Source organism: Halosimplex amylolyticum, assembly GCF_051414035.1.
GTDB classification, from domain to species: domain Archaea; phylum Halobacteriota; class Halobacteria; order Halobacteriales; family Haloarculaceae; genus Halosimplex; species Halosimplex amylolyticum.
In genome coordinates this window covers 108,239-163,810 of sequence record NZ_JBLKNW010000006.1, presented here as the reverse complement: position 1 = coordinate 163,810, position 55,572 = coordinate 108,239, and the positions used below count along the sequence as shown (strand labels likewise).

The following is a 55,572-nucleotide window of genomic DNA, read 5'->3' as shown; positions in this document are numbered from 1 at the left end:
GAGACGGACGACCGCTGGGTCGTGCAGTACCACGACGCGAGCGACGCGATCGAGGGACTGGTCGCCATGGGCGGACTGACGGTGTTGACCATCGCCTTCGCCGCCCTGTTCACCGGCGAGTACTTCACGCTCGCGCGGACGCAGTACTTCGGCCTCTACGCGTTCGGCATGTTCATGTCCCTGACCGGGCTGACCGTCTCCTACTACGCCTGGTTCATGCCACACGTCGAAGTCGCCGAACGGAGGGACCACTGATGACCGACACCACTGACGAGGAGCGACCCAACCTGGACGAGGTGGATCTCACGCGTAGCTACCCGATGGCGGACACGGGCCACGGTGCGGCGACCGACGAGTGTCACTCCTGCGACGGGACGGCCACCGAGCCGAGCATCTACCAGGAGTTCTGGGGCGACGCCCGTGCGCAGATGGAGCGCCGCGACTACGCCAAGGCGCTCGCGACGGTCGGCGGGCTGACGGCGCTGGGCAGCCTCGCCGCGCCGCTGGCGAGCCTCACCCGCGTCTTCGAACGAGGGTACTCCGGGCCTGTCTACTCCGACGGCGTGCCGCTGGTCGACGAGTTCGGCGAGCGCATCGAGGAGGGTCGCCTGAGCGAAGGCGAACAGCTAACCGTCTTTCCGGAGCCGCGTCCGGGGATCGACCGGGCGCCGACGCTGCTCGTGCGCTTCGCCGAGGACGCCTACGGCGGGGAGACCCGGATGGAGTCGACCGTGGGCGGCTACGCCGCCTACTCGAAGGTCTGCACGCACGCGGGGTGTATGGTCGCAAACAGGGAGGGACAGACGCTGATCTGCCCGTGTCACTCGGGACGGTTCGACCCGCTGTCTGGCGCGACGGTCACCGGCGGACCGCCGGGCCGGGCGCTCCCCCAGTTGCCGATCACGCTGTCGAGCGAGGGGTATCTGGTCGCGACCGGCGACTTCGAGGGACCAGTCGGTCCCGGAGGTGAGTGATGAGCCGCCTCGACCCCCTCTACCGCGCCTACGGCTGGGCGGACGCCCGCCTCGACCTGGACGGGGAGCGGTCGATCCTGGGGAAGGCCTTCCCCGCCGAGGACTCGTTCCTGCTCGGTGAGGTCGCGCTGTTTTGCTTCCTGATGCTCGTGCTGACCGGCGTGTTCCTCGGGTTCTTCTTCGAACCCTCGACCTCCGAGGTCGAGTACGAGGGCAGCGTCGCCGAGTACCAGGGCGAGGAGCTCCCGGGGGCGTTCGCGAGCGTCCTCAACATCACCTACGACGTGCCGTTCGGCATGCTGATCCGCCGGATGCACCACTGGGCGGCCCACCTGTTCGTCGCCTCGATGGCGTTGCACATGTTGCGGGTGTTCTTCACCGGCGCCTATCGCAACCCGCGCGAACCCAACTGGCTCGTCGGCACCGCGCTCGCGGGCACGTCGATGTTCGCCGCGTACACGGGCTACGCGCTCCCGTTCGACGAGTTCGCCAGCACCGCCGTCGGCATCGGCTACAACGTCGCGCTGTCGATCCCGCTGGTCGGCGATCTGGTCGGCAGGCTCGTCTTCGGCGGCGAGTTCCCCTCCAGCGCGACGATCCCGCGCTTTTACTTCCTCCACGTGTTCGTGATACCGGTGGTCATCGCGGGGCTGATCGCCGTCCACATGGCGATCCTCGTCAGGCAGAAACACACGGAAGACGGCCGCGACGAGGACGTCCACGCCGCCGGTGGCGGCGGTCGCGAGACGGTCGACCGCGAGGACGACAGCGTCGTCGTCGGGCTGCCCGCCTTCCCGAACCAGGCGGCGGTCAGCGCCGTCGTCTTCTTCCTGACGCTGGCGGCCCTGTCGCTTCTGGCCGGGTTCCTGCCGGTTCACAACATCGCCGAGTACGGCCCGAACGACCCGGCGTCGACGCCGGCGCTCATCATGCCGGACTGGTTCCTGATGTGGGGCTACGGGTTCCTGAAGCTCGTCCCCTCGTGGATGAGCTTCGACCTGCTGGGCGTCCACGTCAGCTCCGAGTTCGTCGGCGGACTCGCCCTGCCGGGACTGGTGTTCGCGGCCGTCGCGATCTGGCCCTTCGTCGATTACCACGACGAACCGGTCCACTTCACGGCCGACCCGATCAGGCGACCCTGGCAGACGGCGGTCGGCGTCGCCGGCGTCACGTTCGTGATGGTCGCGTCCATCGCGGGCATGGACGTCATCGTCGCGGACGTGCTCGGCACCTCGACGGACGCGATCAAGCCGCTCCTGATCGGCGCGCTGGTCGGCGTCCCGATCGGCTCCGGACTACTCACGTACGCGACGCTGGGCGGCTTCGGCGACGAGCCGTCCGGCGGCGGCGGGACCGCCGACGCCGAGATGGCGAACGGCGGTATCGCGAGTGGCGAGGGACGCAGTCCCTCGAACCGTTCGAGCGGGCGAAGCCCGCGAGAAGACACAGCGAGCGATGCCTCGTCGGAACAGGCCGACAGGAGTGGCGGCGAATCGGCTGACGACACGCCGGAGGAGGGCGACCGATGAGCGACGAGGTGCGACACGCCGTCACGATGTCCGCGCGCCGCTACCGCTGGCTGGACAGACTCACGAAACTCGCCGGCGTCGCGCTGATAGCCGGGGGGCTGGCGGTCGGTGGCGACACGCTCCCCGGCGTCGTGCTCGCGGCGCTCGGCGTCGCACTCGGACTCGCGACCGTGCTGATCTCGAAGCAATGACCGACGATTCCCACATGACCGACCACGACACGACCGAGGGCGAGACGACTGGTATCGACAGCGAAGCGACCGACCGTGCCGAGACTGACGGCGGCGCGGACGTCGACGTCTCCCGCCGCGACTTCCTGAAGGGCGTCGGCGCGGCCGGCGTCGCCGGCGCGGGGGCCTCCCAGACCGGGCTCGCGCAGGACTTCCTGCAGATGACGCGCCTGCAGGTCGTCAACGACCCCATCGGCGACTACCCGTATCGCGAGTGGGAAGACCTGTACCGCGACGAGTGGGACTGGGACTCGAAACACCGCTCGACGCACTCGGTCAACTGCACGGGCTCGTGTTCGTGGAACGTCTACGTCAAGAACGGCCAGGTCTGGCGCGAGGAGCAGGCCGGCGACTACCCGAACTTCGACGAGTCGCTGCCGGATCCCAACCCCCGCGGGTGTCAGAAGGGCGCCTGCTACACCGACTACGTCAACGCCGACCAGCGCATCAAGTACCCGATGCGTCGCACCGGCGAGCGCGGCGAAGGCAAGTGGCAGCGCATCTCCTGGGACGAAGCCCTGACGGAGATCGCCGAGCACGTCGTCGACGAGGTCGAAGCAGGCCGCTACGACGCCATCTCGGGGTTCACCCCGATCCCGGCGATGAGTCCGGTCTCGTTCGCCTCGGGGTCGCGGCTGGTCAACCTGCTCGGCGGCGTCAGTCACAGCTTCTACGACTGGTACTCGGACCTGCCGCCGGGCCAGCCGATCACGTGGGGGACCCAGACGGACAACGCCGAGAGCGCCGACTGGTACAACGCAGACTACATCATCGCGTGGGGGTCGAACATCAACGTCACGCGCATCCCCGACGCGAAGTTCTTCCTCGACGCCGGCTACAACGGGACCAAGCGCGTCGGCGTGTTCACCGACTACTCACAGACGGCGATCCACACCGACGAGTGGATCTCCCCGGACGGCGGCACCGACACCGCGCTCGCCCTGGGGATGGCACAGACCATCGTCGACGAGGAACTGTACGACGAGGCCCACCTCAAAGAGCAGACCGACATGCCGCTGCTCGTCCGCGAGGACACCGGCAAGTTCCTGCGCGCGAGCGAGGTCCCGGGCCTCGGCGACGGCGTCGACCGCCCCGAGAAGGCGTTCGTCATGGTCGACGGCGACGGGAACCTGCGGCTGGCTCCGGGGTCGCTGGGCGACCGCGACGGCCAGCACGACTCCGAGGCGAGCATCGAACTCGACTTCGACCCGCGACTGGCCGTCGAGCGCTCGGTCGACCTGTCTGAGGACGCGGACGGGGACAGCGTCGACGTCCGGTCGGTCTGGGAGAACCTCCGGGACGAACTGGCCCAGTACACGCCGGAGTTCGTCCACGAGGAGACGAACGTCGGCGAGGAGACCTACCAGCGGATCGCCCGCGAGTTCGCCGAGGCGGACAAGGCGAAGATCATCCACGGCAAGGGCGTCAACGACTGGTACCACAACGACCTGGGCAACCGTGCGATCCAGTTGCTCGTCACGCTGACCGGGAACCTCGGCGAGCAGGGGACCGGCCTCGACCACTACGTCGGCCAGGAGAAGATCTGGACGTTCCACGGCTGGAAGACCCTATCCTTCCCCACGGGGAGCGTGCGCGGCGTCCCGACGACGCTGTGGACGTATTTCCACGCGGGCATCCTCGACAACACCGACGAGGACACCGCCGACAAGATCCGGGAGTCCATCGACAAGGGGTGGATGCCGGTCTACCCCGAGGAGCGCGACGACGGCTCCCGCCCTGACCCGTCCACGATGTTCGTCTGGCGCGGTAACTACTTCAACCAGGCGAAGGGCAACGTCGCCGTCGAGGAGAACCTGTGGCCCAAACTCGACCTCGTCGTGGACATCAACTTCCGGATGGACTCGACGGCGCTGTACTCGGACATCGTGCTCCCCGCGGCGAGCCACTACGAGAAGTACGACCTCTCGATGACGGACATGCACACGTACGTGCATCCGTTCACGCCCGCGGTCGAACCGCTGGGCGAGGCCAGGACCGACTGGCAGATCTTCCGCGACCTCGCCGAGAAGATCCAGGAGGTCGCCACCGAGCGCGGCGTCGAACCGATCGACGACCGCAAGTTCGACCGCCAGATCGACCTCCAGTCCATCTACGACGACTACGTGCGCGACTGGGAGACCGGCGAGGACGGGGCGCTCGCGGAGGATCGCGCGGCCTGCGAGTACATCCTCGAACACTCCGAGGAGACCAATCCCGAAGGGAGCGACGAGCAGATCACCTTCGAGGACACCGACGAGCAGCCACAGCGGTTCCTCGCTGCCGGCGACCACTGGACCTCGGACATCGAGGACGGCGAGGCGTACGCGCCGTGGAAGCAGTACGTCCAGGACAAGGAACCGTGGCCGACCTTCACGGGCCGCCAGCAGTACTACGTCGACCACGACTGGTTCCTCGAACTCGGCGAGCAACTGCCGACCCACAAGGAGGGACCCACCAACACCGGCGGGAGCTACCCGCTCTCGTACAACACGCCCCACAGCCGCTGGGCGATCCACTCGACCTGGCGGGACAACGAGACGATGCTCCGCCTCCAGCGGGGCGAACCGACGGTCTTCCTCAACCCCGAGGACGCCGCCGAACGGGGCATCGAGGACGGCGACACCGTCGAGGTGTTCAACGACCTCGGCAGCGTCCAGGTGGAGGCGAAGATCTACCCGTCGAGCGAACCCGGCACGGTCAGGCACTTCTTCTCCTGGGAGAAGTTCCAGTACCCCAGCCGGGACAACTTCAACACGCTCGTCCCGATGTACATGAAACCGACGCAGCTGGTCCAGTACCCCGCGGACACGGGCGAACACCTGTACTTCTTCCCCAACTACTGGGGGCCGACCGGCGTCAACTCCGACGTGCGCGTCGACGTGCGGCCGGTCGACCAGGGCGACGCCGAGGCCAGCGTCCGACTGGCCGGCGGAGAACCCGTCGCGGACGGAGGAGGTGACAGCTCGTGAGCACTGACGACGCCCAGGACGCGGACACGAACATCGACATCGCGGACGGCGTCGACCACCAGGTCGCGATGGTGATGGACCTCAACAAGTGCATCGGTTGCCAGACCTGCACGGTCGCGTGCAAGACCCTCTGGACGGAGGGTGGCGGCCGGGAGTACATGTACTGGAACAACGTCGAGACCAAACCCGGCGAGGGCTACCCGAAGGGGTGGGAGGAGTCGGGCGGTGGCTGGAAGTCCGACGACCACAGTGAACGCGACCCCGGCGAGATCCCGGGCGAGGAGCGCTACGGCGGCGACTGGGAGTTCAACCACTCCGAGATCTTCTACGACGGGAGCGACGAGCCGCTGCGGCCCCAGAGCGACCCCGAGTGGGGCCCGAACTGGGACGAGGACCAGGGCGCCGGCGAGTACCCCAACAGCTACTACTTCTACCTGCCGCGGATCTGCAACCACTGCACGCATCCCTCCTGTGTGGAGGCGTGTCCCCGCAAGGCGCTGTACAAGCGCGAGGAGGACGGCATCGTCCTCGTCGACCAGGAGCGCTGTCGGGGGTATCGCTACTGCGTCGAGGGCTGTCCGTACAAGAAGGTGTACTACAACGCCGTCTCGAAGAAGTCGGAGAAGTGCATCTTCTGCTTCCCGCGCATCGAGGGCGAAGGACCCGACGACACGGTCCACGCGACCGCCTGCGCGGAGGAGTGCCCGCCCCAGCTCCGACTGGTCGGCTACCTCGACGACGAGGACGGCCCAATCTACAAGCTCGTCGAGGAGTACGAGGTGGCGCTGCCGCTGCACCCGGAGTTCGAGACGGTGCCGAACGTGTTCTACATCCCGCCGTACGCGCCGCCCCAGCACTCCGAGGACGGCGAGACCGTCCAGACGGTGGACCGCATCCCCAACGACTACCTCGAAGAGCTGTTCGGCGACCGCGTCAACGAGGCGCTCGACACCATCGAGCGCCACCGCGACCGGGTCCGCCGCGGCGAGGACAGCGAACTCATGGAGCTACTCCAGGACAAGAACCCGGCCCAGCAGTACAGACTGGAGGTGTTCGACGATGCGTGAGCGACGCGAGTCGCCGGGCGAGTCGGAGCGGCGACCCGACCCACCCCGCGAGCGGCGCGGAGCGGACCGCTCCTGGCTGACGGTCGCCGCGGTCGTCGTCCTCGCCGTGACCGCCGCGGCGGTCCTCCCGTCGCTGACGAGCGCGCGGCCGGCCAACGAGGTTCCGATGGGCGAGGTCGGCGCGAACGCCACGCACCCGACGGCGGACGCCTGGACGACCGTCCCGAGCGTCGAACTCGCGCTGTCGAGCGCCCCGAGCGGGCTCCCGGGGGCGAGCAACGTCTCGGTCAGCGAGGCGCAGGTCCGCGCGGCGACGAACGGCTCGCACGTCTTCGTCCGCGTCTCGTGGCCGGACGCGACCGCCGACCGGAACGCGTCGGCGCCGCGGGAGTTCGCCGACGCCGTCGCCGTGCAGGTGCCCGAGAACGCGAGCGCCAGGCCCCCCATCGCGATGGGCGGGGCCGACAACCGCGTCAACGTCTGGTACTGGACCGGCGACGGCAGGACCGAGGAACTGCTGGCCGGTGGCGCGGGGACGACGACGGACTTCGAGTCGACGAGCGTCTCCACCGACGCCGTCCACGAGGACGGCGAGTGGCACGTCGCGTTCACCCGCGATGCCGCCGCGGAGGGCAACCGGACGGACCTCTCCGGCGAACAGGACGTCGACCTGTCGGTGGCGGTCTGGAACGGCTCCTACGACGAGCGGGCCGGACGGAAGGCCGTCAGCGAGTGGCACTACCTCGCGATGGGGCCCGGGCCGCAGGGACCGCCCTACGAGACGATCCTCTGGGCGGTCGCCGGCCTCGCGATCCTGTTCGTCACCGTCGTGACGATCGAGGGCGTGCGCCGGACCCGAGGTGACCCGGCGTGAGCGACGCACCGAGCGACGCGCCGGCCCCGACCGCGGCGGACCCGGCCGATCCGCCGACCGACGCCGACCGCGACGCCGCCGCCCGCGGCGCGCTCTACGCGCTCGTCGCCCGCGCGATGACCGAGCCAGACGAGGAACTGTACGGGGCGCTCGAATCGGGCGCGCTCGACCGGGAGTGCCGACGGTTGCTCGACCGGACGGCGCTCGACGTGGCCCCGCCGGACCTGACCGTCGACGACGACCGCGAGACGGTCTGCGCGCGGTTCAACGACCTGTTCGTCGTCGGCCACACCACCGTCGAGGACCGGACCGACGGCACGGTCGACGCCGAGGGGCCGACGGTGTCGCTGTACGAGTCGGCCTACCGCCCGGAGGCGTCGTGGAACGACGTGAACCTCGACCTCGCCCGGGCCTACGACTACTTCGGCGTCGAAGTGGACACCGGCCGCCGGGAGAACCACGACCACCTCCGGCTGGAACTGGAGTTCGCGGGCTACCTCTGCCGGCGCGAGGCGGCCGTCGACGCCGACGCGGCCCGCGCCCGCCTCGACTTCCTCGACCGCCACCTGGCGGTCCTCTCCGAGGGGGTCGCCGGCGCGCTCGACGGCGAACCGGGCACGGGCTACTTCGGCGAACTCGGCGGCTTCTGCCGGCGGCTCGTCGCCGCGGACACCGCCGAACTGGCCGAGCGACTGGAGGGGTCGCGGTGAGCCAGCCGACCGCCGACGGAACAGGCCTGGCGGACGACGAGCGGGGCTACCGCGCCGCGGCCCTCCCGGTCTCGCTCGCGACCCTCCTGGGCGCCGTCGCGCTGGTCCCGACCGCCGGCGTGCTGGGGCTGCGCCTGCTGCGAAACGCGCCGACGACGCTCCCGCCGGTCGCGCGGACGGCGACGCCGGCGGCGACGGCGGCCGCCGGCGTCGTCCCCGCACTGGCGATGCTCGGGCTGGCCATCGCGACGGACCGCCGGGGCGAGCGAATCGCGCTCGCGGCCGTCGGCGTCTTCGCGGTGCTCGGGGCCGTCGACCCCGCCGCGTGGCTCCCGGCCGCTGCCGCCGTCCTGGTCGGAACGACGGTGGCGCTCCCGCTCGAACTTGGTCGGCTGGTCGACCCGTTGCGGGCGGACACCGACCTCCGCGACGCACTCGGCCCGGCGCTCGGGCCGGCAGCGCTGGCCGCGCTGGGCGTCCTCGCGCTCACGTGGTCGCTCGTCGCCTCGGCGGGCATCGAGACGACGACGTTCCGCCCAGCGGGCGCGGCGCTGGCGTTCGCGACGCTGGCCGCGCTCCCGCTCGTCCGCGTCCTCGACGGCGCGGTCGAGCTGGGGCTGTGGGCGCTCGCCGCGTTCGCCGTCGCCGTCGCGGCGGCGAGCGCGCCGTTCGTCGCGGGCGCGGTCGTGCTCGTGGCGTTCGGCGCCGGGTCGGTCCCGTTCGTCCTGCTGGCGCTCGGTATCGGCGGCGCGGTCGCGACCGCGGTCGCCGACGCCCGCCGCGGCGCACTCGGCCCGGCCGTCGGCGCCGCGCTCCTGCTGGCAGCGGGGGTCCCGGCGACGCTCCCCCGGGCGGTCGCGTTCGCGCTCGGCCTCGTCGTGCTCGTCCGCGAGTGGGGCCCGATTGCGGCCGGCGTCGCGCCCGACGGGACCGCTCCGTCCCCGCGGGGTGTCGCCGATGCGTGACCCCGAGGAGGCGACCGACGGGCCGACCGACCCGCGGGTCCACCCCGAACAGAGTCCCGGGTTCGGCGCCGACCACGCCGGCCTCGACGACATCGAGGTGAGCCGCGAGGACGTGACGATCGGCGAGGCGACGCCGCGCGAGCTTGCCGCGACGGACGTCTCGCTAATCGCGAGCGACTCGGCCGAAGAGAAGCTCGAACGTCTGGCGGCGGGCGACGCCGTCGAGCGCCAGCGGGCCGCGCTCGCGCTCGCTGAAGAGGACCACGATCCGGCCATCGTCGAGGCGCTCGTCACCGCGGGCCTGCGGGACGACGAGTCGGACGTGCGCCAGTTCGCCGTCGAGGCGCTCGCGAAACTCGGCGGGGAGCACGCCGAGCGCGCGGCGCTGGAGATCACCGAGGACGAGGACCCCTGGGTTCGCGCGGAAGCGGTCGTCGCGCTCGACCGGCTCGACCGCGAGCGGTACGCCGACCGGATCGAGGCGGCGTTCGACGACGAGCACCACGCCGTCCGCCGGAACGCGCTCGTCTCCGCGTTCAAGCGCCGCGGCGAGGGGGCGCTCGAACCCCTGCTCGACGCGGTCGACGACGAGAGCGAACGGGTTCGCGAGTGGGCGGTCCACCTCCTCGCGGGGGTCGACGACGACCGCGCCCGCGAGGCGCTCCGCGAGAAAGCGAGCGACGAGTCCGAACCCAGGATCGTCCGCGGGACCGCCGCGCGAGCGCTGGAGGCCGATCCCGGCCGCTTCCGCCGGCAGTTCACCGGCGCGCTCGACCGCGGCGACACCACCCTGCCGGGCGAGGACCACCTGAATCGCCAGCCCGACCTCTGAACGCCCTCCGATCCGCGCTATCCGCTGTCCACCCCACAATGTCTGAACACACCGACTCCGACGTGACTCCCGACGATCGAGACCGCATCGACGAACAGCCACCCGACGACGCCGGACTGACCGAAGCGGTCGAAGCCGCGCTCCGGCAGGTCCGCGACCCCGAGGTCGGAAAGGACGTCTTCGAGGCCGGACTCGTGTCGGACGTGGCCGTCTCCGAGGGGGCCGTCACGGTCGTCGCGGACCTGGCCGATTTCGACCCCGAGGGTGGCGAACAGGTCACGAACGCGATGCTCCGCGCCGTGTCGGACGTGCCCGGCGTCGAACACGCCCACGTCGAGCAGGCGACGCCAAGCGTCGACGGTGACCGGACGCCCGGTCTCGCGGACGTGGACCGCGTCGTCGCGGTCGCCAGCGCGAAGGGCGGCGTCGGCAAGACCACCGTCGCGACGCACCTCGCCTGCGCGATGGCCGGCGCGGGACTGGACGTCGGCCTGTTCGACGCCGACATCCACGGACCGAACGTCCCCGACGTGCTGGAGGTCGACGGGCCGGTCTACTCCGACGACGACGGCAACCCACTCCCCGTCGAGGCGGGCGACCTCGACGTGATGAGCGTCGGGCTGATGGCCGAGGGCGCCCCGCTGGCCTGGAGGGGCGCGATGGCCCACGACGCGCTCTCGGAACTGTTCCAGGACACCGCCTGGGGCGACCTGGACGCGCTCGTCGTCGACCTCCCGCCGGGGACCGGCGACGTCGTGCTGACGACGCTCCAGGAGGTCCACCTCGACGGCGTCGTCTTCGTGACCACCCCGTTCCACGCCGCCGTCACCGACACCGCGCGCTCGCTCGACCTCTTCCGCGACAACGACGTGCCGGTGGTGGGCGTCACCGTCAACATGGCCGGGTTCACCTGCCCCAGCTGCGGCGACGAGCACGACCTCTTCGCGCACGGCGACCCGTTCGACGGGCTGGACGCGCCGGTCCTCGCGGAACTGGACTTCGACCCGAGCGTACAGCAGACGCCCCGTCCCGGGGAGGTGCCCGAACAGATGCAGGAACTGGGCGAGGACGCTCACGAACGCGTCGAAGACATCTGGGCGGTCGACGTCCCGGACGACGCGCTGGATCTCCGCGGCGTCGCTGCCGACGAACGCCACGACCGCGTCCGCGCGACCTTCGACGCGACCGAGCGCGGCGAGGCGTTCGTCCTCGTCAGCGACCGCGACCCGACGCCGGTGCGGTCGTTCCTCGCCACCCTGTCGGCGCACGTCGACGACCCCGCGGACGTGTCGCCCTTCGACGTCGAGCGAGCGAACCCCGAGACGTGGGTGCTCCGGACCGTCCGTCCGTAGGTCCGGGGTCGGTTTCCCCGGCCTACGTACCGCTATACAGAAGTCATAGCAGCCGTCATAGGCCGGCCTCCCGACGCTCCACCTGACCACCACGATGTCCCGACGTACCCGGACGGACGACGACCCGTTCCCCGAGAGCCCGACCCCTCCCGCCGGCCCGGACGGACCGCGCCGTCCCGACGCGCCGCGGCTCGAACTCGCGCTCGTCACGTACGCGGACCGGCCGGACCGGTGTACGGTCTACCCGTCTGGTGCGACCGGCGTCGAGCGCATGTCGACGTGGGTCTCCGTCGACCGGAGCCTCCTCGTCGGTCGTGAGTCGATGCAGTGAGCGGCCGTGCGGTCGGGACGACGGGAGCGCTTCCACGGCGTTTTTGCCCGTCGCCGGCGAACGATCCGTAATGGGACACGAGGGCTTCGCGGAGGTGACGCGTCTCGCGGCCGCGCGAGAGGAACTGCTGTCGGCCGTCGACCCGCCGGAGACGGCCGAATCGATCGCCGTCGCGGACGCGGAGGGGGCCACCCTGGCGGACCCGGTCGACGCCGAACGGGACGTGCCCGGCTTCGACCGCGCGGCGATGGACGGCTACGCCGTCCGCGCGACCGACACGCACGACGCGAGCGGCCGCTCCCCTGTCGTCCTCGACGCCGTCGGACCGAATCCGACGGGCGATCAGAACTCCTGGAGTTCTGATGACGCCGTCGACGGCGCGGTCGGCGACGGACAGGCCCGCTACGTCCACACCGGGAGTCCGCTGCCCGACGGCGCGGACGCTGTGGTGAAGGTGGAGGAGACCGACGCGCGCGGCGACCGGATCGAAGTCGCCGTCGCGGTCCCGCCCGGCGAGAACGTCGCGCCCGCCGGCGAGGACGTGCAGTCGGGCGCCCGGATCTTCGACGCCGGCAGACGCCTGCGTCCCTCGGACCTGGGGCTGCTGAAAGCCGGCGGGCACCGTTCTGTGGCCGTCAGACCGCGTCCGCGGGTCAGCGTCGTACCCACGGGCGAGGAACTGGTCGACTTCGACCCCGGCTACGGCGAGACGACGGAGACGAACGGGCTGACCGTCTCCCGGCTCGTCGAACGCTGGGGCGGCGACGCGACCTATCGGGACATCGTCGGTGACGACGAGGCGGTGCTGCGCGAGGCGGTCTCCCGCGACACCGACCACGACGTCGTCGTGACGACCGGCGGCTCCTCCGTGGGCGAGCGCGACCTGATCGCCGACGTAGTCGCGGACCTCGGCGACGTGCTGGGCCACGGCGTCGCGCTCAAACCCGGCCACCCGGTCGGCTACGGCGTCGTCGACGGGACGCCCGTGCTGACGCTCCCCGGCTACCCCGTCTCCTGCCTCGTGACCGCCGTCCAGCTGTTGCGCCCCGTCGTCGCCCGCGCCGGCGGCTTCGAACCGGAGCCGTTCCCCGAGTTCGAGGCGACCCTCGACCGGAAGATCGCCAGCGAAGTCGGCGTCCGGTCGTTCGTCAGGGTCCGGAAGACGGGCGAGGGGGCCGTCGAACCGGTTCGCGGCGGCGCCGGCGTCCTCTCCTCGGTCGCCGCTGCCGACGGCTGGGTCGTCGTCCCCGAGAGCCTGGAAGGCGTCGCCGCCGGCGAACCGGTGGCCGTCCAGCGCTGGGAATCGTTCTGCTGACTCGACGGCGCGTTCCCGCCAACCGTCCCGTGTGCCGTTCGCCTGTCAGCGCCGGCCTGCGAGCGCGTGCCGAGCGCTGACGATGATATCGCCCGAACACGGACACATGGTGACCCTCACCGAGGACGACGTCGGAAAGACGGTGGTCAACCCGGTCGGCGACGAGATCGGGATCGTCGAGGACTTCGAGAACGGGACGGCCTACGTCGACACTCACCCCAGCTGGACCGACCGGATCGAGGCCAGGCTCGGCTGGGACGACGACCCGGACATCCGCGAGGCGCCCCTCCGGGACGAGTACGTCGAGGAAGTCACCGACGACGAGATACTCCTGCGCCAGGACCTCCAGATCGACCGGTGAACGCCCGTTCCCCATCCCCTTCGTCCCGTCGGAACTAACCTGTAACGAACGCTCGTCCGGCGACGAGCCGTCGTCCGGTGGCGGTCGACGCGGGCCGGGGCAGTCGTCGTTCGGTGGCGGTCGACGCGGGCCGGGGCAGTCGTCGTGGACCGGCATCGGTTCACCACGTCACCAGTCGCGTGAGCACGAACACGAGCAGGGCGGCGAGGAGCGCACCGAGGAGCGACTCGACGCCGGCCACCAGCCGGGCGGCCGCGCCGACGGGCTGGATGTCTCCGTACCCGAGCGTCGTGAACGTGATCACGCTGAAGTAGAGACTCTTGAAGAGGACGCGACCGATCCACTGGACGGGCGCGTCACCGGGATCTTCGAGCGTGTAGGTGATCGCACTGTCGGTGAAGACCTCCCGCACGCCGCCCGTGAGCGGGTAGACGACCGCCGCGCCGACGATGACGACGAGCGACGTCAACAGGATCCGGTACGGACTGCTGCCGTAGAGCGCGATCCAGCGGGAGAGTTCTCGCTTGATCGCGCTGGGGTAGTCCCCTTTCGTCCACGCGAGCTTCCGGCGCGCGTCTTTCTCCTGGTTGTAACTCCGCTTGGCCAGGTACGGGAGCCCGTTGTCGCGGTAGATCTGCTGGAGCTGGCGATACGCCCACGAGGCGGATTCGAGGGGGTGGTCGTCGCCGAGCTTCGGGCTGACGCGCTCGCGTTCGTAGACCGAGGAGTCCCCCAGCGTGGTCTCGCTGTCGATGTGGACGTCGGTGAACACCGCCTCGTTGAGGAGCGCTCCCTCGAGGTTCGCCCGGCGGAGATCCGCGTTCGTGAAGATCGCGCCCTCGAGGTTTGTTTCCTGGAAGTCCGCGTTGATACCGCTCACGCTGGTCAGCGTCGCCAGCATCAGGTTCGCGCCGGAGAAGTCGGCGCCGTTCAGGTGCGCCTCGGTGAAGTCGGCCCCGACCAGCTCGCGGTCCTCGAACCAGTCGATACCCGACAGCTCGGCCTGTTGCAGGTACGCGCCGTTGAGGTTCTCCTCCGGGTCCGGGAGGCTCTCCTCGAGGTCGTCCTGCGTTTTCCCCGCTTCCTTGGTGTGCCAGACGCACCGGTCGCGGTCCTCCCAGAGCGGCCGACCGCACGGTTCCGTGGACAGTTCCTCGTCCGGGAGGCCGACGTCCAGCTGATAGTCACACCGCTCGTCGTTCCGCTGAGACATGGCCCTCGTTGGGCCTCCGGCGGGAAAGGGACGGGGCCGCACCAAGCAAGCGAGGGCAGCCACAGGTCTTTCGGTCTCACCGACCCACGCGTACACTCACCACCGGCGTGGTCGGCGCGATCCGTCGACCGCGTCGCCGGGCGGTGCGGTCGCGTGAACTACCATGGACGACTCGGGAAAACCGCCGGACGGACCGAAAGGCACTGACGACGCCACCGAGGGGTCGCCGAGCGTGAGCGACAGGCGCGTCACCCGGTTCACGGAGTCTCTCAGCGAGACGGTCGTGGCGATACAGGCCGTCATCGCGCTCGTTCTCGTCGTCGTTCTCGTCGTCGGGGTGATCAACCTCCTCGCGACGCTCGTCAGGGCCGCCCAGGCGTTCGAGATCCTGGGGTACAAGAACGCCGTCGGGCTGATCAACACGACAATCGACATCGTGCTCTACCTGTTCATCGTCATCGAACTCTTCCGGACGATCGTCGCGTACGTCGAGGCGAAGAACGTCGTCAAGGCCGTCATCCACGCCGGCCTGATCGCCGTGGTCCGACAGATCATCATCTTCAAACCCTCCGACGTCGAGAGCAGCGAGGACGCGATCATGCTCGCCGGCGTCTACCTGCTCTTGCTGGTCGGGCTCTTCCTGGGTTTTTTCCTCGTCCACAGGATGGAACGGGACTGACGCGCCGATCCCGCGCCCGGACCTACTTCTCGGGTCGCTCGTGGGACCAGAAGGCGTCGTCGACGGTGACCTCCTTCTTGAACAGCGGGACCTCGTCTTTCAGCCGGTCGATCCCGTCTTCGACCGTCTCGAAGGCTTCCCCACGGTGGCCCGCCAGCACGACCACGAAGACGATGTCCTCGCCGGCCTCGACGACGCCGGTCCGGTGGTGCAGCCGGACTTCGTACACGCCCTCTCTGGCTTCGAGTTCCTCGCGGATGGTCGCCAGTCGGTCCTCGGCGACGCCGTCGTACTTCTCGAACTCCAGGTGTTCTGTCGGGTCGTCGTCGGCGTCCTCCTGCGTCCGAACGCGGCCGGTGAACGTCGCGATCGCGCCGCTGTAGCGGGCGTCGGGTGACTCCTTCACCGCGGCGACCAGCGACGCGAGACACTCGTACGGTTCGAGGTCGTCGAGGGCAGCGACGACCTCGTCGACGTCGATGGCGTCTGCCTCGGGGGCCGCGGCGACCGTCTCGCCGGCGTGGTCGCGGCCGCCGAGCGCGACGGTGGGGACGTCGGCGCCGCTGTACCCCTCGACGAGCGCGTAGTCGTACTCGGGCGCGAGGTCGTCGAGCGTCTCGTCCAGGGTCCGCTCCGCGCCGGTGGCGAACCAGCCCGAGTCGTCGGTGATCCCGTACGTAGCGTGGGCACCGGCGGCGCGGTGGCGGGCGGTGTCTTTCCCCTCGGTGTCGACGGTCGGATTCGTCTTGAGGTGTTTCACCGTCGCCACGCGCCCCTCCGTCGACAGCCGCTCGGCGAGCCGCTCGACCAGCGTCGTCTTGCCCGAGTCCGACGGGCCGGTGATCCCCAGAACCTGCATACCCCGACTGGGGGTTCCACCGGCATGTAAATTCCTCATGCCATGTTCGGGGCAGCGGTCGACGCTGGTGGCGCAGGCCGTTACCGGTCGACGTCCGGGCTGCCCGTCGGCACCGGCCACCATCAGGCCGAATGGGACAGTGACATACCGGCGGCGGCCCTATCCGGTATCGATGGCAGAATCGCGTTCCGAGCGGGTCCGCGGCGTCGTCCTCGCCGGCGGGCGGAGCACCCGGTTCGGGGAGGAGAACAAGGCGCTCGCGACTCTCGACGGTCGGCCCGTCGTCGCGCACGTCGTCGAGGCGGTCGCCGACGGGACCGACGGGACTCCCGTCCTCTCGGTCGCGACGGACTCGCAGGCCGAACGGTTGCGCAGGGCGATCGACGGGCCGGTCGAGACGGTCCGCGACGACGCCGACCGTTCGGGACCGCTGGCCGGCCTCGACGCCGCCGTCGAGGCCATCGACGCGCCCTGGCTGTTCGTCTGCGCGTGCGACATGCCGCTGGTCACGGCGGAGAGCGTCGACGCGCTCCGGGCCCGCGTGCCGGGAGACAGTCGCTCGGACGGTCACCGTTCGGACGACCACCGCTCGGACAGGTCCCGTTCGGACGCCGGTCGGATCGACGCCGTCGTGCCGGCCGTCGACGGGTTCGATCAGCCGCTCCACGCGCTGTATCGACGCTCTGGGCTCTCCGCGGCGCTGGACGGGCTCTCCGACGACGACGCGGTGATGGCGCTGCTCGACCGGCTGACGGTCGAACGGATCGCGGTCGACGACCCGAACGCGCCGCTGGCAGCGGCGGCGACGAACGTGAACACGCGGGCCGACCTCGACGCCCTCCGCGACGAGTGAGACGCACCCGAAGGCGCTCCGCGACGAGTGACGGCTCGCGGGAACGATCCACTGAACAGTCCTTTTCGCCGTTTCGGCTTCGTGTGCAGGCCCCCGCCCTATCCGTCGCGCTCCCCTATTTCCGTCCGACATGGTCGACGTGATGGGACACCTGGCGATGGGACTGTTGTGGTCGCTGCCGGCGTGGTTCCTCTGGGACGAGCGCGTGAGCGCGCTCTTCGTCGCGTTCGCTGTCCTGATGGCGCCGGTTCCGGACGTCGACAAGTACGTCGCGATGGCGTTCCCGGACCTGGTCCACCACCACGGCGTCACCCACACGGTCGTGTTCGCCGCCGCGATAAGCGTAGTCGCCGGTGCGATCGTGGCCGCGACGCTCACCGATCGGATCGACGGCTGGACCGACGGCCAACGCTTCGACACCCAGCAGACGTTCCTGTTCTCGACGGCCGCGTTCGCCGTCGGCGGGCTCAGTCACGTCTTCGCCGACATGCTGTCGGCGCCGGACATCTCGACGCCGATCGAACCGCTGTGGCCGTTCGTCGACGGCTCGTGGGGGATCGACGTGCTCTACTACGACAACCCCTGGTGGAACGTCGGATTCCTGACGCTCATGGTCGCCGTCCACCTCGTAGCGGCGTACAGCGCGTTCGACGTCCGGGAGTCGTCGCGCTCCCGCGAAATCTGAGACACCGGACTGCAGAAGGGCGGCTTCGCCGGCGACTGGTCAGTCCGTCTCGCGGCTGTACGGTTCCAGCAACGCGCTCGGCGCCCCCAGTCGCGAGTCGTCGAAGCGGACGACCGTGACCACGAGGACGAAGATCGTCGCGAGGTACGGGTAGGTGGCCATGATCGTCGGGTGCATCAGCAGTTCGAGCAGCGGGTTGACGACGCCGGAAAGCGGCGCGCCCGCGTCCAGCGCCAGGTCGATCCCCTGTGAACGCAACTGGAGCGCGTCGAGCAGGCCGAACAGGTACGCGCCGACGAGCGCCCGTTCCGGCCGCCACTGCGCGAAGATGACCAGTGCGACGGCGATCCACCCGCGACCGGCGACCATGCCGGTCGCCCACAGCTGCGAGAACGCCAGCGAGAGGTGCGCGCCCGCCGCGCCGGCGAAGGCGCCGCCGAGCAGCACACAGAGATAGCGCATCTTGAACACGTCGACGCCCATGGTGTCGGCCGTCTCGGGGTCCTCGCCGACGGCGATGACCTCCAGCCCGAGGTTGGTCCGGAAGAGGAACCACCAGACGATCGGCACCAGCGCGAGCGCGATGAAGTCGGGCGCCGTGCTGCGGAACAACGCCTCGCCGATGATCGGTATCTCGACGAGGTATCGGCCCACGAGCGGGAGCGTCGTCTGGGGGAACCCGTCGATCGACTTGTCGACCCACTCTGCGCCGAAGAACGTCGTGAGGCCGGTCCCCAGCAGCGTCAGCATGATCCCGCTGATCACCTGGCTCGATTTCAGGGTGATACAGAGGAAGGCGTGGACGAGTGCGAGGAGCGCGCCGAGGGCGGTGCCGACGAGAAAGCCGAGCCAGTAGCTGCCGGTGACGACCGTCGTCGCGAACCCGCCGAGCGCGCCGACGAGCATCATCCCCTCGACGCCGAGGTTCAGGACGCCTCCGCGTTCGCTGATGATCTCGCCGAGCGCCGCGAAGATGAACACCGTCGACGCCCGCACCGCCGCGTCGAGCAGTCCGGCGGTGAAGCCCACCATCAGGCCCCACCCCCGCCGTACCGTCGAGTCGATCCGATAGATCCGGCCGTCCGTCCGACCGACGCCGTCATCTCGCCTCACCCGCCTCGGCGGCCGGCGACGGCCCTCGATCTATCTCCACGTCGACGCTGTAGCGTTTGATGAACTCCGCGGTGATGAGAAAGAGGATCACGAGCGCCTGGATCACGTCCACGAGCGCCGCGGGGACGCCGTAGGACACCTCCAGTTTCGACCCGCCGACGAACAGCAAGGCGAAGAATGCCGCCGCCAGAAGCACGCGGACGGCGCCGTTGCGCCCGAGGAGCGCGATAGGGATCGCGGTGAAGCCGTACCCCGAGGAGAACTCGGGCCGCAGTCGTTCCTGGACGCCGGCGATCTCGCTGAAGCCGGCGAGTCCCGCGAACGCGCCTCCGACGAAGAACACGAACAGGTACACCCGAAACGTGCTCATCCCCGCCTGGGCGGCCGCGAGCGGGTTCGACCCGACGAACGTGACGTCGAAGCCGACGCGCGTCCGACCGACGATGATCGCCGTCGTCGCGACGGCGAGCAGGCCGACGAGGAAGCCCGCGTGCACGTCGAGGACAGGGATCGCCGGGAACTGCGCCGCGTCGGGCAATAGCGCGCTCCCGGGGAAGTTCCCGCTGCCGCCCTGCATCGGCCCGCGGACGAGGTAGCTCGCGAACTGGATCGCGACGAAGGTCAAAAGCAGCGTCGTGATGATCTCGTTGACGTCCCACTTCGCTCTGAGAAAACCGGGGATCCCCGCCCAGAGGCCGCCGGCGATGCCGGCGCCCAGGAGCGCGAGCGGGATCAGCGCGACCGTCGGGAGCGAGACGTTCAGCCCGATCCACGTCCCGACGACGGCGCCGGCGTAGAGTTGCCCCTCCGCGCCGACGTTCCACAGTCCCGCTCGCAGGGGGAGATAGACCGCCAGCCCGGTCAGGACGAGCGGGACCGTCCGCGTCGCGGTCTGGCGGAGTCCGAACGGGTCCGTCAGCGTCTCCAGGAACATCGTGTTGTACGCGGCGACGGGGTCGACCGACAGCGCGACCAGCGCGACGGCGCTCAGCGCGAGCGCGCCGACCACCGTGAACACCGGCGTCCCGTAGGCCAGCCACGTCGGGACCTCGTCACGCGCCGAGAGGTCGACCGAGACGTTCACCGCGGATCACCGCCACCGGTCGCGTCCCCGTCATCGGGCGCATCCCCGTCATCGAGCGTCTGCCCGGTACCGAGCGCATCCCCGCCGTCGGTCATCGCCCGGTCGGTCGCGCCCGCGTCGTCGGTGGCCTGGTCGCTGGCCGCCTCGTCCGGGTCGGCTGCGCCGCCGGTCATCCGCAGCCCGACGCGTTCGCGGTCGGCGGCTTCCGGCGTCGTCTCGTGGACGACCTCCCCCTCGTACAGCACGAGCAGGCGGTCGCTCAGGTCGAACAGTTCGTCCAGGTCCTCGGAGATGAGGACGATGCCGGTCCCCTCGGCGCGCTGGTCGAGCAGCGCGTCCCGGAGGAACTCGATGGCACCGACGTCGACCCCGCGGGTCGGCTGGTGGGCGACGAGCAGGTCCGGGTCGCGGGCGAGTTCCCGCCCGAGGATGAGCTTCTGGAGGTTCCCCCCCGAGAGGTCGCCCGCGGCCACCTCGCGCACGTCGTGGACGCCGCGCACGTCGAACTCGTCGACGACCTCCTGAGCGTAGCTGCGCAGTTCGTCGTAGTCGAGGAACGGTCCGTCGTCGAAGCGCCCGTCGCGGTACTCCTTCAGCGCGGCGTTGTGCATCACCGACAGCTCCGGGGCACAGCCGTACTCGTGGCGGTCCTCGGGGACGTACGAGACGCCGCTGTCGACGAACGTCCGGGCCGATTCGCCGGTCAGGTCCGTCCCGTCGACGGCCAGAGTTCCGGCGGTCGGCGACCGGACGCCGGCCAGCGTCTCCGCGAGTTCGCGCTGTCCGTTGCCGCTCACGCCCGCGACACCCACGATCTCGCCCTCGCGGACCGACAGGTCGACCCCGGAGAGGGCTTCGATCCCGCGGTCGTCGTCGACTCGCAGGCCCGTCGCGTCGAGGACAGGCGCGCCGGGGTCGACCGACTCCCGGTCCAGCGAGAACAGCACCTCGCGGCCGACCATCATCCGCGCGAGGTCAGACTGGTCGACGTCGCTCGTCTCGACGGTCCCGACGTTCTTCCCCTCTCTGAGGACCGTCACGCGGTCGGTGATCGCCGTCGCCTCCGAGAGCTTGTGCGTGATGAAGACGATGGCGATGCTCTCGTCGGCCAGCGCGCGGAGCGTCTCGAACAGGCGGTCGGCCTCCGTCGGCGTGAGGACGGCGGTCGGCTCGTCGAGGACGAGCAGATCCACGTCGCGGTACAGGGCCTTCAGGATCTCGACGCGCTGGCGCTGCCCCACGTCGAGTTCGTGGACGGGCGCCCGCACGTCGACGTCGAAGCCGTACTCGTCGGCCAGCGCCTCGATCTCCTCGGCGGACGCGTCCAGCCCGAGCGAGAATCGCTCGGCGAGGGCGCGGGCCACCCGATTGCGACGGACGGCGTCGGGCAGCCAGCCGTCCGTGTCGGCGCCCTCGTCTGCATCGGAGCTGTCGTCTGTGTCGTCTCCTTTTGGCTCGTCGCTCGCCCGGTCGCGGAACGGGCCAGCGGGCTCGCGCTCGCCGAGGACCACGTTCTCGGCGACTGAGAGTCGCGGGATGAGTTTGAAGTGCTGGTGGACCATGCCGATGCCGCGGTCGATGGCGTCCTGTGGCGAATCGAGATCGAGCCGGCGGTCGCCGAGGTGGACCGTGCCCCCGTCGGCGTCGTAGAGCCCGTAGAGGATCTTCATCAGCGTGCTCTTGCCGGCGCCGTTCTCGCCGAGGAGCCCGTGAATCTCGCCGCGGCGGACTGAGAAGTCGATATCGTCGTTGGCGACGACCCCCGGGAACTCCTTGCGGACGTCCGACATCCGGAGGAACGCGTCCTCGGCCATTACGATCCGGCAGGGCTTCGAGCGTCCTTGAAGATACCGTTTGGCGCTCGCCCCGGTTCGCGCTCACACGGCGCGTAGACCGCCGCTGGCGCCGGGTCCTAGAGGGTCTCTGTAGTCCTAATACCGCTATCCAGTGCGCTATAGGCAACCTTATCAATTCCCGCATATCCGTACCAGACGAGGAGCGGTCGACCGGGGCGAGATCCCCGGGTCACAGCCACGGACACAACAATGTCGACAGACATCACACGACGACGGGCGATCAAGGCACTGGGTCTCGCGGGCGCGGCCGGACTGGCCGGCTGCTCGGGAACGGGCGACACCGGAACGGAAACGGGCGACGGCGGCGACGGCGGCGACGGTGGATCCGGCGGGAAAGACACCGTCAAGGCCGCGTTCGTCTACAACTCGGAGGTCGGCGACAAGGGCTGGTCGTGGGCGCACGAACAGGGCCGACAGGCCGTCGCCGAGGAGTACGACTGGCTGGAGACCGGCCACACGGAGGCCGTCGCTCCATCGGACGCGAAGTCGGTCTTCGAACAGTACGTCCAGGACGACTACGACGTCGTCTTCGGCAACACCTTCGGATACATGGACACGATGGTGTCGGTCGCGGAGGACAACCCTGACACGCTCTTCGAGCACTGTTCGGGATACGAGACGCGCGAGAACATGGGCCGGTACTTCGGTCGGATGTACCAGGCGCGGTACATGGCGGGCGTCGCTGCGGGGATGCTGACCGAGGCGAACACGCTCGGCTACGTGGCGGCGATCCCCATCGCGGAAGTCGTCCGCGGCATCAACGCGTTCACGCTCGGCGCGCGCTCGGTCAACGAGGACGTGACCACCAAGGTCCGCTGGACGAACACGTGGTACGACCCGCCGAAGGAGAAGGAGGCGGCGACCGCGCTCATCGACGAGGGCGTCGACGTGATGGCCCAGCACCAGGACTCCGCGGCGGCCGTCCAGGCCGCGGCCGACGCCGACATCTGGGCCACCGGCTACGACGCCCCGATGAACGAACAGGGCGGTGACAGCTACGTCACCTCCCCCATCTGGCACTGGGAGGAGTTCTACGGCCCCACGCTCGAAGCCATCCACGACGGCTCGTGGGAACCGGACTTCTACTGGGCGGGCCTCGAAGACGGTATCGTCGGCCTCTCCGACTGGGGCCCCGAAGTGCCGGACGACGTGAAGTCGACGGTCGAGGAGACCCGCTCGGCCATCGAGAGCGGCGACACCGACGTGTGGGCCGACAGTGAGTTCGCCGACGCCGACGACGCGACGCTGTTCCAGGACATGGGCAGCTACGTCGAGGGCGTCGAGGGCACGGTCCCCGAGTAAGCGCGAACCGCGACTCTAATCCGTCGGGATCGCCGACGCTTGCGGCCCGCAAACAGGAGTTTTTTTGCGACCCTCGGCAACCGGACGGCATGGAACGGCTCCGCGCGTCACTGCACGAGGCGCCAATCATCGACAAGGACGGCTACGAGTACCTCGTCCACCCGATCAGCAACGGCGTGCCGATGCTCGACCCCGCGCTCCTGCGCGAGGTCGTCGTCGGCATCGTCCGCAACGCCGACCTGGACGTGGACAAGATCGTCGCGCCCGAGGCGATGGGAATCCACGTCGCCACCGCGCTCTCCCTGCAGACCGACATCCCGCTCGTCGTCATCCGCAAGCGCGAGTACGGCCTCCCCGACGAGGTCGCCCTGCAGAAGTCGACCGGCTACTCCAGCTCCGAGATGTACATCAACGACATCGAGGACGGCGACCGCGTGCTCATCGTCGACGACTTGCTGTCGACCGGCGGGACGCTCGCCGCGATCACCCAGGCGCTCGACGACATCGGCGCCGAGGTCGCGGACATCGTCGTCGTCCTCCGCAAGGTCGGCGAGAGCGCGCTCGACGAGACCGACTACGAGGCGACGAGCCTCCTCGACATCACCGTCGAGGACGGCGAAGTCACCGTCCACTGACGGTCCGACGCAGATCCGATTCCGCTATAGCTGGTGGCCGCAGGCGCAGTTGCCGATGCAGTACGTCGTGTCGGCCTCGCCCACGTTCAGCCCGACCGCGGCCATCGCCGCGAGCAGGCTCGCCGCCTCGTCCGTCTCCGGACGGACGCGCGCGGCCGTCGCGCCGTAGGGCGCCGAGCCGACCGAAATCCGCTCGACGATCTCGCGCGACCCGTGGTCGATCACCGCGACCTCGTCGTTCGTCTGGACCGGCACGTAGAGCTTCTCGTGGCTCGGGCCCCAGGTACCGACGAACGCTGCGCCGCCGAGGTCGATGCGCCCGTCGACTTCCCGATCCTCGACGTCGACGACCGACACGTCGTCCGTCCCGGGCGTGAAGACGTACCCGACCCGCGAGTCCGGCCCGACTTCGCTGGTCAACGCCCCCTCGCCGAGGCCGTCGTCGGGCGTCAGCTGCGCGAGTAGCTCGGGACTCGCGGGGTCGCTCGTGTCCCAGACGCTCTCGGTCCCCGTCTGGTGTTCGACCAGCAGCCGGTCGCCGCTGGGCGCGACGGTCCCCATCCACGGTTTCGACGCGCTCCCCGCGCCGTCCGCGTTCGCACCGTCGCCGACCGGCGGCACGTCGACCTGCGTCTCTATCTCGAAGTTCTCGAGGTCGAGGACGGTCAGCGTGTCCCCGAAGAGGTCGGGCACGAACGCGAACTCCCCGTCGGGGTGGATCGTCACGTCGCACGGTCCCGGCCCCTCGTTGCCGCCGCGACCGCCCTCGTCGGTCCGGTCGATCTCACCGGTGATCTCGCCGAACGTCTCCGAGTCGCGGTCGGCGTCGATGCGGTAGTTGACGTGGGCCGGTTCACGGGCGCTGACGACGACCGACTCGCCGTCGGGCGTCAGCTCCTGCCAGTTCGACCCCGACCCGGTGTCGACGTGCGCGACCTCCGAGAGCGACCCGGCCGCGAGCGCGCGAACCCCGCGATTCACGTTCAGCCAGAGCGGATCCGCGGCGTCGGTCGTCAGCTCGGGAGTGTACTGGTTCGAGGGGAACGACGCCGAGAGGCCGAGGTGCTGGGTGTCGACGACCTCGTCGCGCTCCGGGTCGACGATACTCACCGTCGCGTCGTCGGTGTTGAACACGAAGACGGTGGCCTCGCCCCCTTCTCCGCTCCCGGTACCGTCGGCGGTCGTCGTCGCTCTCGGCCCGTCAGCATCGTCCGTCGACCCGCTCGAACACCCCGCTGCGAGCGCCGCGCCGGCGGTCGCCGACCCCGCGAGCAACCCGCGACGGGAGACGCCGGCCCGGTCGTTCGCACCGGTGCCGTTCTCGTTGGCCGGCGCTCCGCGGTTCGGGTAGAGCCGGTCCGCGTCGCCGTCGGTCATACCGGTGCCACGGGCCGTCTGCGAAAATACCTGCTGGTGGTGTGTGTCTATCTCGCCGAACCGCGTCGAGTCGACCGACCCCGACCACCCCGGCGAACTCCCCTGTCAGTCGTCCGCGGGGCTGACGACCTGATTCTCCAGGCCGTCGTAGCCGCCGGTCTCGTCGACGCGTTCGAGGTTCGACTCGAGGATATCCGCCAGTCGGGTCCAGTACTCGGGCGTCGCGCCGGAGTTGTGCGGCGTGATGCGGACGTTGTCGAACTCCCAGAGCGGGTGGTCGGCCGGCAGCGGCTCGGGGTCCGTCACGTCGAGACCGGCGCCGGCGAGCTTGTTCCCCCTGATCGCCGAGACCAGCGCCTCGGTGTCGACGATGGGGCCGCGGCCCACGTTGATCAGGACGGCGTCGGTCGGCATCGCCGCTAGCTCCGTCTCCCCGATCAGTCCCCGCGTCTCGTCGGTCAGCGGTGCCGCGACGACGACGTAGTCCGACCGCGTGAGCGCGCCCTGGAACGCTTCGTCGTCGGTGAACCCGACGACGTCGTCGGTCGGTCCGCCCTTGTCCGGCGAATAGCGTGCGCCGACGGTCTCCACGCCGAATCCCTCCAGGCGCTCGACGACCGCCTGGCCGATGGCGCCCATCCCGACGACCGTCACGGTGGAACCCTGTAGCTCGCCGCCGCGGAAGTGCTGCCACAGGTTCTCCTGTTCGCGACGCCAGCCCTCGTCGAGTCGGCGAGCGAACGCGAGCATCCACCCGAGCACGTGTTCGGCGATGTTCGGGCCGTGGACGCCAGAGGCGTTCGTGACCGCGACGCCGCGCTCGCGGAAGGCGTCGAGGGGCAGGTGGCCCACGCCCGCCGACCCGCAGGCGAACAGGCGCAGCTCGTCGGCGCGCGCCAGTAGCTCCTCGTCCATGTGGAGTCCAGTTACGATTCGCGCTTGCCCGACCGCCGCACGCGCTTCCCCCTCCGTTCGCGGGAGCTTCACGTGATACTCCGGCAGGCGTCTGCGGAGTTCCTCCGCGTACTCGCTCGCTGGTATCCCGTGTGCGGGTTGATTCAACACGACGATCCGCTCTTGTCCGGCCATAGTCCGTGGTCGAACGTGAACGGAATAAACGTTCTCGCCGGGTCAGCCAGTCTCCCGGTCGCCGGGTCGTGCGTGTCCCGCATCACCGACCCCACTATCCGACTCAGGTTCACTGCAGAATCGTGCTGTCCGCATTCACTCCGACCGCGGACTGTCCGTACTCACTCCGAATCCGAGTCGTCCGCTCCGCGGCTGTCACCGAAGCCGAGCGCTCCGACCGCCGCCCCACCCAGTGCCGCGACGCCGCCGAGTATCGACATTCCGTCGCCCGTCCCCGACGAGGTCGCCGTCTCCGCCGGGGTCGACGTGGATGTCTCCGTCGGAGACGAGGTCGCGGTCGGCGTATCAGCCGCGACGCTACTCTCGAACGCGGCGCTCTCACAGTCGAATTCACCGCTCCCCGGCATCGGGCTCTTGGCGCTCGGATGGCCGTTGCAGGCCACGACCGGCCAGTCATCGTCGTCCCACTGGACGCGGTCGACCATCATCGTCCGCACTTCCCGCTGGGCCGTCGCTTCGACGTGATAGAACAGCCACCAGTCACCGTTCTCGTCCCGATAGGCGGTGTTGTGACCCGGCCCGGTGAACCGGTCCGTCGCCGAGAGGACGGCCACGCCGCTGTTGTGCTCGTTCAGATCGCGCAGGTCCGTCCCGTCCTGGTTGTAGTAGGGTCCGGTGAACTCCTCGGCGCGCCCGACCTCGACCTCGTAGGTGCTGTCGTAGCCGTCGCAGCAGTGGCCCGTCGAGTAAAAGAGGTAGTAGTAGCCGTTCTCCTCGACGATCATTCCGCCTTCGCGCTTGTCGCCCGCGAGGTGGAAGTCCGTGCCCTCGACGTAGTCGTCGGCGCTCTCGGTGAGTTCGACGCCGTGGATACCGAACCAGCTCCCCCACACCATGTAGGGGGTGCCGTCGACGACCCGGAACTCCCCGTCGATGCAGTTGGTCATCCCGAGGTCTTCGTTCCTGAACACCGGTCCCTGGTCCTCGAAGGGGCCGTCCGGCGAGTCCGCCGTCGCCAGCCCGATTCCGGGGTTGTTCTGACTCCCCCACGTCGAGTACGAGTAGTAGAGGTGGTACTTCCCGTCGTAGTAGTTGATGTCCGGGGCCCACACGCCGGCGTCGTCCTCGTCGCGCCAGTCCGGGTACTCCTCCAGCGCTGGTGCGATGTACTCCCAGTTGGCCAGGTCCTCCGACTGCGCTATCGGGACGATGTCTTTCGGCGTCTCGGTGCCGTAGGCGTAGTACGTGTCGCTGTCTTCGCGCTGGTCCTGGATGACCGTCACGTCGCCGAACCCGATCGGTCCGACCGGGTTGTGGTAGTGCTCGTCGCTCTCGTCGGCCGCCGCCGCGCCGCTTGTCGCGACCGTTCCCGTCGCGGCCACCGCTCCCGAACCGATCGTCTTCAGCACGCTTCGTCTGTCCACACCACGGCCATCGCGTCCCACCACGTTGCGCCCCTGTTTCAAAGGATCGTGCAAAACTGTTGTTATCTGTAACGGCGCGTCCCGCGGGGAGGTTCAGTCAGACCGGACTGGGTGCTGCAGGTTTCTGTTCGACCGTCGAGCGGGCCGCCGCTGTGGTGAGGAGGCCCCATTCGTCTGTCTCAATATCGCCACCGCTGGCGATTACTTCAGTCGTCTCGACCGTCCGCTCGGTCGTCCGGTCGTGCAACGGATTCGGCGCGAGCAGCCCCGACGCCTCCGCTTCGTCCACGGCGAGCATCGGGTCGATCACGTAGAGGACGGTGATCTGGCCGTCGAGGTGTTTCGTGATACCTCGTTCGAGCGCTCGCCGAGAGAGCAGTGATCCATCCATCGGAACGAGAAGTTTCTCACCGACGTTTGTCCATGTAATACGAAGCACGAAACCGGGATTCCCGCTTTCGAACGCGAGACCCCGGATAATTAGTCGAGAACGGACGAACGAGCACACAACGAATGATAGCGCAACTCCTCGGCGACGACGTCGAGTCGTCCGGCCGGTACCTCGCCGAAGTGATCTACGGCGCCAACGATGGAATCGTCACGACTTTCGCTGTCGTCTCTGGGGTCGCCGGAGCGACACTGAACCCCTCGATCGTGCTGATCCTGGGCGTGGCGAATCTGTTCGCCGACGGGTTCTCGATGGGGATGAGCAACTATCTCAGTCGTCGGTCGGAACTCGATTACCAGCGCTCCGTGCAGGGTAGCGGCTCGGATCCGCAGGAGGAACTGGCCGACGGGAAGTCCCCCGGCCGAACGGCGTTCGTCACGTTTCTCGCCTTCGTCGTCGCCGGATGGGCACCCCTGATCCCCTACATCCTCGAACTCGACGCCACCTTTCCCCTCTCGATCGCGTTTACCGGGTTCGCGTTTTTCGCCGTCGGAGCGAGTCGGAGTCTGGTGACCCGACGACGGTGGTACGTGAACGGTGTCGAGATGTTCGTCGTCGGAATGGCTGCTGCCGTCGTCGCGTACACCGTCGGAAACCTTCTCGGTGGGATCGCCTGAGGGACCTCTCGACGGGACCCAGCGAGGTCGGACGACTGGATTCGACGGTTGGACGCCAACTGTTTTGGCGAGCACTCACCACGGTAGGAACGTATAGGCCGCCGGGTACCTCCCACGGACCGCGTTCACAGCGAAACTCATGTCACTCGCTCGACTCCTCGAACAGTACGTCAGCCTCGGAATCTTCGTCCTCGCCGCGGGACTCAGTATCCTCAGCTACCTCGCGTGGCGACGTGAGCGCGACCGTCGAATGAGGGTCGTCACTGTCGGGTACGTTCTGTTTGCCGTCTACGGACTCGTCGTGTTTCTCGAACATCCGTTGCTCCCGTACGTCCCGTACGCGACGCTGGAGCTACTCGAACACGGAAGTGCAGTCCTCATCCTGGGCGGGCTGCTTGCGTTTTTCCTCGCCCTGACGCGGGACTGAACGATGTCGGATCCCGACCTCGAACTGGCCTCCCGGCGGGCTATCTACCAGCAGATAGCCGATACCCCCGGCGTCCATTTCCGTGCGCTGCTCGACGAACTCGACTACGCACAGGGGACACTCCAGTACCAACTCCGGTGGCTCACCGACGAGGGACTCGTCGAGGTCTCGGAGGACGGGAAGTACACCCGGTACTATCCGGCTACCGAGTTCGACGAGACCGACCGAGCCGTGATGAACGCGCTGCGACGCGAGTACAGCCGCCGCGTCCTCGCGCACCTCCTCGTTGACGGTCCGCTCTCGACGACCGAACTGAGCGACCGCCTCGAAAAGGCCCAGTCGACCGTGTCGTGGCATCTCTCGAATCTGGCCGACGCCGGTCTCGTCACGAAAGAGCGCGATGGTCGGAGCGTCGCGTACGACGTCAGTGACGCCGACCGGGTCAGGTACCTCTATACGATCCATCGGCAGTCGTTCACCGACAGAGTCGTCGACCGCTTGCTCGGCCTGTGGGACAGCTATTGACTCGTGGTTGTAACCGGCGTGACCCCCCGCAGGACCAGCACACGCAACAGAAGGACGTACACGAGAAACGCCACAGAGGGCCCCAACACGGGACGGACGAGCCCCATCAGATCGGTGCCGATTGCAGCCGCGTGGATCGTCCCGAAGGCAAACCCGGCGTAGGAGAACGAGTGAACGACCCGCGGTCCCCATGGGCGCTGGAAGCGCTTTGCGTCGGTCAAGCCCAGTACCGCCACGACGAGCAGGAGGAGCGCCCCCACACCGACAGCGACGCCACTGAGGAAGTACGGCACTGGGTACGCCGGTTCCGGTACCTGGCCGGTGACGACGAACCACGCGTCCAGTACCCCAAGTCCCGCATGCAGCAGCGTGACGATCATCGCAAACACCGCCAACTCGATGTGGATGCGTCGAGCGGCCTCGTGGAGCACACCAAACGACTCCGTGTTGTAGAGGACCCCCGTGAGCACGGCCAGATACAGCGCCGGATACGCGACGAGTGCGGCCCCGCGGTCGAGATACCAGACGATCGCCGACATTACGAGGCCCCCGTGGTGGCCACGATATCGGGACAACCGTCTGAATCCCGGAAGTCGTTCGTCGTCTCGGGGCGCGTCGGACACCTGTCAGTGGAGTCGTCGATACCATCGCCGTCGTAATCGGCCGGTGCCTGTCGCGTCGAAACGGTCTGGTCGACGAGGTCGCTCTGTTTCTCTTCGGTTGCCTGTGTGGCGCGGACGTCCCCGATCTGCCACAGCACCGGAACTGCCGCGACGAGAACGACAATTGCGACGACAGTGATCCGCTGCTTATGCGTCCAGGACATGGGCCTCGAAGCCGCTGGTCGTATGGAATACGCCGTCGTGAATCACGAGTGCCTCCAGTCCGTCCCATGCTTCTGCGAAGGCCTGCGCCTCAGCGAGCGGAAGCGCAGCCAGCGTCGTCGCAAGGGCGTCGGCTTCCATGCAGTCCCGCCGCGCGACGACGGTGACAGACTCGTGGCGCGAGCCGAGCGACTCGGCCGTCGGGTCGTAGACGTGGTCAGTACCGCCCCGTTCGCGTCGGTACTCACCGGACGTTGCGACGTGCCAGTCCGTGTCCAGAATCTTCAATGGCTTGTCGTCGCCGTACGGACTCTCGATGGCGACTCGCCCCGTCGGTGGGGACATGTCGCCGCCACCGCTGACGAATCCGCATCGGGCGACCCCGTCGAGTGATTCCGCGGCCCGATCGACGATGTATCCCTTGGCGAGACCGTTAAGATCGAGTGGGACGTCAGTCGTAACTCGGTCGTCGTCGATATGGACCGTTCCGGTGTCGAACGTCCGCGGAAGTGAGTCGCTGTCACCACGCAGAAACGCTTTGAGATCGCGCTCGACGCGGCCTTGATGGATGTCGAACACCCCGTCTGTTCGGTCGAAATAGTCGAGCCCGCGACGGGCGATCCGGGCGACGTGTCTGTTCGTGACTGCCCCCTCTCGGTTCAGTTTGCTGACCGCACTCTTACTCTCGAAGGCGTCTAGTTGGCTTTCGAGCGAGTCGGCAGTGTCCCGAGCGGCAGTGACCGCGGCGTCGGCACGCGCCCCCGTTGCTTGTACGAAGAACGCCGTATCACAGCAGCGGAACTCACGGTCTGCGTTTCCAACCCGTTCGTAGATAGATGCGAGGGACCCCATACCTCGGTTCAATCCTCCCCCTCGTGTTCTTCGTCCTCTTCTTCCTCCTCATGTTCTTCCTCGTCCTCTTCGTGTTCTTCGTCCTCTTCTTCCTCCTCATGCTCTTCCTCGTACTCTTCGTGTTCTTCTTCCTCGTAACCAGACTGCGTCGCTACTGCCGGTGTGAAGTCTTGGTTGGGGGTCGGAGCGTCAGCAGCGGCTTGCTGTGAGGCGTCCGTGGCGGCCGTTCCCGATGGGGTTGCCTGTCCACCTGGTTGCGTGAGGCCACCAATCGGGGCAGCGAGAGCACCAGCTACGATCGTCGTGAGGAGCGCACCTGCGAGGGTAAACGCTACGAGTCTGTTATTGGGGACGGGGATCCGCACGGTTACTTCCCTCCCGCTTCAGAGCCGTTACCGTTGACATGCCGGTCGCCAATCGATCTCATTACACGTCGACGAAGGAGATGGATTTAGTAAGCCGTTCGCGTCCAACTATCGAATCTTCGTACAGTCGTCGAACGATTCGATTGAATCACTGTGCGAGGTTTCACTCTCTTTTCGGCAGACGATTATTGGCGAGAACTCGGACGTTTTCCCGTCAATTCCCGTAGTTAACTGGCAAGAGACCAGCGGGTTATCAATGAGTGATTGATTATCTCGGTTCCGACCAGCGTGGCTGTACGCGAATCCACCGATGGACCACCCGACGTTCGATTATCGAACGAAAGCATTCCACCTCGGTCGTTCGACCGATAATCCCTGCGCGTTCGAGCGATTATCGCACCACAAAATCATGGGCGCTGCAGGCTCCGGTTCGGCTGTCGAACGAATCGACCTTTCAGGCGTGAACTGGTCGAATTCAGACGTTTCAAATACACAGCGCGTATCTGTCCCGGTTGTATTTCGATATCCGGTAAACCCAGGTGCTGAATAGCGACGCTTCCGTAGTACTCATGCATGGAAAAGACCCCACTCTTCCGTGAAGTCCAGCGGTTTCGCCAGCCGTGGATCTGGGCACTCCTCGGAGGCATTACGCTCCTCTTGCTCGTGTTAGGACCCATCTCGTGGGGTGGACTTATCATCGTTGGTGCCATCGCTGGATTCGTTTACAGTCTCCGTCTCCGAACTGAAGTGAGAGCCGACGGCATCTATCTCAAAATGTGGCCGCTTCACCGGTCGTTCCGTCGAATAGCATGGTCGGAGATCGAGCGCTACGAGTCCAGACAGTACAGACCAATTCGTGAGTTTGGCGGCTGGGGAATCCGCTGGGTACCCGGGAAACTTGCATACAACGTACGTGGCAATCGGGGGGTCTGGATCGAACGGACGAACGGTCGTGCTGTTCTCGTCGGGTCACAGCGCTCTGAAGAGTTCGTCAAGGCTATCGATGAGGCAGCACAGTAGCAGCCCCTGGTTTGCGTCTTGACCGTAGAGAGTGAACACAAGAACCGCCCTACAAAAGTACAATATTCGACACGTACAGTACGTATGAAACCAGAACACGAGTGGTTCAAGTCCGAGAGACCGAAAGGGACTTCTACCTCTACGAGGTCCTGACCTTCGTCATTCTTGTTGCTGCTGAGGGGTTCTTCGCTGCACTCGGCGTCCTCGCTGAGGCACCGCTACCTCGCTTGTCGGCACGGTTCGCGTCGCCGACGCCCGTTCCAACCCCCGGTAAGAGCGGTTGCTACACCGGCGAGTTCAGCGCGCCGAAGTAGACTTGCCAGGCCAGCAGCGACTTCGCCACGAGGCTCAACACGATGTACGCCCGCTCACCGTACAGGTAGTCCTGCCACTTCCAGACCCCGAGATACTGCAACAACATGTTGATCGCAAAGAGGTTAAAGAGGACAAACAGCGAGACGTAGATGATAATCACGAAGTCCGGTGGGCTGCCGCCAGCGTTGAACGTGCCGATAATCGAAACGGCGATGACAATCCACGGGACAACACCGGCGATCGAACCAACGATGAACGAACTCCAGTCGGTTTTCTCAGTCAGACGATTGTGACGCTCCATAACCAGCCCACAGAGATTCATCACTGCGACAAGGCCGAACAGTGCGATCAGCGTGCCCAGATCCCAGACGCCCGCAAGCATGGCGATCAGGACAATCATCACTGACGCGCTGACTGCGTACTCGTACCACCGGTACGGGTTCATCCCCCGCCCGAGATAGGCGACGTAGCGATCGTAGAGAATCGTTGCGATCAGTGCATGAGCGATTGCAGAGATAAAAAGGAACGCAACCGCCAGATAAGCCAACTCGATCGTCCCAATCGACTCCATGACTGGTACGAGTTGCTGCCTTTCAGTGTCGAAGTCCAGACGCGTCGCGGTGATCGTCCACTCCCGCGACGAACTCAGATAGAGCATTACCGCGCCCTGGAGAAAGTGTAGAATTCCCATGACCGCGTTGAATCGCCGGAGATTCCAGTCACTCGGGGTGGTCTGTCCCATAGCACGTTCTTCACGATCTGTTGCCATTATCTTTTGGCAATAGTTAGCACTACTAGACCGGCACGTAACTCGCACACAGTGGCAATATGACATGATCAATAAGCCGACTGACCGTGTTTAAACATCCACAATATGATGTGTTTCGGTAGTCCAGCTGAGTACAACGTGCAAGTCAGTCACGAACGAGTGATCGAAACTGAGCCGATTTGATCGTTATGTACAGAACCGACACGGGGAACATGTGACAACCTTCTTATGGGAAAGGGGGCGGCTTTGGACCGGATTCCATTGTGATATGGATGGTTTTCGGGATGATGTTCGGGATGACGCTCGGGGCGATTATTGGAGTGGCAGTTGATTCAATCGAGAATCTATGCTGAATGCCACGCCCTTCAGGGCGTGGTAGCTTACTCGGCTGTTGCAGTATGATAGACAGCGGCCCCGGAAACGAGCGCGATTACCAATCCAGCACCCGCACCAATCGTGAGTCCTGTCGAGATCTCTCCGTCCATGATCAGCGCCATCACTATCCCCCATCCGGCACCAATACCTACCCCGATACCGATTCCGCACCAATCGCCTTCGAACGAATCGAGTCATCTTCTGTACTCATCTTGGAACCACCTATAGTCCCCGCAATTTTCACTGTTCCCCACAGATCACAGTCCGAAATGTGCCTTTCCGTTACTGAGCGCAACCAGACCAGAGTCTCTCATCTGTGGAGGAGTTTACCAGAGCTAAGGAGGGGGCTTTTGAGACGAACTTCCGCGACGCTTAGTCATCCGGAGGGCCACTCATCTGAATCGTAGCGGCAACTCATTCTTTATGGCCGGGGGTGCTCAACACCCGATAGCACCAGTCGCAGACATGCGAGGAGAGATCAGCGTCTTCCGACCGGTCGAAGCGTACGCAGAGACCGGCTCTTTCAGAACACATGGTGTCGTCGCCATCATCTCGTTCTGTCTGTTCGTCGGAACGATCGTCTTTGGCTTCGTCCCGGTCACGAGGGAGATCGAGACCTCCGGTTATTCGACCGCAGATCTACAGGAGGCAACAACTCGGACTGAAGTAGACACCATCCTACAGGCCTTCGAACCGGTCATGGATTCGGTTGTACTCCTTTCTGTGCTGGATTACCTCTTCATCGTCGCTGGGTTCTTCCTCTTTTTCTCGCTTCACTCCCTGGTGATGAAGCGACTGTCGTTCGACGATCGCTTAGTTCTGGTTCCGAAGCTCGGGATGATGCTGACCGTCTGTTCACGGCTTCTCGATTCGCTGGAAAACCTCTGGGTTATCCTGATTTACTCAAACCCCGATAGCTATTCCACCACTCTCATCAGTTTGATGAACACCACGCAATCAGTGAAGTGGCTGGTGGTCGCGGTCGAATATCCTGCCCTCGGACTGGCGATCGTTCTAGTTCTTCTGGCTCAGTTCACAGCTCTTTTCGACGTTGAGACGTCCCAGATGTAATCTCGTGCCCGGTTCTGTTGAAAGCCGATGGTCAGACACTATTTGCGGTGAAACAGCTGGTGAGTGGATCTGCCAGTCAATCGAATAGAACGAAGAATAGTATCAAATCGGCGATCTCCCCGACGACGCCAACAAAGACTGCGAACCGTCGTTCTCTAGATGTCGGGGAACGGGTCTCAAGAACTCGTTCGAGTCCGACTCCGATTGCTGTGCCTGTTGGGCCAAAAGCGGCCAGTCCTATCGGAACCTGAGCCGACTCCAAGAAAGCGATTATCCCAATGACGAGACCGAACCACACGTCTGTAACCATCCCGTTGCGATGGATACCGCTCTCTGTTAGGAACGTTCGGCATTGGTGTACTCGATTCGTAAAACTATAGCGTTTATAAACATGTAGATGTGAAGCAGACCAGTCCGCTGGTGCATTGATTGAGATTTCGATGGATGGGCTCCCAGGCCTTTCGTGTCGGTCGATTCAACATACCCACTGGCAAACAAAGAGCGGCGACTTGCTGCATACATCCTCTGTATACAGTACGTGTATCCTGGCAGAGGACGAGACTTCTGTGTCAATCGGCAATTGATTTGCTGAATTGCCACCAGTTTGGCTGTACACGAACCCCGGTAGAAACCACGTCCTCGTTCGACCATCGAACGAACGCAACGGCGCTGCGTTCGATCGGCGACCTACACCGCCGCTGTCGGGCGATTACTTCCACCGGAAATATGGGCGCTGCAGGATTGTGAACCTCCGAGAGACGGTGGCCTCGCTCCGCTCGACGCTGCGACTCTCGTGGTTCAAATCCTTCGCGGACATGAATTGCTCCTCACGTCCGTTCGTCGCAAAAGCATGGGCGCTGCAGGCTCCGGTTCGACTATCGAACGAATCGACCTTTCAGGCGTGAGGCGGCCGAAATCGAGGGTTTCTAAAAGCATTCCTCGATGCCTCTCACGGGAACCCGGCTACGTAGACTAACACGAGAACGCCCACGAGAAGTCCTGCACTGAGGAGAATCCGGACGACGCGTCGTTCACGTGTCGTGAGGGGTCGGCTGTCCACTGACTGTTCGAACGCGAAACCCAGTGCGGTTCCGGTTGCGACGAATAGAATGAGCCCAATCGTGACCTCACCGGAAACGAACCACGCAATTGTTCCCCCGACGACGCCGAGGGCGTATCCAGCAACCCAGCCCGTCCCTTCAGGATATCGACGAGCCTCCGATCGCGCTGTCGTAGTGAATCTGCCAGTTTTCGTAGTGTGACCGTACAGTTCGAGACGACTCAACGTTTGTCATCCGGACGGGACAGGCGTCGCGTCGCCCGTGCTTATGGCCGCCCGGTGCGTTCAGTCGGTATGGCTCTGATTCGCGGCCGAGAAGTCGCCGATGGGGTGTATCGGTTCGGCACGCGTCGGATCAACTGGTACGTCGTCGAGGAGGGAGACGCGCTCACCGTCGTCGATGCCGGACTCCCCGGACATTGGCAACTGCTCGTCGAGGGGGTCGAACGGCTTGGATACACGTTGCGAGATGTCGCGGCTATCCTCATCACCCACGGCGATTTGGACCACGTCGGGTTCGCCGAGTGGTTGCGACAGGCCGCCGATGCTCCGGTGTGGATTCATCCGGCTGACGTCCAGCGCGCGAACACGGTCTCACGGTCACTCCCCCCTATCGGCTTCCTGAAGGAACTCTGGAGGCCCTCGGCGTTCGCGTACTTCGTCGAGGTCGTTCGCTCCGGGGTCGGGTCGGTGCCACAACTCACGGCATTCGAGATCTTCGAAGACGGCGACGACCTCGACGTCCCCGGACATCCGACGGTCATCCACCTCCCGGGTCACACAGCCGGTTCGTCCGCGTTCTACCTCTCCGACAGAGACGTGCTCTTCTGTGGTGACGCCCTGATGACCTATAACGTTCGAACCGGCCGTCACACCGAGCCGACAGTGCTGCCGCCGATACACTACGACGCGGAGAAGGCGCGCTCGTCGATACGGAAACTAGATTCCTGTGGCGAAGTAGTGCTGCTGTCTGGGCACGGTGAACCGTGGAGAGGCGACGTTAGCGACATCGTCTGAGGTCTAGAGGCAGGTCAAGAACAAAGTCCGTTCAGAACGAAGTGGGAACCGAACACGAGACGCGGCCTGTGGGAGACACCCCGCTTCTCGAAGCCAGTACGATGGATCCGATTACCAAAGGAAAAATCACGCTCGACGTGTGGCGTGCCAAGCGAGCGACCCGCTCAGAGATCGATGCCCGCCAACGAGGACGGCTGGCTGACCTGCTGGCGTTCGTCAGGCGGCAGTCTCGATTCTATAAGCGACACTACGCAGACGTTCCCGAGGGCAGTACCGATCTCGAACAGTTTCCGCCGATGACCAAGCCAATGCTGATGGAGAACTTCGACGACGTAGTCACTGATACAGCGCTCACGAAAGCCGAGATCGACGCGTTCGTCGCCGACGAATCGACCATCGGCCAGCGCTTTCTCGACCGCTATCCGGTCTGGTTGACCTCGGGAACGACCGGCGAACCGGGCATCTTCGTTCAGGACGAGACAGCGTTGACACTGATCAACGTGCTTCCCGACCGATGGACGCTACCTGCGTTACTCGATACGACGTCCATACTGAAACTCGGAAAGAACCGGTTCAAAGGCGCAGAGATAGCCGTAAGCGGCGGTCACTTTGCCGGTGCCTCTGGTATCGCAATGTTACAGCGCGAGTCGAAATTCCTCCAGCACCGAATTCGGTTGTTCTCCCCGACTCGGCCTCTCGACGAACTCGTTGCAGACCTGAACGGCTATCAACCGGCGTTCCTCGTCGGATACTCGACCGTCCTCGTCGAACTGGCGCGGGCGCAGCAGGAGGGGAGACTCGACATCAGTCCCGCCTTCGTCGCGCCGACGGCAGAACCGATTTCGGACGCGGAGAAGCGCGAACTACGGGAGAACTTCGAGTGCGAGGTACGCGAGATCTACGGCGCCACGGAGTTCTTTCCGATTGCGGTTGAGTGTGAGCGCGGGAATCTGCACGCAAACACGGACTGGGTCGTCCTCGAACCGGTCGATTCGGAGTATCGACCGGTCGAACCCGGCGAGCCGTCGGAGACAGTGCTGATCACGAACCTCGGAAATCGCATCCAACCGCTCGTTCGGTACGATCTCGGTGACAGCATCACGATGTACGAGGAGCCGTGCCCGTGCGGAAGTCCCTTCCCGGTCATAGAAATCGAGGGGCGACAAGGAGATGTTCTCCATTTCGAGACGCAGGAGGGAGAGCGCGTTCCCGTGTTCCCGCTGGCTATTTCGAGCGTCGTTGAGGAGGTACCGGGCGTCCATCGGGCCCAGATAATTCAGACAGCTCCGCAGACGCTCACCATTCGACTCGACGTAACTGAAGATTCCGACGAACGAACCGTCTGGGACCACGTGAAACGGGACGTCGAGACGTTTCTGGACCAACGCGGTATCACCGAGATTGGCATCGAGAAAGCGGTAGAAGCACCCCAGCGCGATTCCGGTAGCGGAAAGTTCAGACACGTCTGGTCTGAAATAGATTGACGATCGCGTCTACTGCTCCGGAGAATTCTACACTTAGCCGAGCGCGTCCGTCAAATGTGATTCTGGACCGAGTCGGCTCGTGAGAGGTTGTTCTTCACTGCAATCCGCGATTGATTTTCTCGAATGCGGCCAGTTTGGCTGTACGCGAACTCCGGTGGAAATCACCCATCGTTCGACCACCGAACGAAAGCAAAATCAGACCTGTTCACCCGATGATAGCCACGCTGTACGGCGATTATCTCGCCTCATATTTATGGGCGCTGCAGGATTGTGAACCTCCGAGAGACGGTCGCCTCGCTCCGCTCGACGCTGCGACTCTCGTGGTTCAAATCCTTCGCGGACATGATTTGCTCCTCACGTCCGTTCGTCGCAAAAGCATGGGCGCTGCAGGGCCTAGGTGCCCCGATATTCGGTACCTCTACGGGTTCGTGTTGGGTGTTACTCGTCATCGATGAACTCCCATCGGCGGTCTGCCTTCTCGCGCTCGTTCGCTCGGTCGTAGTGCTTGTCGAGGATCTCTTCAGAACAGTCGAGACGGTCCGCGACCACGCCGCGCGGCACGCCGTCGTTCCGGTACTTCGTCACTCTCCCCTTTCGCACGTCGTGGGTCGAGCGAGCCGACGGGCAGGAACTCATCCCGGTGTGACGGGCATACTCGCAGGTGTCCGGGTTCTCGTCGTGAGGACACTCTTCGTTGACCTTGCACGGTCGGGTCCAACGGTAGAACGCGTTCCGTATACACGTGGGCGAGAGACGGCCGTGTTTCGTCGTCACGAGCGGGGTTCGCCCATGGTCGTCGGTCACCTCCACACGCGGACCCTCGATGTAGTCTTGAAGCACTCTCGCGACGCGCCGGCTGATACGGTTGTACCGCTCTCCCTGATCGTTGTTCTTGAGCGGGGTTCCGGTCTCTGGTCGATGGCGGTACTTCAGCCCCGGCTCGTCGCCGTCGAGCTCTACGTCGCCCAGGTCGAGCGCGCGGACTGCACCGAGTCGGGCGCCGGTGTGCCACACCAGAACCCAGATAACGTGGTCTCGACTCGCGTACTCGTAGCTACTCAGGTAGTCGAGGATGGGCTGGACCCGTTCGGGCGGGAGCCACGAGTCGGAAACCTGTTCGTTCCGGCTCAAGGTCGGTAGCTGGACCTTCTCGAACAGGTCTTCCCGGACGGCCTCGATGGACGCACACGTCCGCAGGAAGGCCCGAAGGGTCGAGAGGGCCGTGTGGATGGTCCGGGCCGCTATCTCGTCCTCACCACGGGAGTAGCCGCCGTTTCGACGCCACCGTCGGAACTCGTAGATATCTCGGCCGGTCACTTCGTCCATCGAGTCGATACCACCCTCTTCTCGGCACCACTCTACCCACGCCCGCAGGTGGCTCCGGTGACTGGTCTCCGTCCAGTCCGCAGATGTATCCTCGAGACTATCCAGATGTAGGTCCACAGCCTCCTGTGGAGGGATCGAGATGAGATCGTCGTCACTCATGCTTTGGTCTCCCGGTAGTCGAGGTCTCGGTCGTAGGGGCCGACGGGCGTGAGCAGCTGCACTTCGTCGCGTGCGTAGAGTTCGTCGGTCCGCTGGTCGAGTAGTTCGTGGAACACCCCGTCCACGGTCTCGGCGCGTGCGCAGGTCGCACACCAAAAGTGGTGGTTGGTGGGCTCCCAGTCGCGGTGGCCGCGGGGACAGGTGAATCGCCAACGGTCGTTCTCATCTTCAATTCGGACGGTCTTCTTCTCGTCTGCCGACATAGCCGAGTGAGACTGAAATTCCGGGGGGCAAAAGGGGTAATCCACGGACGCAGAGTGAAAGTGAAAGTAACGTGATTCGATCCCCGTCCCGGCAAAATCGGCGATTTCGCCGGTGAAAGTGAAACGGGGTTTCGTGCGGTTCGTCGTGCCACCTGGCTTTTGGCGGCGTGCATCTCTGGTGGTCATGTGTTCGCTCGGGAGAGCGACACCCCGGCCGACGGGCAGGGTCGTCGGCTACCGACTCTTTCTCGCGGGAATTACGCCCGCCAGCACGGTGTGACGCTCTTGGGCCGACTGTTGAACCCACCTCACTTAAAGACCAACGTTCGTTAAGCTACAGCGTACTGTATGTCATCCAAACTGACGACCTCCGGAGGAACTATGGAATCAACGTGTTACCACCTGCTATGCGAAGGCCGAGGGTTTCGTGGATGACTCAAGCAGATGACCGACTCCTCGAAACTCTCGAAGAATCCTCTTTGATACTCTCTCCTCGTGTCCTCGCAGTGAACACGGACTATTCACGTCACTATGTGAGTGAGCGTTTGGCTCTCCTACTTGAGGCAAACTTAGTTGAGAAGGTAGACGGCGGTCTCTATCGAATTACTGAGACAGGGCAGTCTTACTTATCTGGAGATATTGAGGCCGAATCTCTAGAATAAGAGCGGTACTCAGTTTCAGTAGATCGATTCAGAATCAGGAAGGATTACTGAACAGTCTGCTCGAATACCTAGTTTCATGGTCCTTGAAACGAGTTTAGTGAGCGAAAGTCATCTTAGTGATACTCATGTCAGGTGATAGCTCTCTAGTATCTCAGAGTTGGATTAAAAGCAAATTACAACGCTTAAGAGATTCTTCTATTGATCTCTGGAATGTTGCCCCAGATACTACCAATGAATTTAGCTCTTGGTCGGCTCTAAAATTAATTCTTCTTGCTGCGACTGTCGATATGTATACCAATATTATACCAAACTACATGGACAATTTCTACTACATTGATGCCCTTGCTGGATCTGGAATTTCTGCCTTCCCTGAAGATGACGAATACTTTGTCGGAAGTCCCATCATCGCTGCTACTATGGCCCATAATTCATTTAATCGCATGTATTTCGTTGAACAAGATCCGGAGAAAGCTACAGCGCTCAGGGACCGATTAGAACATGTTGAACAAAATTTATCGAAAGACCTCCAGTGCGATGATTATCGGATCATCCAGCAAAATACAAATAATGTTATGGATGAAATTGTAGAAGAAATTAGGGAAGAGACACTTTATAAGGGAGAATCTGTTAATACATTATCCTTCATTGATAATCAGGGGCTCGACGTCCACTATTCAACCATTCAAACCTTGACTGAAATCCATGGCGACTTACTGATTAACTTTCCAACTATTGCAGTGCGCAGAACAGCTGGAGCAGATTACAAAACAAGCATGAATAATTTCTACGGCAATGCATCTTGGGAAGCCGCCACTAATGACGATGAATACCGGACAATATACATGTCTCGGCTAGCTGAGGCCAACCGTCCTGTCCAGGAATTTGTTCCAGTTCGGAGCGGAGGCCAGTTCTACTATGATATGATCTATTGTACGCGCGAAACGAAGGGTGGAAGCCCATATATCCAGGTTTTGGAGGATATGAAAGAGAAGATTGATCAGCTGACAGGTGAAGATGTAGAACGAATTCTTCGGTTTATGCGCGGCGAACAGACAAGTATAGATCTATTTTCTCAGGAAGATGAACAACAGAGTGGTCTTGGGGATTTCATGGATTAACGATTCCATAGTCTTACTAGGGCAGAGGGAATAGACTTGTCCAATTAGAATATGAGTCTGAGAATCGCCACAGACAACGGGACTAGGAAGATCCAGTATGAAAATACTGTAGTAGAATCCCTCGATCAAAGTCCGAAGCTAAACCACCTGAGGGATCATAGTCGAAATTACGGTCAGCCATTAGAGCGTCTTGATCTTTGGAAAAAGCAATTCTCTTGCGGCCAATGTGGTGATGAAATTGAAGGAAGATTCAGTTCAAATCCTACTGGCGAGCTACTTTGTTGGGACTGTTCTTTGAAGACGGATGCAGAGAATGATTCAAGAGGGGTTTCTCATACCACAGACCCGACGAAGGCTGTTCTCTCCAATTCATCTCTTCATCACAAGAATCTCTGCAATTATGTTATTAACGTCGCCACGGGGTGCTCCCACGGTTGTAAATTCTGCTATGTACCAAGTACTCCAAATATCAAAACACGGGGAGAGATGCTTGAAGAGCAAGCAGGCGTAGATGATGGACAACGAGAGTGGGGTAGTTATCTTCTCTACCGTGATGACCTTCCTGAGCGACTTGCAAGAAAGTTGGAGAGAAAACAAAAATGGGAACATACAGAGGATGGTCGAGGTGTCGTGATGATTTCCAGCGGTACAGATTGTTACCAAGATCGACGAGCTGCGCAGATAACCCGTGGATGCGTTATTGAATTGGTTAAACATGAAAAGCCGGTTAGAATATTAACTCGAAGTCCAGCCGTTGTGCGTGATCTGGATGTTTTCAAGGCCGCCAATGGGCTGGTTACTGTCGGATCTTCCATTCCATGTTTGGATGACGATGTAGTGAGAGCAATAGAACCCGGAGCACCGGCCCCATCTACTCGGCTAAATGCTCTTGAAGAGATCAGTAATGCTGGAGTGCCAGTATATGTATCAATGTCTCCAACCTACCCGACTCAGGGCCGTGATGACCTCCGGAAACTTCTCAAGACATTCAAAAAACGACTTGATCCGGATGTTGTATTTCATGAGCCGATTAATCCACGTGGTGGCAATTTCGACATGACGGTACAAGCAGCCCGGGAAGCAGGTCAAAATGAGCTTGCTGAAGAACTTGAAAGTCTCCAAAACCGTGAACAGTGGATCAAGTATTCAAAACGTCAGTTAACAGCAGTTGAAGAACTTGGTGAAGAACTTAACATCCCTGTCCACTTATGGCCTGATAAGCAATTCGTAAAACATGTTTCAGATCGTCAGGACCACTTCCGCCGAGAAATGGAAAAGAAAGAATCTCCAGAAGACTACCCCCGCCCCCCGGCTTCGGCTTGAATTTAGCAGATAAATCTCCACTTTCACTTTCACTCCGCCCACGGCTTGGAGTTATAAATCTAGATATCTAAGTGAAAGGTAGAAGCGGAATGATGCACCTCGACACCGAACGAGACCCCGACGGTGGTTGGTACGACAGATACGTCCGACTCGTCGATGAGGATGGTCAGGTTGTCGAGGATCTCGGGAAAGAGCCCACCCTTGACGAACTTCGAGAATCTGAACGTAAACATGGTCAACGGATCAATCTCTGGCAGCAGGGGCTCGTGTGCTACGAGTGCGGAAACCAGATAAACGACCGGTTCAGCGCTCAGCCTGACGGCCACCTTCTCTGTTGGAGCTGTGCCACGGAAGCAGAAGGCGAAGAGCAAGGCGGTCTTCGAGTCAATGCCGACCCGACCAAATCCGTCCTCAGTGAATCAAAGCTTCATGAGAAAAGCCTGTGTGACTATGTAATCAACGTTGCAACGGGGTGCCGCCACGGGTGTAAGTTCTGCTACGTCCCTTCTACCCCCGCAATAGACAACCGGGACCAGATGCTCGAAGATCGTGCCGACGTAAACGACCCGCAGCGTGACTGGGGTAATTATCTCTTGTATCGAGACGATCTCCCCGAGCGGGTTCACCAAGGGTTAGAGGACACCGATTTCGAGGATTGGAAGAAAACTAGACGGGGGCGCGGCATCGTAATGCTATCCAGTGGGACCGACTGTTACCAAGATCGGCGCGCCGCTCAAATCACCCGAGGCTGTGTTCAGGAGCTCGTTGAGCACGGTGTCCCGGTTCGTATCCTCACCCGGAGTCCAAACGTAACCCGAGATATCGACTTGTTCAAGAAGGCAGACGGTAATCTTACTGTCGGGACTTCGATTCCCAGTTTCGATACTTCGTTAGTCAGTGCGATCGAACCAAATGCTCCTCCGCCTCAGGCCCGCTGGGAAGCACTCAATGAAATGCTGAAAGCTGGGGTCCCGCGCTTCGTGTCGTTCTCACCAACCTATCCGACGATGGATGAGGACGATATCCACGAGGCGCTCAGTTGGTTCTCTGCGATCAATCCAGAAGTGGTTTTCCACGAACCGATCAACCCCAGAGGCGCGAATTTCGACATGTGCGTCGAAGCCTTGGAAGAAGCAGGGATGGAAGAAGCTCTGAAGGAATTCAGGAAACTCGAAGACCCGAAGAAGTGGAAGGAATACGCCGTAGACCAGATTAAGACAGTCCGGAATGTGGCGGAGAGATTTGATAATCTTGAGATCCACACTTGGCCAAGTCGAGATTTAGTTAATCAGAGTACTGGTGAAGAGGAACGGGTTTTCAGGAAAATGCGAAATGAAGTATCACCAGAGCCCTCGTTAAATGGCTCTAATTAAGGTCTAACACCTTCTCCGCTAGTTCCGTGTCTTGTTCGGCAAGATGATAGAACACATTTGAACCATCTGAATTACGAGCATAAATAATCTCAAAGGGAGGCTCGGAGAGATCTTCTAACATGCCAATATCGATCTCGTGAGTTCGGAAGCCCCCTCTTAGATCTCGCCACAAATCTGTCTCATCAAATTCTGGTATCGCTGATAGGTACCCTAAACGTGCACCATCGACACTGACAGATTTTCGGACGATATCTTCGTCATTTTGTCGACCTAGTCTCAGCATTTTTTCTGCAGCACTTGGTACTTGATCGAAGTCATCGATATAATGGAACCGAGTAGTCGTGAGAATTTCTATGTCTAAAAACCGCCAATAATCATCCTGTTGAGTAACCGATTCGCTCTGGATTTCGGCCCGGATTTTATTTCCAATCTCCATCTCGTTGATCTTTGTTTCAAGAGAAGAGGGGTACAGGTCATTTTGTTCCTCCACGAATACCGGAAAGTCCTCTTCCAGATCGTACAGAGTGTAGTCAACACCATCAAAATCTACTACCCTGAATTCACTCTCTTTAATCTGTCCCATGGTAGAAATGTGGATAGGAAAGGGGTTTAATTCTTCCTCAATAGAAGACATTGTAGGATGTCTTCAGAGAACGTATTTCAACGAATTCGTAACCACCATGCAAGAGAAGTTAGCACTGCGGTAGGAAAATTCCTCTGGCGATTTGAGACACTGAAATCGGATTACCAAGATCTAACTGAAATCTACAATCATTCCTTGCCAGAACCGGCAGGGTCCCCTAGAAATGAAGAGGCTCGAAATTACGTGTTTGAGGTTGAACGCAAACTCCATCATTATCTCTCAGGGCTATACACTTTACTCCAGATCCACAACACGATTCAAGATGGTGTAGGAGAAGAATACAGAAGCGAACTTTCTGATGTGGAGGACACGTATCGTGGGGAACCATCCTCAAGAACTCTGCTAGGTCTACGCCATTATGTGCAACACGAGAATGTACTCATGTTGGAACCATATTCATCCTCCCTCGATGATTCATCTGATCTAGTCCTCGTCTTGCAAAAGCTCCACATGAGTGAAGAATACCAAGACGGATTTAACGCTCACTACGGACATATTGAGGAACCATATATCCGGCCGATCTCAGTGATAGAGGATAACCGCGAAGATCTACAGAGATTTTTCTCCGAAACTACTGTAGTGATCTCAAAACATACATCCGAAGAATTGGAGGATCTTGAACAGGCAGAAGAAGAAGTTGCAAGGCTCCGTGAAGATCTCTGGGACGAATTAATTGATTAACTAGTTTACTTTAGGACCTCATGTTCACTGTGGACTTTGATTTCGTATACTCCCGGAACTGAGAGGGTATTTGCAATGTCCCTTCTTTGTCTTTCATTCAAATAGTCCCGAGTGAGTATATCCTGGATCCTCTCGTCCATGCGTACTGAGAAATCTGCAGACTTCATCAGGGCCGTAGTCTTATTGCAGTCCCAGAACTCTGCAGCCTGCTCAATGGTGTTGGTCCGGTGCGCGTGCTTGCCGTCTTCGCGGATCCGCATACCGACCGCTCGTGAACACGAGGCCAAAAAGTAGGTCTGAGCGAGTAACTGGAAGCCCGATTACTGATAAAGGCCATACTGGCCCACGGCCCACCGCACTCCAACTGGCGTCTAGATGCTCGGTGTCGGTCCGAATATGCACACGGCCCGATTTCCCTTGTGTGCATATCGCGGCGAGCGCCCTTCTCGACGCGCGACCGGGGGTTCCAACGGCTAAAAGCGGTCTGGAATGGCAAGACGGAGTCTCACAACAAGGGATTCCTCTGACGTGGCGCTTGACATCCTCAAAAACCGGGGGTCGGAACGAAATGTGGAGAGGTCGACGCGCGATTAGGCGTCGGGGCCGGTCTGCTCGTTCAGCGTTGAGGAGGTATCACCCTCAGGAGACTGCCAAACAACCTTAACATCGTACGAGCTGGTTACGCCGACGGTAAGCTCTTGACCTGACTTGATTTCACTACCTGGGGAGTAAGCACTCGTGGAAGCCCACGAACCCTCACTGATAGTGTCAGCATCACCAGACCCGTCCCCGTCCCAGTCCTCGTTTGTGGAGAGAAGATTGCTGCCGCGCACGTAGAGGTTGTCAGACTTTATTGTCTCGCCGCTTTCGTGCGAAAGCGTAAGCAGCCCTTCGTCCGTGTCTTGTTCCTCGTAGTCCATCCCGATCGTCGCAGTGGGGGTCGGGTCGTTCTGCTGGCCCATGCCGAGCACGAACGATGCGATGACGGCCGCAAGGATTACCGTGATTGCGACCATCAGGATGACGCCGATGACCGGCGACACCGCGTCGTCTTCTTTGAGGAGTTGCTTAATCTGCATGCGAGTCGCAAGTATCCGGTACGCACCATAAAGGCAGACTGTCGTTTCGTGGAAACAAGCATTCAGGCTGACCTATCAGGTAGTTTCGACGCGAGATAACGCTTTCAATTTTTAATAGAATCGTCCGCTAACTGTTTATACTTCGGGAAATGGGCAGGCACGGGGGTGCAAGCCCAATCGAACCGAAAGCGGCACCACGACGGATGTTTCGGTGACGGGTTGAACTTTGATCGCCAGAGATGCCACCCCTGATACAAGGCCCGTCGGCAGCCGGTGGGCCGATTGCCGCTGGAACTCATGGTTTCGGCCGGGATGGGGAGCTATTCTTATACGACCCAGAGCACCGGTCACGCTAGCGGAATCAAGCTATCAGGTGTCGATTGCTGTAAAACCGTGGGATAGTCGCTACCTGTCTTTTACCGAAGTGCGCGAGCCTGTCGGGCGTCCGTCTCCCTGACGGACGTGACGCCAATGTTCGGACAAATCGACATGGAAGACGCGCTCGCAGGCACCGTTTTCGCGCTGTCGGCCGCCGTGACGGCCGGTATCGCGACCATCACCATTCTCGGCCACGCGCTCTCGGGGAGCATCTGGACCGTCGAGGGCACCGAGATCACCATCGCGTTCGTGCTCTCGATGCTGTCGCTCGGCGCGGCCTACGTCACCAACCGGGTGAACGACCGCGGGGCGAACTACAACGTCGACACCGACCTCGCCAACCTCGTGAAAGGCGAGGCGACCGTCGAGAGCTACGTCGCGCTCGGGACGCTCGTGCTCGTGCTGGCGACCGGGCTGGACATCCTCGGCGCCCGCGGCGCCATCCAGGCCGAGCCGATCGTCGGCATCATCTCGCTCGCCGTCCAGGCCGGCGGCTACTACGTCATCAGCTACCTGGGGTGACCACGATGGATCGACTCATGGGCTATGGGCTCACCGGGACCATCGGCGTCTCCGGGAGCACCATCGCCTCGGCCATCGTCGGCGACCCGTTCCCCGTGGTCGTGCCGACCATCGCGGCGGGCGCCGTCGTCGCGCTCCATCACGTCCGCAACCGCGACGCCGGCGCCGGCGTCGAGCAGGACGACGACCAGGAAGACGACCCGCTCGGGATGCGGGAGGAGATGGAAGCGTGAGTTACCCATCGCCCGCAGAGAAGCGAGAGAACCGAGTGGTGAACCGACTTCTGGCGGCGTCGGCGCTGGCGACCGTCGCCGCAACCGTCGCGTTCGTCTGGGTGACGGCGCTATGAGGGGCGACCGCTCGCGCATCGGGCCGGTCGCGCTCGTCGCGCTGCTGCTCGTCTCGTCGGTCGCGGCGCCGTTCGCGACGGGACTCGTCGGCGCGCAGTCCGACACCTACGAACGGACGATGGATACTGCTGACGTGCGATTCATCGGCTTCGATACGACCGACTGGGGGGCCGCGACGTTCACCGTGGAAGTCGTCGCGGAGGATGGACCCGGTGGAACCCCGGTCACGCTCTATCGCGAGGAGATGACCACCGCATCCGTCCAGGACGGCTCTGTGAAGACTGTTGTCTTCGAAAACGCGGGTGCTTACGAGACCATCACCATGCGGATCGAAGGCGCTCCCGCGGACCCGAACATCGGGCCGGGGAGCCAGTGGAGCAAGGTCAACTGGGACAACAAGAACCGGCTGGGTTCGACCGGCGGAGACCGAGACCTTACGTGTGACACGATGGAGAGCATGAGCGAGGCGGTCAACCCCGCGGTCAACATCGTTGACTGTGGCGCTACCCCCGACTCGCAGACGGTCAACACGACCGGCATCGACGCGAACGAAACGAAGTTGGAGATCTACCAGTCCGGTGCGGCACAGGCCGATGCTGGCGAGAATCACCTGACGATGCTGGAGAACCGTCTTCAGGACACGGAGACGGTCTCGCTCATCAAAGGGAAAGCGGCCTACATCCGCTCGCTGAACGCTCTCGGCTCCGAGTCTACTGCAAAAGCCGAAGCCAATGCGAACATCTCGGAATACTACTCGGCGATTGAAACTAATCACATCGCTGAGTGGAATGCTAAAGTCTACCAGCTTCAGTATCTACACGAGTTGGCGAACTCCACGACTGGCGTCTCTCAAGAGGACGTCTTCGGGTTCAACACGACCTACACCAACTCGAACGTCAACAACGTCAACATCACTGGGTTCGGTTCAACGTCGTACCAGCTTCAAAACGGCTCTAGCGCCACTGTAGCAACCATTGAAGTAGAGTACTACGTCTACAACCCGGACAATACGTGGTCGCAGACCCACACCGCTTCTGTGGGCGTCAGCACCGGAACCGTCAGCTTCGGCGACGGCACGTCCGACACTGGCGACGATCTTGATCTCCACGGAGTCGAGTTCCTGCCTCCGACGGATAACCACGAAATGCTTCCGTATGCAAACTTTGACCGCTACGCGGCTCAACTAACTGAAATCGACTCCCAGACCACCAGTGCGATCGCCCAGATGGATACGGTCGTCAACCAGACTTACGACCAGTATCAGGCGGGCGAAATCAACAATTCCGACCTGATAGACCCGTTCACCCTGCAAAACGAGTTCTCCCCTGGAGACGAGTATCAGGGATGGGCAGCTTCAACGCTGTCGATGCTCGGGACCAACCAGCCGACCGACCTCGACCAGACCGGCTACATGAACATCACCCTGGGGGACGGTACGCAACTCCAGGGCATCGTTCAGTCGGCGGAGAACCCACCGACCGGGGAGTTCGCCGTTAATCAGACCTACAACCCGGCGAACATCAACGGGACTCAGTGGATCACCACCGACTCGCAGACGCGGGAGTTGACACAGAACTTCACGCTCTCCGAGATTCAGACGGTGGATGGCAAATCCCGGACGAACTTCACTATCGTCGAGAAGACGTATGAAACCACGTCTGCCGACGATATGAAGGCGCTCTACCAAGAGCTATCTCTCCTCCGGGAAGAAATCGAGGCCCGAGAGGACAACCTGAACGGCGGGGCTGGCGGCGGCGGTGGCCTGCTCGGCGGCGGCAGCGGGACGGCCGCGCTCGTCGTGGTCGCAGGGGCCGCGGCGCTCATCCTCGTCGGGAACGGCGGCGGCCGGAGGTAACCACCCATGCGCTTTTTCGTGCTCACAGTGCTGTCAGTGCTGGCGCTCGCGACCGTCGCGACCGGCGGCGTCGTCGCCAGCCCACAGCCCACGGCGAACAGTACCGCGACGCCGAACGCCACCGCGACCGCGACGCCGAACGCCACCGCGACCGCGACGACCACGCCGACGGCGACCCCCGGCGAGGATCTAGGCGACGCGCTGGAGACCGACCCCCGGAACGCGACGCTCGACGACGTGCAAACCGTCGCCGACTGGCTCCAGTCCGAGGGCGCCGACCGCGGCGGCGAGCAGGCCGACCGGGCGCGCGATTGGCTCACCAACGCGACCGCCGACCGCAACATCACCGTGCCGAACATCTCGCTCGGCGACAACGCGACCGCGACGCAGACGCCCGTCCCGACCGAACCACCGGCGCCCGACTCGGATGGGAACGCGACGCGGATCGACTCGGCGACGGAGATCGTCGCCAGCGAGTACCTCCCGAAAAAGGGTGTCGCTCGCGTGACCATCCGCTCGGAGACCGTGCAGAACATCGTGTTCTCTGACGGCGGATTCCTCTCGACTGGCGGCGGCAAGGGTGACACTCGCGTCGAATCGTTCGGCGCCGGCGAGACCTCTACCGTGCAGATACCGGTGACTGAGGTCAACGGCCGCGCGGCCGTCGTCATCGCCACGGAGAACACACCACTATACGGCGTCATCGTCAAGGAGGGCGGCGGCGGCCTCGACGTTATCCGCGAACTCGAACCGCTCCAGGCGCTCATCATCGGCGTGGTCGTCGCCTTCACGTGGATGGTCATCGCCGGGTGGAACGAACTGCGCGGCGAGCGCGGCCGTCCGGAGGTGGCCTGATGGCCGACGGACCCGCGCCGACGTTCAACTCTCGATGGGACCACGTGGTCTACCTGCTCGCACAGTTCAAGTACCTCGTCACCGGCATGGTCCTGGGCGGCATCGCGCTGTTCATCTACTACGAGCCGTCGATTCCGCAGCCGCCGGTGTGGGTCGGCGCGACGATCGTCGCGTGGCTCGTGCTCGGCATCCCGTGCTATCTCGGCGGCGTCGCTATCGCTCGGTGGCTCCGCCGGCGCAACTGGGTCGAAGTCCATCACGTCAACGCCGGCGACGACAGCGAGAAAGACGCCGAGAAGCACTACGTCCCGCCGCAGACGTGGCGGAACAAGACCGTCGACGGCCCCGACCCGTACCCCATCAATGGCGGGAGCGCCTGGGCCGTCCGGGAGTACGAGTATCTCGATGATATCGACGAACTCCGGGTGAAAGGTGTCTGGCTGTCGGGATTAGAGGATACGCAACTCTACACATCGAAATCAATGATGGTGGACATGCACGGGTGGATGCTCGACCAGATTGAAAAGCTCGCAGACACCCGCGCGAAGTGGTCCCGCGGGGTCGTCCAGTACGAAAAAGAGACGGTGAACGACTTCGCCGAAGCCCGCGAGCGCGGCGTTACTCTCGACCGGACCGCCGGCCAAGAGGTGTTCGAGGACATGGCCGGGGACGACGAGGATATCCCGAGTCTCGACGCTGACGAGATGCCGAGCATCGGCGACTACACCGGCGGCGAGCGGAACCTTCAGGACCGAGTGGACGACGCCAGGAAGCGCGAGGATGTGGTGAGCGATGACTGACGACAACGACGTCTACACGCCAGCACAGTACGGCGAGCACCTGCATGGGCATGGGCACAGAGACCCGGTGGCCGACCCCCACACCGGAACCGTGCAGGACCCGCGGCTATCGCGGTACCTGTCGGTGATGCGGATGCACTACGACCCCCAGGAAGCCGACCGGCCGGGGAAGATGCCCGGGCAGGCGAAAGACCTCACTGAATGGCGCGATATCACCGGCGTCGAGGCAACCGACGCCGGCCGGAAAGCAATCAAAGAGGGGGACATGCAGACGCTCAAACTCCAGACCGGCGACCAAGGCCAGCAGGCCGATATCTCCGGGATGAAAGCCATCGGGAAAATCGACGATCTCGTGGGCGGCCCTGCGCCGGTCATCGTCATCCTCGGGGAGATGGGCGCGGGGAAAACTGACTTCGCATGCCTGCTCGCACAACGTCGCGACCAGCTCGTCGATGGCGACCACATCGTCGGCACGAACATCCAGAGCCTCCACGAGAAGGACCCGTGGATAGACAGCGACGGCGCCGCTCAGGACGGCTATATCCCGAACTACGGGACGCTCACCGAGTGGGTCGAACAGGACGGTGACCCCCTGCACAACGAGCAGCGTCCGAAGACCTTCCTGGGCGACGAGTTCAGCAGCGCCGCCAGTGGCCGCGGGAAGCAGGGCTACGAGACGGCACAGAAAATGGCCCCGCTGGTGTACAAGATTCGGAAGTACGGCGGCGCGCTCATCTACATCGCCCACGGTCCGAAGTCTATCCACCCGCTCCTCTGGCGCGTCGGCACCATCATCAAGAAGGAATCGCCGAAGCGTGCAATCGTCGCAGATAGCATCAAGAGTGCGCAGCTCGCGGATATCCAATTCGAGATCGAGGGCGTCCCACCGACGGACTGGCGATACAACACCGACGAAGCCTCTGATTGGTCGTGGTCGCGTATCGATGACTCCGACGAGTTAGAGCCTGATGAGGCTGTTCGGCGGACAGCTATCTGGACAGTCGTCAGGTGCAAAGAAGAGGGGATGAGCAACCGTGAAACCGCGCAATACGTTCCGTATAGCCACGGATGGGTACAATCTCGCTGGAAGGAACACACCGAGGAGAACCTACACCGAGATACGATTACCAGCGTCGAAGAGGTAATCGCATGACTGCGCGGGGATGGATAGGTGGATACGGATACACACCCCCCGTATGTACTGGCCCACAGCGCGCTCTCGTCCCTGCGGGAGCGAGAGCGACCGATGGGCCGGGCGCAGCCAGGGGGCGGCCCGGTTTATATATAAGACGCGCGACGAGCGCGAGGAGCGCGTGAAAGATGCCGAGTCACCGCGCCAACCACTACGGAACGCTCGTTGAGCGCCAGGCCACCGAGCGGTACTGCCTCGAGCTCAGACGATGTAGCTGGCACGATGCACTTCGGCCAGATGGGGCACCTGTCGAAATCAAGGCTGCAATGCACCGACACGCGGACGGACAGCCGGGGAACTTCAAGATATACGAAGAATTTCACGGACAGCTACGAAAGGAGAATGGATGGTATGTCTTCGCACCGTACCGGATCCGCGGACGGGGTGTGCAAGTATTAAAATGGGAGATGCGTCACTCATCGCGACTACCACGGCTACATTGGCATGGCGGCGGAGATCATCGAGATAGCAGACAGGCGAAAATCGAGATAAGCGAGATCTTCTAATTGTGTACCTCTTTGTAATTGCAACCCGATGATTGTGAATACGGTTGTTAGCCTACTGAAAGCAGGTTTCGTTCTGAGGTTGGTTTATAGCAAGATATGGCTATTCCTCCGACATGTTTGCTTCTACAGAAGATCTGAAATAAATATAGAATTCGGTCAGATGTGCTCATATTGCAGCGGACAATTCTTCGAGTTAGAAATCACGTGCGGGTATTGAAATGAACAGCTCGAAGTAATCACTTTAAATGGGATGACCCATCTCTTCAATCTATGAGATACTCTGAATTCACGATATGGGATTCGATTGTAAACGTGATTCCGGGAGTGTTCTTGATGGTGATTGGGCTTTCTCTTCTTCCAACACCCCAATTCTATCTGATGAAAGATTTCATCATGGAAATGGGTGTCGTCGGAGGATTTGTCGTATTAGTTTTAGGATATGCTTTTGGTCGAGTGATGCAAGAAGGTATTTCACGAAAGTGTGACGAACTCCTTCGTAGGTGCATCCTCTCTGATGACTATCTTCCAGCTATTCATGAGTTTAGTCGAAGAATGAATAAGGCAAGGAGTGACGATGAAAGAACTCTAAGAAAGCGATTCTTAGAAGGCGCTTTAGTTTATTTTGATGATGGAGATGCTGAGAAAGTGGGAGAGATTGATCAGCGACATGATGATTTCAAGTTATACAATTTGACGCAATCTCACCTACTTAATAACAACGTCGGTCGGTTAAACCGTTTCACGATATTGTCCCTTTTTCATCGAAGTATATACGTGATCTCGGGATTAGGTGCCTTTCTTCACTTTTATGTGGTTTATCTAAATTATGTCTTGGGAGTAGAATTTATTTTAGACCCTGTTGAATCCGTTGTGATCGCTATTACTCTATTAGTCATCTCATTCGTATCCTTTCGCGGAAGTTGGTTTTTCCAGACGAAGATGGTTGATACTATGATAATAGATTTTTATTCTTCTGAATTATGTGACTGAATAATAGGTAAAGGCCTTTACTCCTCTGATCAGGAATGTCATGTCAAGATTTATCTATTCTGTAACCCACCTCCATCTCGATGGGAGATAATAACGGAGTACTTAGCGATCACCAACGAGACAGAACGAAATTTGTCCCGCCCTTCTTAGATACTCTGGGCGATCAGTTAGAGCCAGTAAATTGGCAGTACGAAGTAGTACCGGAAATTATTTGGATTGGTTTATTATTCGAAAATAATGATCCTCGAAGGGCAGTTGAAATAACTAAAACCTGCGCTCAAGAGGCTCAAGAATTATTCAATGGTTCTGATTATGTTTATTCATGTGATTTTGATGGGCTCACTGATTCTGATTTTCGGGAATTGAGAGAGAATCTAGATGATGACATAGCATCAGACTTAGATAATGCATTGGGGCCCTTTGTTGATCTATACCCTTCGTTCCCCCAAGCAGGTCTAATCAATAATCAGGAGAACCACACTGATGAGTATTTAGAAAATCTCCAGATTTTAGTTGATGAACTATCAAATCGGAGATCACGAAAGGCGACCCTTGCTCAAGCCACCTATCTATTTTCGTTAATGGCGACAGGAAATCTAAAGATCCCACCAGGTACAGCGCTTGAGGATATTAATGACCTGATGCATTAT

Annotated in this window: 59 protein-coding genes (2 of these 59 only partly in view); 40 read left to right on the top strand and 19 right to left on the bottom strand. The window is 62.9% G+C overall.

All coding sequences use genetic code 11. From position 1 onward, the window contains the following. From ACMGFE_RS20575 to ACMGFE_RS20510, 14 genes are all read left to right on the top strand, one after another. Window positions 1-255 carry the 3' end of a hypothetical protein gene (locus tag ACMGFE_RS20575; RefSeq protein WP_436927165.1) on the top strand. The gene continues 375 nt to the left of window position 1, outside the view, so 255 of the gene's 630 nt are visible here — the last part of the coding sequence; its start codon lies off the left edge, out of view; it ends in the stop codon at window positions 253-255. Between the two features lie 65 nt (window positions 256-320). Continuing rightward, window positions 321-974, top strand: a complete 654-nt coding sequence (locus ACMGFE_RS20570) for a QcrA and Rieske domain-containing protein (protein ID WP_436927271.1) — start codon at window positions 321-323, stop codon at window positions 972-974. Next, a complete protein-coding gene (locus ACMGFE_RS20565; protein WP_436927164.1) occupies window positions 974-2,503 on the top strand; it encodes a cytochrome b in 1,530 nt (509 codons plus the stop codon). Before ACMGFE_RS20570 ends, ACMGFE_RS20565 begins: the two co-directional genes overlap by 1 nt. Beyond that, window positions 2,500-2,694, top strand: coding sequence for a DUF8120 family protein (locus ACMGFE_RS20560; RefSeq protein ID WP_436927163.1), 195 nt, complete (start codon window positions 2,500-2,502; stop codon window positions 2,692-2,694). Before ACMGFE_RS20565 ends, ACMGFE_RS20560 begins: the two co-directional genes overlap by 4 nt. Next, complete coding sequence (gene narG, locus ACMGFE_RS20555; RefSeq protein ID WP_436927162.1) at window positions 2,691-5,702, top strand: nitrate reductase subunit alpha; 3,012 nt, start codon at window positions 2,691-2,693, stop codon at window positions 5,700-5,702. The genes ACMGFE_RS20560 and narG overlap by 4 nt, the downstream gene beginning before the upstream one ends. Further along, window positions 5,699-6,769 carry a nitrate reductase subunit beta gene (narH, locus tag ACMGFE_RS20550; RefSeq protein WP_436927161.1) on the top strand — a complete coding sequence of 357 codons (1,071 nt, stop codon included), beginning with the start codon at window positions 5,699-5,701 and terminating at the stop codon, window positions 6,767-6,769. Before narG ends, narH begins: the two co-directional genes overlap by 4 nt. After that, window positions 6,762-7,643: an ethylbenzene dehydrogenase-related protein gene (locus tag ACMGFE_RS20545; protein WP_436927160.1), complete on the top strand. Its 882-nt coding sequence runs from the start codon at window positions 6,762-6,764 to the stop codon at window positions 7,641-7,643. Before narH ends, ACMGFE_RS20545 begins: the two co-directional genes overlap by 8 nt. Further along, on the top strand, window positions 7,640-8,353 hold the full coding sequence (locus tag ACMGFE_RS20540; protein ID WP_436927159.1) for a molecular chaperone TorD family protein: 714 nt from the start codon (window positions 7,640-7,642) through the stop codon (window positions 8,351-8,353). Before ACMGFE_RS20545 ends, ACMGFE_RS20540 begins: the two co-directional genes overlap by 4 nt. After that, on the top strand, window positions 8,350-9,318 hold the full coding sequence (locus tag ACMGFE_RS20535; protein WP_436927158.1) for a DUF8068 family protein: 969 nt from the start codon (window positions 8,350-8,352) through the stop codon (window positions 9,316-9,318). The genes ACMGFE_RS20540 and ACMGFE_RS20535 overlap by 4 nt, the downstream gene beginning before the upstream one ends. Next, the gene (locus ACMGFE_RS20530) at window positions 9,311-10,150 is read left to right on the top strand and encodes a HEAT repeat domain-containing protein (protein WP_436927157.1); all 840 of its coding nucleotides are present in this window, start codon (window positions 9,311-9,313) and stop codon (window positions 10,148-10,150) included. Before ACMGFE_RS20535 ends, ACMGFE_RS20530 begins: the two co-directional genes overlap by 8 nt. Before the next feature lie 38 nt (window positions 10,151-10,188). Beyond that, window positions 10,189-11,502 (top strand): P-loop NTPase, encoded by a 1,314-nt coding sequence (locus ACMGFE_RS20525; RefSeq protein ID WP_436927156.1) that lies wholly within the window; start codon window positions 10,189-10,191, stop codon window positions 11,500-11,502. A 94-nt stretch (window positions 11,503-11,596) separates the two neighbouring features. Beyond that, on the top strand, window positions 11,597-11,833 hold the full coding sequence (locus ACMGFE_RS20520; RefSeq protein ID WP_436927155.1) for a DUF7511 domain-containing protein: 237 nt from the start codon (window positions 11,597-11,599) through the stop codon (window positions 11,831-11,833). A gap of 70 nt (window positions 11,834-11,903) precedes the next feature. Further along, window positions 11,904-13,148, top strand: coding sequence for a molybdopterin molybdotransferase MoeA (locus ACMGFE_RS20515; RefSeq protein WP_436927154.1), 1,245 nt, complete (start codon window positions 11,904-11,906; stop codon window positions 13,146-13,148). Window positions 13,149-13,230: 82 nt separating this feature from the next. After that, complete coding sequence (locus tag ACMGFE_RS20510; RefSeq protein ID WP_436927153.1) at window positions 13,231-13,509, top strand: DUF8593 domain-containing protein; 279 nt, start codon at window positions 13,231-13,233, stop codon at window positions 13,507-13,509. A gap of 160 nt (window positions 13,510-13,669) precedes the next feature. Here ACMGFE_RS20510 and ACMGFE_RS20505 read toward each other — a convergent pair whose 3' ends face one another. Further along, the gene (locus ACMGFE_RS20505) at window positions 13,670-14,722 is read right to left on the bottom strand and encodes a pentapeptide repeat-containing protein (RefSeq protein ID WP_436927152.1); all 1,053 of its coding nucleotides are present in this window, start codon (window positions 14,720-14,722) and stop codon (window positions 13,670-13,672) included. A 163-nt stretch (window positions 14,723-14,885) separates the two neighbouring features. Here ACMGFE_RS20505 and ACMGFE_RS20500 point away from each other — a divergent pair, with 163 nt between their 5' ends. Further along, entirely contained in the window at window positions 14,886-15,401 is a 516-nt protein-coding gene (locus ACMGFE_RS20500) for a phosphate-starvation-inducible PsiE family protein (protein WP_436927151.1), read from the top strand. Window positions 15,402-15,423: 22 nt separating this feature from the next. On the opposite strand, the gene ACMGFE_RS20495 is transcribed toward ACMGFE_RS20500, so the two are convergent. Beyond that, window positions 15,424-16,260: a molybdopterin synthase gene (locus ACMGFE_RS20495; RefSeq protein ID WP_436927150.1), complete on the bottom strand. Its 837-nt coding sequence runs from the start codon at window positions 16,258-16,260 to the stop codon at window positions 15,424-15,426. A 172-nt stretch (window positions 16,261-16,432) separates the two neighbouring features. Here ACMGFE_RS20495 and mobA point away from each other — a divergent pair, with 172 nt between their 5' ends. Both mobA and ACMGFE_RS20485 read left to right on the top strand, forming a co-directional pair. Next, window positions 16,433-17,113 (top strand): molybdenum cofactor guanylyltransferase, encoded by a 681-nt coding sequence (mobA, locus tag ACMGFE_RS20490; RefSeq protein ID WP_436927149.1) that lies wholly within the window; start codon window positions 16,433-16,435, stop codon window positions 17,111-17,113. 130 nt (window positions 17,114-17,243) lie between these two features. Beyond that, on the top strand, window positions 17,244-17,798 hold the full coding sequence (locus ACMGFE_RS20485; RefSeq protein WP_436927147.1) for a metal-dependent hydrolase: 555 nt from the start codon (window positions 17,244-17,246) through the stop codon (window positions 17,796-17,798). A 39-nt stretch (window positions 17,799-17,837) separates the two neighbouring features. Here the strand turns inward: ACMGFE_RS20485 and ACMGFE_RS20480 are convergent, their stop codons facing one another. The 3 genes from ACMGFE_RS20480 to ACMGFE_RS20470 all read right to left on the bottom strand — a co-directional run bounded on the left by ACMGFE_RS20480 (window position 17,838) and on the right by ACMGFE_RS20470 (window position 21,809). Next, window positions 17,838-18,830: an ABC transporter permease gene (locus ACMGFE_RS20480; protein WP_436927270.1), complete on the bottom strand. Its 993-nt coding sequence runs from the start codon at window positions 18,828-18,830 to the stop codon at window positions 17,838-17,840. A gap of 67 nt (window positions 18,831-18,897) precedes the next feature. Next, window positions 18,898-19,995, bottom strand: coding sequence for an ABC transporter permease (locus ACMGFE_RS20475; protein WP_436927145.1), 1,098 nt, complete (start codon window positions 19,993-19,995; stop codon window positions 18,898-18,900). Further along, entirely contained in the window at window positions 19,992-21,809 is a 1,818-nt protein-coding gene (locus tag ACMGFE_RS20470; RefSeq protein WP_436927143.1) for an ABC transporter ATP-binding protein, read from the bottom strand. Before ACMGFE_RS20470 ends, ACMGFE_RS20475 begins: the two co-directional genes overlap by 4 nt. A 231-nt stretch (window positions 21,810-22,040) precedes the next feature. On the opposite strand from ACMGFE_RS20470, the gene ACMGFE_RS20465 reads away from it, so the two are divergent. Continuing rightward, window positions 22,041-23,153: a BMP family ABC transporter substrate-binding protein gene (locus tag ACMGFE_RS20465; RefSeq protein ID WP_436927142.1), complete on the top strand. Its 1,113-nt coding sequence runs from the start codon at window positions 22,041-22,043 to the stop codon at window positions 23,151-23,153. 89 nt (window positions 23,154-23,242) lie between these two features. Continuing rightward, the gene (hpt, locus tag ACMGFE_RS20460) at window positions 23,243-23,788 is read left to right on the top strand and encodes a hypoxanthine/guanine phosphoribosyltransferase (protein WP_415381261.1); all 546 of its coding nucleotides are present in this window, start codon (window positions 23,243-23,245) and stop codon (window positions 23,786-23,788) included. A gap of 24 nt (window positions 23,789-23,812) precedes the next feature. On the opposite strand, the gene ACMGFE_RS20455 is transcribed toward hpt, so the two are convergent. The 4 genes from ACMGFE_RS20455 to ACMGFE_RS20440 form a co-directional block, all read right to left on the bottom strand. After that, window positions 23,813-25,165 carry a YncE family protein gene (locus ACMGFE_RS20455; RefSeq protein ID WP_436927140.1) on the bottom strand — a complete coding sequence of 451 codons (1,353 nt, stop codon included), beginning with the start codon at window positions 25,163-25,165 and terminating at the stop codon, window positions 23,813-23,815. Window positions 25,166-25,270: 105 nt separating this feature from the next. Beyond that, the gene (locus tag ACMGFE_RS20450) at window positions 25,271-26,254 is read right to left on the bottom strand and encodes a D-2-hydroxyacid dehydrogenase (protein WP_436927138.1); all 984 of its coding nucleotides are present in this window, start codon (window positions 26,252-26,254) and stop codon (window positions 25,271-25,273) included. A gap of 161 nt (window positions 26,255-26,415) precedes the next feature. Further along, window positions 26,416-27,678 (bottom strand): family 43 glycosylhydrolase, encoded by a 1,263-nt coding sequence (locus ACMGFE_RS20445; RefSeq protein WP_436927136.1) that lies wholly within the window; start codon window positions 27,676-27,678, stop codon window positions 26,416-26,418. A 97-nt stretch (window positions 27,679-27,775) separates the two neighbouring features. Further along, the gene (locus tag ACMGFE_RS20440; protein WP_436927134.1) at window positions 27,776-28,117 is read right to left on the bottom strand and encodes a universal stress protein; all 342 of its coding nucleotides are present in this window, start codon (window positions 28,115-28,117) and stop codon (window positions 27,776-27,778) included. Between the two features lie 74 nt (window positions 28,118-28,191). Between ACMGFE_RS20440 and ACMGFE_RS20435 the strand changes: the two genes are divergently transcribed. The 3 genes from ACMGFE_RS20435 (at window position 28,192) to ACMGFE_RS20425 (ending at window position 29,695) form a co-directional block, all read left to right on the top strand. Then, window positions 28,192-28,743, top strand: coding sequence for a VIT1/CCC1 transporter family protein (locus ACMGFE_RS20435; RefSeq protein ID WP_436927133.1), 552 nt, complete (start codon window positions 28,192-28,194; stop codon window positions 28,741-28,743). 139 nt (window positions 28,744-28,882) lie between these two features. Then, on the top strand, window positions 28,883-29,170 hold the full coding sequence (locus tag ACMGFE_RS20430) for a hypothetical protein (RefSeq protein WP_436927132.1): 288 nt from the start codon (window positions 28,883-28,885) through the stop codon (window positions 29,168-29,170). Between the two features lie 3 nt (window positions 29,171-29,173). After that, a complete protein-coding gene (locus ACMGFE_RS20425; RefSeq protein ID WP_436927130.1) occupies window positions 29,174-29,695 on the top strand; it encodes a winged helix-turn-helix transcriptional regulator in 522 nt (173 codons plus the stop codon). Here ACMGFE_RS20425 and ACMGFE_RS20420 read toward each other — a convergent pair. The 4 genes from ACMGFE_RS20420 to ACMGFE_RS20405 are packed head-to-tail and all read right to left on the bottom strand — an operon-like array spanning window position 29,689 to window position 31,736. Next, entirely contained in the window at window positions 29,689-30,234 is a 546-nt protein-coding gene (locus ACMGFE_RS20420) for a DUF8596 domain-containing protein (protein WP_436927129.1), read from the bottom strand. The genes ACMGFE_RS20425 and ACMGFE_RS20420 overlap by 7 nt on opposite strands. Beyond that, window positions 30,234-30,521 carry a hypothetical protein gene (locus tag ACMGFE_RS20415; protein WP_436927127.1) on the bottom strand — a complete coding sequence of 96 codons (288 nt, stop codon included), beginning with the start codon at window positions 30,519-30,521 and terminating at the stop codon, window positions 30,234-30,236. Before ACMGFE_RS20415 ends, ACMGFE_RS20420 begins: the two co-directional genes overlap by 1 nt. Continuing rightward, window positions 30,505-31,371, bottom strand: coding sequence for an FAD:protein FMN transferase (locus ACMGFE_RS20410; protein WP_436927126.1), 867 nt, complete (start codon window positions 31,369-31,371; stop codon window positions 30,505-30,507). Before ACMGFE_RS20410 ends, ACMGFE_RS20415 begins: the two co-directional genes overlap by 17 nt. A gap of 8 nt (window positions 31,372-31,379) precedes the next feature. Then, window positions 31,380-31,736, bottom strand: a complete 357-nt coding sequence (locus tag ACMGFE_RS20405) for a hypothetical protein (RefSeq protein WP_436927124.1) — start codon at window positions 31,734-31,736, stop codon at window positions 31,380-31,382. 573 nt (window positions 31,737-32,309) lie between these two features. On the opposite strand from ACMGFE_RS20405, the gene ACMGFE_RS20400 reads away from it, so the two are divergent. Continuing rightward, window positions 32,310-32,756: a DUF6141 family protein gene (locus ACMGFE_RS20400; protein ID WP_436927122.1), complete on the top strand. Its 447-nt coding sequence runs from the start codon at window positions 32,310-32,312 to the stop codon at window positions 32,754-32,756. A gap of 283 nt (window positions 32,757-33,039) precedes the next feature. On the opposite strand, the gene heR is transcribed toward ACMGFE_RS20400, so the two are convergent. After that, on the bottom strand, window positions 33,040-33,813 hold the full coding sequence (heR, locus tag ACMGFE_RS20395) for a heliorhodopsin HeR (protein WP_436927121.1): 774 nt from the start codon (window positions 33,811-33,813) through the stop codon (window positions 33,040-33,042). A gap of 867 nt (window positions 33,814-34,680) precedes the next feature. Here heR and ACMGFE_RS20390 point away from each other — a divergent pair. The 3 genes from ACMGFE_RS20390 (at window position 34,681) to ACMGFE_RS20380 (ending at window position 38,847) form a co-directional block, all read left to right on the top strand. Continuing rightward, a complete protein-coding gene (locus ACMGFE_RS20390; RefSeq protein ID WP_436927119.1) occupies window positions 34,681-35,286 on the top strand; it encodes a hypothetical protein in 606 nt (201 codons plus the stop codon). 1,354 nt (window positions 35,287-36,640) lie between these two features. Continuing rightward, a complete protein-coding gene (locus ACMGFE_RS20385) occupies window positions 36,641-37,363 on the top strand; it encodes an MBL fold metallo-hydrolase (protein ID WP_436927117.1) in 723 nt (240 codons plus the stop codon). Between the two features lie 68 nt (window positions 37,364-37,431). After that, window positions 37,432-38,847: a phenylacetate--CoA ligase family protein gene (locus ACMGFE_RS20380; RefSeq protein ID WP_436927116.1), complete on the top strand. Its 1,416-nt coding sequence runs from the start codon at window positions 37,432-37,434 to the stop codon at window positions 38,845-38,847. Window positions 38,848-39,285: 438 nt separating this feature from the next. On the opposite strand, the gene ACMGFE_RS20375 is transcribed toward ACMGFE_RS20380, so the two are convergent. Further along, window positions 39,286-40,332, bottom strand: coding sequence for a tyrosine-type recombinase/integrase (locus ACMGFE_RS20375; protein ID WP_436927115.1), 1,047 nt, complete (start codon window positions 40,330-40,332; stop codon window positions 39,286-39,288). Continuing rightward, on the bottom strand, window positions 40,329-40,595 hold the full coding sequence (locus ACMGFE_RS20370; protein ID WP_436927114.1) for a hypothetical protein: 267 nt from the start codon (window positions 40,593-40,595) through the stop codon (window positions 40,329-40,331). The genes ACMGFE_RS20375 and ACMGFE_RS20370 overlap by 4 nt, the downstream gene beginning before the upstream one ends. Before the next feature lie 407 nt (window positions 40,596-41,002). On the opposite strand from ACMGFE_RS20370, the gene ACMGFE_RS26070 reads away from it, so the two are divergent. The 4 genes from ACMGFE_RS26070 to ACMGFE_RS20355 all read left to right on the top strand — a co-directional run bounded on the left by ACMGFE_RS26070 (window position 41,003) and on the right by ACMGFE_RS20355 (window position 45,071). Next, a complete protein-coding gene (locus ACMGFE_RS26070) occupies window positions 41,003-41,257 on the top strand; it encodes a winged helix-turn-helix domain-containing protein (RefSeq protein WP_495849305.1) in 255 nt (84 codons plus the stop codon). Between the two features lie 125 nt (window positions 41,258-41,382). Continuing rightward, window positions 41,383-42,375, top strand: coding sequence for a three-Cys-motif partner protein TcmP (gene tcmP, locus ACMGFE_RS20365; RefSeq protein ID WP_436927113.1), 993 nt, complete (start codon window positions 41,383-41,385; stop codon window positions 42,373-42,375). A gap of 51 nt (window positions 42,376-42,426) precedes the next feature. Further along, a complete protein-coding gene (locus ACMGFE_RS20360) occupies window positions 42,427-43,698 on the top strand; it encodes an SPL family radical SAM protein (protein WP_436927112.1) in 1,272 nt (423 codons plus the stop codon). Between the two features lie 92 nt (window positions 43,699-43,790). Then, complete coding sequence (locus ACMGFE_RS20355; RefSeq protein ID WP_436927111.1) at window positions 43,791-45,071, top strand: SPL family radical SAM protein; 1,281 nt, start codon at window positions 43,791-43,793, stop codon at window positions 45,069-45,071. Here ACMGFE_RS20355 and ACMGFE_RS20350 read toward each other — a convergent pair. Then, entirely contained in the window at window positions 45,064-45,654 is a 591-nt protein-coding gene (locus tag ACMGFE_RS20350; RefSeq protein ID WP_436927110.1) for a DUF6663 family protein, read from the bottom strand. The genes ACMGFE_RS20355 and ACMGFE_RS20350 overlap by 8 nt on opposite strands. A gap of 57 nt (window positions 45,655-45,711) precedes the next feature. Here ACMGFE_RS20350 and ACMGFE_RS20345 point away from each other — a divergent pair, with 57 nt between their 5' ends. Continuing rightward, a complete protein-coding gene (locus ACMGFE_RS20345; protein ID WP_436927109.1) occupies window positions 45,712-46,395 on the top strand; it encodes a hypothetical protein in 684 nt (227 codons plus the stop codon). Between the two features lie 5 nt (window positions 46,396-46,400). On the opposite strand, the gene ACMGFE_RS20340 is transcribed toward ACMGFE_RS20345, so the two are convergent. Together ACMGFE_RS20340 and ACMGFE_RS20335 are read right to left on the bottom strand one after the other, a co-directional pair. After that, on the bottom strand, window positions 46,401-46,655 hold the full coding sequence (locus ACMGFE_RS20340) for a DUF7692 domain-containing protein (RefSeq protein WP_436927108.1): 255 nt from the start codon (window positions 46,653-46,655) through the stop codon (window positions 46,401-46,403). 330 nt (window positions 46,656-46,985) lie between these two features. Further along, the gene (locus ACMGFE_RS20335; protein WP_436927107.1) at window positions 46,986-47,474 is read right to left on the bottom strand and encodes a type IV pilin domain-containing protein; all 489 of its coding nucleotides are present in this window, start codon (window positions 47,472-47,474) and stop codon (window positions 46,986-46,988) included. A gap of 471 nt (window positions 47,475-47,945) precedes the next feature. On the opposite strand from ACMGFE_RS20335, the gene ACMGFE_RS20330 reads away from it, so the two are divergent. The 9 genes from ACMGFE_RS20330 to ACMGFE_RS20295 form a co-directional block, all read left to right on the top strand. Then, on the top strand, window positions 47,946-48,374 hold the full coding sequence (locus tag ACMGFE_RS20330; RefSeq protein WP_436927105.1) for a DUF8023 family protein: 429 nt from the start codon (window positions 47,946-47,948) through the stop codon (window positions 48,372-48,374). Between the two features lie 5 nt (window positions 48,375-48,379). Further along, window positions 48,380-48,607: a hypothetical protein gene (locus tag ACMGFE_RS20325; RefSeq protein ID WP_436927104.1), complete on the top strand. Its 228-nt coding sequence runs from the start codon at window positions 48,380-48,382 to the stop codon at window positions 48,605-48,607. A gap of 112 nt (window positions 48,608-48,719) precedes the next feature. Continuing rightward, the gene (locus ACMGFE_RS20320; RefSeq protein ID WP_436927102.1) at window positions 48,720-50,579 is read left to right on the top strand and encodes an Env/VP5 family phage fusion protein; all 1,860 of its coding nucleotides are present in this window, start codon (window positions 48,720-48,722) and stop codon (window positions 50,577-50,579) included. 6 nt (window positions 50,580-50,585) lie between these two features. Then, entirely contained in the window at window positions 50,586-51,434 is an 849-nt protein-coding gene (locus tag ACMGFE_RS20315; RefSeq protein WP_436927101.1) for a DUF8063 family protein, read from the top strand. Then, window positions 51,434-52,234 carry a DUF2062 domain-containing protein gene (locus ACMGFE_RS20310; RefSeq protein ID WP_436927099.1) on the top strand — a complete coding sequence of 267 codons (801 nt, stop codon included), beginning with the start codon at window positions 51,434-51,436 and terminating at the stop codon, window positions 52,232-52,234. The genes ACMGFE_RS20315 and ACMGFE_RS20310 overlap by 1 nt, the downstream gene beginning before the upstream one ends. Beyond that, a complete protein-coding gene (locus tag ACMGFE_RS20305) occupies window positions 52,227-53,387 on the top strand; it encodes a hypothetical protein (RefSeq protein WP_436927098.1) in 1,161 nt (386 codons plus the stop codon). The genes ACMGFE_RS20310 and ACMGFE_RS20305 overlap by 8 nt, the downstream gene beginning before the upstream one ends. Before the next feature lie 167 nt (window positions 53,388-53,554). Then, on the top strand, window positions 53,555-53,932 hold the full coding sequence (locus ACMGFE_RS26065) for a PD-(D/E)XK family putative nuclease (protein ID WP_495849304.1): 378 nt from the start codon (window positions 53,555-53,557) through the stop codon (window positions 53,930-53,932). Window positions 53,933-54,202: 270 nt separating this feature from the next. Next, a complete protein-coding gene (locus ACMGFE_RS20300) occupies window positions 54,203-54,922 on the top strand; it encodes a hypothetical protein (protein WP_436927096.1) in 720 nt (239 codons plus the stop codon). Window positions 54,923-55,002: 80 nt separating this feature from the next. Further along, on the top strand, window positions 55,003-55,572 hold the beginning of the coding sequence (locus ACMGFE_RS20295) for a DUF5677 domain-containing protein (RefSeq protein WP_436927095.1). It continues 993 nt past the right edge of the window; the window shows 570 of its 1,563 coding nt (coding positions 1-570); it begins with the start codon at window positions 55,003-55,005; its stop codon lies beyond the right edge, outside the window.

Excerpts from the sequence above, each read along its gene's own strand:
- ACMGFE_RS20570 (WP_436927271.1), top strand. The coding sequence starts at position 321 with ATGGCGGACACGGGCCACGGTGCGGCGACCGACGAGTGTCACTCCTGC.
- ACMGFE_RS20565 (WP_436927164.1), top strand. The coding sequence starts at position 974 with ATGAGCCGCCTCGACCCCCTCTACCGCGCCTACGGCTGGGCGGACGCC.
- ACMGFE_RS20560 (WP_436927163.1), top strand. The coding sequence starts at position 2,500 with ATGAGCGACGAGGTGCGACACGCCGTCACGATGTCCGCGCGCCGCTAC.
- narG (WP_436927162.1), top strand. The coding sequence starts at position 2,691 with ATGACCGACGATTCCCACATGACCGACCACGACACGACCGAGGGCGAG.
- ACMGFE_RS20545 (WP_436927160.1), top strand. The coding sequence starts at position 6,762 with ATGCGTGAGCGACGCGAGTCGCCGGGCGAGTCGGAGCGGCGACCCGAC.
- ACMGFE_RS20530 (WP_436927157.1), top strand. The coding sequence starts at position 9,311 with ATGCGTGACCCCGAGGAGGCGACCGACGGGCCGACCGACCCGCGGGTC.
- ACMGFE_RS20525 (WP_436927156.1), top strand. The coding sequence starts at position 10,189 with ATGTCTGAACACACCGACTCCGACGTGACTCCCGACGATCGAGACCGC.
- ACMGFE_RS20520 (WP_436927155.1), top strand. The coding sequence starts at position 11,597 with ATGTCCCGACGTACCCGGACGGACGACGACCCGTTCCCCGAGAGCCCG.
- ACMGFE_RS20515 (WP_436927154.1), top strand. The coding sequence starts at position 11,904 with ATGGGACACGAGGGCTTCGCGGAGGTGACGCGTCTCGCGGCCGCGCGA.
- ACMGFE_RS20510 (WP_436927153.1), top strand. The coding sequence starts at position 13,231 with ATGATATCGCCCGAACACGGACACATGGTGACCCTCACCGAGGACGAC.
- ACMGFE_RS20505 (WP_436927152.1), bottom strand. The coding sequence starts at position 14,722 with ATGTCTCAGCGGAACGACGAGCGGTGTGACTATCAGCTGGACGTCGGC.
- ACMGFE_RS20500 (WP_436927151.1), top strand. The coding sequence starts at position 14,886 with ATGGACGACTCGGGAAAACCGCCGGACGGACCGAAAGGCACTGACGAC.
- ACMGFE_RS20495 (WP_436927150.1), bottom strand. The coding sequence starts at position 16,260 with ATGCAGGTTCTGGGGATCACCGGCCCGTCGGACTCGGGCAAGACGACG.
- mobA (WP_436927149.1), top strand. The coding sequence starts at position 16,433 with ATGGCAGAATCGCGTTCCGAGCGGGTCCGCGGCGTCGTCCTCGCCGGC.
- ACMGFE_RS20485 (WP_436927147.1), top strand. The coding sequence starts at position 17,244 with ATGGTCGACGTGATGGGACACCTGGCGATGGGACTGTTGTGGTCGCTG.
- ACMGFE_RS20480 (WP_436927270.1), bottom strand. The coding sequence starts at position 18,830 with ATGGTGGGCTTCACCGCCGGACTGCTCGACGCGGCGGTGCGGGCGTCG.
- ACMGFE_RS20470 (WP_436927143.1), bottom strand. The coding sequence starts at position 21,809 with ATGGCCGAGGACGCGTTCCTCCGGATGTCGGACGTCCGCAAGGAGTTC.
- ACMGFE_RS20465 (WP_436927142.1), top strand. The coding sequence starts at position 22,041 with ATGTCGACAGACATCACACGACGACGGGCGATCAAGGCACTGGGTCTC.
- hpt (WP_415381261.1), top strand. The coding sequence starts at position 23,243 with ATGGAACGGCTCCGCGCGTCACTGCACGAGGCGCCAATCATCGACAAG.
- ACMGFE_RS20455 (WP_436927140.1), bottom strand. The coding sequence starts at position 25,165 with ATGACCGACGGCGACGCGGACCGGCTCTACCCGAACCGCGGAGCGCCG.
- ACMGFE_RS20450 (WP_436927138.1), bottom strand. The coding sequence starts at position 26,254 with ATGGCCGGACAAGAGCGGATCGTCGTGTTGAATCAACCCGCACACGGG.
- ACMGFE_RS20435 (WP_436927133.1), top strand. The coding sequence starts at position 28,192 with ATGATAGCGCAACTCCTCGGCGACGACGTCGAGTCGTCCGGCCGGTAC.
- ACMGFE_RS20430 (WP_436927132.1), top strand. The coding sequence starts at position 28,883 with ATGTCACTCGCTCGACTCCTCGAACAGTACGTCAGCCTCGGAATCTTC.
- ACMGFE_RS20425 (WP_436927130.1), top strand. The coding sequence starts at position 29,174 with ATGTCGGATCCCGACCTCGAACTGGCCTCCCGGCGGGCTATCTACCAG.
- ACMGFE_RS20420 (WP_436927129.1), bottom strand. The coding sequence starts at position 30,234 with ATGTCGGCGATCGTCTGGTATCTCGACCGCGGGGCCGCACTCGTCGCG.
- ACMGFE_RS20415 (WP_436927127.1), bottom strand. The coding sequence starts at position 30,521 with ATGTCCTGGACGCATAAGCAGCGGATCACTGTCGTCGCAATTGTCGTT.
- ACMGFE_RS20410 (WP_436927126.1), bottom strand. The coding sequence starts at position 31,371 with ATGGGGTCCCTCGCATCTATCTACGAACGGGTTGGAAACGCAGACCGT.
- ACMGFE_RS20400 (WP_436927122.1), top strand. The coding sequence starts at position 32,310 with ATGGAAAAGACCCCACTCTTCCGTGAAGTCCAGCGGTTTCGCCAGCCG.
- heR (WP_436927121.1), bottom strand. The coding sequence starts at position 33,813 with ATGGGACAGACCACCCCGAGTGACTGGAATCTCCGGCGATTCAACGCG.
- ACMGFE_RS20390 (WP_436927119.1), top strand. The coding sequence starts at position 34,681 with ATGCGAGGAGAGATCAGCGTCTTCCGACCGGTCGAAGCGTACGCAGAG.
- ACMGFE_RS20385 (WP_436927117.1), top strand. The coding sequence starts at position 36,641 with ATGGCTCTGATTCGCGGCCGAGAAGTCGCCGATGGGGTGTATCGGTTC.
- ACMGFE_RS20375 (WP_436927115.1), bottom strand. The coding sequence starts at position 40,332 with ATGAGTGACGACGATCTCATCTCGATCCCTCCACAGGAGGCTGTGGAC.
- ACMGFE_RS20370 (WP_436927114.1), bottom strand. The coding sequence starts at position 40,595 with ATGTCGGCAGACGAGAAGAAGACCGTCCGAATTGAAGATGAGAACGAC.
- ACMGFE_RS26070 (WP_495849305.1), top strand. The coding sequence starts at position 41,003 with ATGCGAAGGCCGAGGGTTTCGTGGATGACTCAAGCAGATGACCGACTC.
- tcmP (WP_436927113.1), top strand. The coding sequence starts at position 41,383 with ATGTCAGGTGATAGCTCTCTAGTATCTCAGAGTTGGATTAAAAGCAAA.
- ACMGFE_RS20360 (WP_436927112.1), top strand. The coding sequence starts at position 42,427 with ATGAGTCTGAGAATCGCCACAGACAACGGGACTAGGAAGATCCAGTAT.
- ACMGFE_RS20355 (WP_436927111.1), top strand. The coding sequence starts at position 43,791 with ATGCACCTCGACACCGAACGAGACCCCGACGGTGGTTGGTACGACAGA.
- ACMGFE_RS20350 (WP_436927110.1), bottom strand. The coding sequence starts at position 45,654 with ATGGGACAGATTAAAGAGAGTGAATTCAGGGTAGTAGATTTTGATGGT.
- ACMGFE_RS20345 (WP_436927109.1), top strand. The coding sequence starts at position 45,712 with ATGTCTTCAGAGAACGTATTTCAACGAATTCGTAACCACCATGCAAGA.
- ACMGFE_RS20340 (WP_436927108.1), bottom strand. The coding sequence starts at position 46,655 with ATGCGGATCCGCGAAGACGGCAAGCACGCGCACCGGACCAACACCATT.
- ACMGFE_RS20335 (WP_436927107.1), bottom strand. The coding sequence starts at position 47,474 with ATGCAGATTAAGCAACTCCTCAAAGAAGACGACGCGGTGTCGCCGGTC.
- ACMGFE_RS20330 (WP_436927105.1), top strand. The coding sequence starts at position 47,946 with ATGTTCGGACAAATCGACATGGAAGACGCGCTCGCAGGCACCGTTTTC.
- ACMGFE_RS20325 (WP_436927104.1), top strand. The coding sequence starts at position 48,380 with ATGGATCGACTCATGGGCTATGGGCTCACCGGGACCATCGGCGTCTCC.
- ACMGFE_RS20320 (WP_436927102.1), top strand. The coding sequence starts at position 48,720 with ATGAGGGGCGACCGCTCGCGCATCGGGCCGGTCGCGCTCGTCGCGCTG.
- ACMGFE_RS20315 (WP_436927101.1), top strand. The coding sequence starts at position 50,586 with ATGCGCTTTTTCGTGCTCACAGTGCTGTCAGTGCTGGCGCTCGCGACC.
- ACMGFE_RS20310 (WP_436927099.1), top strand. The coding sequence starts at position 51,434 with ATGGCCGACGGACCCGCGCCGACGTTCAACTCTCGATGGGACCACGTG.
- ACMGFE_RS20305 (WP_436927098.1), top strand. The coding sequence starts at position 52,227 with ATGACTGACGACAACGACGTCTACACGCCAGCACAGTACGGCGAGCAC.
- ACMGFE_RS26065 (WP_495849304.1), top strand. The coding sequence starts at position 53,555 with ATGCCGAGTCACCGCGCCAACCACTACGGAACGCTCGTTGAGCGCCAG.
- ACMGFE_RS20300 (WP_436927096.1), top strand. The coding sequence starts at position 54,203 with ATGAGATACTCTGAATTCACGATATGGGATTCGATTGTAAACGTGATT.